Origin of the sequence: Seinonella peptonophila (genome assembly GCF_900129355.1) — a bacterium.
Lineage (GTDB): Bacteria > Bacillota > Bacilli > Thermoactinomycetales > Thermoactinomycetaceae > Seinonella > Seinonella peptonophila.
The window spans coordinates 459,961-517,631 of sequence record NZ_FQVL01000002.1 but is presented as its reverse complement, the minus strand read 5'-3'; the positions used below and the strand labels follow the sequence as shown (position 1 = coordinate 517,631).

Below are 57,671 nucleotides of genomic sequence, written 5' to 3'. Positions count from 1 at the left end.
TCCATCTATTTGTTTCATGTTCTCTACTGTTCCTACATCAATAGGATCAAGATCAATATCACGAATTAATTGAGCGACGACTTTTTTTGCTCCAGCATCTGCACTGTTTAAAAAAACACTAGCATTTGTTGAACCGAATTTTGGGTTTGCGACTACCTCCCAAGTGAGTGTATGAAATGCTCGAACTACTCGTGCATTTTTAGCTAGTTTTTGTACGATTTCGTCTGCTGATTGACCATCGAAGAAAATGGTACAGTTGATCAATACTTTGTTATCCAAATCTCCTGCTTGAATGAGCGTTTGTTCTACTCCTTCAGATAATACCGCTAATAAGATAACCTCTCCAAAAGAGATTGCTTCTTTTATTGTGCCAACTTGAGCATTCTTCCCGATTCTCTGCAAGAGTGACTTTACTTTTTCACTTTGTGGATTACGTGAGCCAAACATTATTTGATGCCCTGCTTCTGCCCAGCGGCGACCGATTGTTCCACCCATATGGCCTGTTCCTACTACTGCGATTCTCATGTTAGAGTCTCCTTTTTATTTTGTGAATCAAGATGCTCACTTAAAATTTGCGTGTAATAACGTAACTGTTCTTTTGTACTTTCAGCGATTTGATTTAATTGTTGAACCTGTTCTTCAATGCTATTTAAATGTCCCGAGAGGATTTTACTGCGATTTCTGATGATTTGTAGTTCATCATCACTTAAATGGGTAAAGTTACTTTTAAAACATTGCTCTTCATGAATAAATTCTTTAATATCTTTAAGTGATAAACCGGCTTTTTTTAGACAACGTAAAGCTTGTATACGTTGAATACTACTTTTATCGTAGATGCGAGCCCTGCCTTCTCCTCTCTGTGGGGTATCTAATAAACCGATTTTTTCATAATATCGTAGCGTATCTGGACTAAACCCAGTCAGCTTAGATGCTTGTCCAATGGTATACATCAACGATCATCCTCCCAATTTGTATACTAAACGTTGGAGTTAACTCCAAGTCAATACGTAATGAATGAAAAATTCTATTTTGATTACTGTTGATAAGCAAATTATTGTAATCAAGTGTGAACGAACCATTACAGAACATCGAATATAATCGTTAAAAAGCGTCTAGAACCTGCTTATCCATCTTCGATCGGAAAAGCAAGTTCCCAAGATGTTTTTTTGTGCATGGTGAGGAAACCAATTTTTATCAAAAGAGAATAGATGGAAGGGTTATTTCGTACTGTCTTTTTTAAGATAGCTTTCAGGGTGAAGTTTAAATATATAGCCAATTTGAACAACTACCACCTAGAGGCAGTAAATCCTACAAACACCAGTCTCATGATCCATTTTCTTAGCAGGCTAACCCTCAGTTCTACGCTTACTACTTATTAAAATGGGAGTACTCTTGGGCAATTTGGATAGAGAGTTAACTGTCTGTATTCATTTGCCTTATCAAGTGTTAGGCTTCACTTTTCTCATAATAGTATTGTAAAAAATCTCGAAACCGTTGTGCTGCTTTAGATAAATAGCGATCTTTCAACCATACTAGCTTGAAAGTACGCTGGCAAATAGGCAGCTTAATCGGCAATAAAATCACTAAGTCTTCCTTCTGTTTTGCATCACGGGTCAAAAAAGCAACACCAATCTCTTTTTGTACAAAACTGCCAACGGCTGCTAATCGATCTACCTCACACAAAATGTTTGGTGAAAAGCCTGCTTCTTTACAAAATCTATTGGTTAATTCGCGAAATGGATTTCCTGCTTTTAGGCTAATAAAGGGTTCGTCTGCTACCTCATGCAATTGAATACTTTGTCGTTCAGCTAATTGATGATGTGGAGGAACAGCCAGCAATATTTCTTCGGTAACAAAAGGTAAATATTCAACTTCAGTGTGTTTGATTGAGTCAGAGGTGACAAAAAAATCGATTTTCCCATTTTTGAGCAGATCTACATTTTGATTTTCTGAATTTGTTTGTTTGATCAGTAGATTTTCATCAGGATACAAGGTTAGAAAAGAGCTTACTAATTCAGCATCACAATGATGACTCGTCGATGCTAACACAACGCGTTGCTGTTCCAATTCTGCTTGATCCTTAATTTGCCGCTTGCCTTCTTCTAATGCAGCCAGTGCGATGTTGACTTGCTTGAGAAAAAGATGACCAGCTATATTGAGTTTAATTTGCCGCTTTTGGCGGTCAAAAAGCGAAACACCAAGATCTTTTTCCAATCGAGCAATCGTTTTACTAAGCGCCGGTTGTGCGATATGTAGCTCTTCTGCTGCTTTAGTCAGATGTTCAAGCTGAGCTACTTTTTGAAAATATTTGAGCTGTAATAGTTCCACTTTAACACCACTCATTCATATACCTAGAGGCATGATTATATATCCAAATATATATTTTTATTCATTATCGATCAATTGTAAAATGTAGTTAATCACACAATGACAAACAGTTTTAAGGAGATGTTATAGATAAAAAACAATATGTGTTTCCCTCTTTCTTTACCCAACAATGTTTAGTGAAGCTGATCTGAGTGTTCTAAGCAGGTTCGCTGTTGAAAAGGTTCAGTAAACAAAAAAACGTTCCACTTGAATTGAAGCGGAAAAGGGTAGGGAGCAAGGAATGAGAGTAGATGTAATAAACATAATATTATGATAAATCGGAGTGTCTATTATGAAAAATTCAAGCATTTATTTGTTGGCATTAGGTGCTTTTATCACCGGTACTTCTGAGATGATCGTGGCGGGGATTGTTGATTTGATTGCGCACGATCTTCGTGTATCGATCGCGCTTGCAGGGCAACTTGTCACAGCATTTTCTTTAGCCTTTGCGATTGGTACCCCTATCGTAATAACCATCTCATCACGATGGGAACGAAAAAAAGTATTGTTAGGAACACTAGTTGTTTTCATTATCGGCAATCTTTTCACTGTGATAGGTTCAAACATTACAGTGATCATGTTAGCTCGAATTTTACTTGGTATTAGCTTTGGCGCATTCTCTATCATCGCGTTTAGCGTCGCTTCACGATTGACAACATCAGACAAAATAGGAAGGGCAATAAGTACAATTGCTTTGGGGATCAGTACCTCACTTGTGATTGGTGTTCCCATTGGTGTATCTGTGGGTAGTATGTTTGGCTGGCGAACCATCTTTGGATTACTAGGTGTCATTACAGTTTTCTTAATGATAGTCATTGCTCGCTTTATTCCTTCGCTACCTGGTGAAGAACCACTCCCTATCAAACAGCAGCTTTCTATCTTAAAAAATCCGAAAATCGTCGGCGGATTACTTATTTTCTTCTTTTTGATTAGTGGTTATGGTGCTTCTTATACCTACTTAGCACCTTTTTTACAAGAAACAGTAAATATAAACACTTCAACTATAAGCATTTCCATGTTCATTCTAGGTATATTTGCAATGATTGGCACACGGTTGAGTGGTTATGGTGCTGATCATTGGGGAGCAGTTAAAATAATCACTTTTAGTTTATTGATTCATATCATTAGTTTGATGATCTTGCCCATTCTATCTGTAACAGTAGTAGCTGTTGTAGTTATTATGGCGATTTGGGTAGGTGCTGCAAATTCCACTTTTCCAGCACTTCAAACATATTTCATTCAACAAACACCTCAATCAGCTGATTTAGCGCTAAGCTTGAGCTCTTCGGTAGCACAGCTAGGATTGGCTTTAGGTGCGGGGGCGGGAGGTCTCGTCATCAATGCCACAAAATCTGTTTACTATAATCCCTGGGTAAGTAGCCTAATTGTTATGATTGCTTTAGTAGTTGCTTGGATCACCTTTTCGATGAAAGCAAAATATCCCACTAAAATATTGACAAAATCATAATTGACGATTGTAATCATTCGAAAATAATATCTAAAAAAGCGTCAAGAGGAACAGTTTTTCCATCCTCGATTCGATGGAAAGCAGGTGACTAGGATGCTTTTTTATGAGGAATGAGGAAATAGTTTTTTTCAGAAATGGAAGAAAAGATGAATAAAATGTTTCGTGCATTCACTTAAATCATAAAAGTTTTCCGCATTATTATGATAAAAAGTGTTGACATGGATATGAAAAGGTTATATGATAGTACATGTCGCTGATTCGGAAACGGTTTGATGGAGAGATGTCCGAGTTGGTCGAAGGAGCACGATTGGAAATCGTGTAGGCGGTTATAGCCGTCTCGAGGGTTCGAATCCCTCTCTCTCCGCCATTTGAAAGAGAGTGTTGATTCACTTCCTGACTCTGTGATAAGATAGGGCCTGATAGCTCAGTCGGTAGAGCAGAGGACTGAAAATCCTCGTGTCGGCGGTTCGATTCCGTCTCAGGCCACCATAAATTGTCATGCTGGTGTAGCTCAATTGGTAGAGCAACTGACTTGTAATCAGTAGGTTGGGGGTTCAAGTCCTCTCACCAGCACCATTTTTTTCTGGGGGCGTAGTTTAATGGTAGAACTGGGGTCTCCAAAACCTCCAGTGAGGGTTCGATTCCTTCCGCCCCTGCCAAGGCTGACACCCCTATTATTGGAGTAATGCTTGCTCTACATGATTGAGAATGGATCGACTCTGTCTTATCCAGTGGTCAGCAATAGGGTGATCCTCAGTGGGAATAGGTGTACTAAATTGATTTACCAACGAGGTAGCTAATCCCCCTTCTGCATTTGGATCGATTCCTGTCAGCACTTCATGTTTAAGGATAAAAGGTTTTCCAAGCTCAATGCGAGTTTTGGGTGCATCTAAGTCACCATTGGTCGCATATGCAGGGATACGTAAGTAATAGCGATGAACTTTTGCATCTTCGTCTAATGCTTTGTCAAAGAAGCCGCGGTCGTAGCCATATCCACCACCTAATACAAAGCCTAGCTTTTTTAGTTGCTTAGAAATTGTATGAAAGTGGTCTTGATGGTTTTCAACTTTAGAATCTAAGGTTATCAATATGCGCACCTTCTTTTTTGATTAGCTTGTGATTTTTTTTGAGATTTATGCTTATGGCGGCATAGCCAAGTGGTAAGGCACGGGTCTGCAACACCCTGATCCTCGGTTCGAATCCGGGTGCCGCCTCCAATATTATGCGGACGTGGCGGAACTGGCAGACGCGCAAGATTCAGGTTCTTGTGGTCAATTATGACTGTGGGGGTTCAAGTCCCTTCGTCCGCACCAATCGTCATATATGATCAAATATGTGTCCTTAGCTCAGCTGGACAGAGCGTCTGACTACGGATCAGAAGGTCGAGGGTTCGAATCCTTCAGGACACGCCATATTAGGGAGCGTCTAAGATGACCTCTCATATGTACCCTTAGCTCAGCTGGACAGAGCGTCTGACTACGGATCAGAAGGTCGAGGGTTCGAATCCTTCAGGGTACGCCATCAAGAAGGCAGGAGATTAGCTCCTGCTTTTTTTATTTATTACATTAAAAGCACTTCTTTATAGAAGTGCTTTTAATCAACTTGTTCAATGATGCCTCCGCCAAGACAGCTTTCCTCATTATAGAGTACAACCGATTGACCAGGCGTAACGGCCCTTTGTGGCTCTTGAAATTCCACGATAAATTGACCATCTTTTTGTGGATAAACAGTAGCTGGTTGATCAGCCTGTCGATAGCGAACGCGTGCTGTACAGGTAAAAGGTTGTAAAGGAGCTTGATTTGTACCCAGCCAGTTGAGTCCTGATGCGTAAATTCTTGATGAAAAAAGAGCTGGGTGATCATGACCTTGTCCAATGTAAAGTCGATTAGTGGATACATCTTTTTTAATCACAAACCAGGGTTCACCTGTACCAGAACCACCAATTCCTAACCCTTGTCGTTGTCCTAATGTATAATACATTAACCCTTGATGTTCGCCTTTTAACTCTCCTTCGAGTGTGTAGATTTCTCCAGGTTGTGCAGGTAAATATTGGCTTAGAAATTGACGGAAGTTTTTTTCACCAATAAAACAGATTCCGGTGCTATCTTTTTTCTTAGCTGTGGCGAGTCCGACTTGAGCTGCGATTTCTCTTACTTTCTGTTTGGTCATTTCCCCTAATGGAAAGAGAACACGAGAAAATTGCTCATTCGCAACAGCATAGAGAAAGTAAGTTTGATCTTTTTTAGGATCAAGACCACGTAATAATTGAACTTCACGATTATGCTTTTTGATACGCGCATAATGTCCTGTAGCAATGTAATCAGCGCCTAATTGCAAAGCTTTTTGCTGAAATTCACCGAACTTTATTTCACGATTACACATTACATCTGGGTTTGGAGTTCGCCCTTTTTTATACTCATCCAGGAAATAGGAAAAGACTTTTTGATAATATTCTTTTTCAAAATTTACTGCATAGTAAGGGATGCCGATTTGGTCACATACTTGGCGAACGTCTTCATAATCATCGGTTGCTGTGCAGTTCCCAAATTCGTCTGTGTCATCCCAGTTTTTCATAAAGAGACCAATCACATCATATCCTTGTTCTTTAAGCAGCCAAGCGGTTACTGAAGAATCTACGCCCCCTGACATGCCAACAACTACCCGTCTATTTTTCTGCATATTGAACCATCCTATACGTATCAGTCTTTGCAGTTAAATGTTAACCTTGAACAATAATGTCAATATCGTATCCTATAATCAGCTTAATTACAATCCAGTGGAGAAAGGATCCTGTACATGAAGAAATGGTTATCCCCGACAAGGATTTTAGTTCTTGGTTTTCTGATTGTTATAATGATCGGTGCAATTTTACTTCGTTTACCGATGTCACATGAGCCTGGGATAAACGTATCATTTGTTGATGCACTTTTTACGGCTACATCAGCAGTTTGTGTGACAGGTTTAGTTGTGGTTGATACAGCAACTACATATAGTACAACAGGAGAGATAATCATTCTAGCACTGATTCAAATTGGAGGTCTGGGTTTTGTTACTTTTGCAACGCTATTTACCATTTTGCTTGGAAGACGTGTTAGCATGCGTGAACGATTACTTCTCTCAGAAGCATATAACCAACCTTCTATGCAAGGGATTGTTCATCTTTTACTGATGGTACTTTATACAACGCTTATTTTTGAGTTTTTAGGTTTTCTACTCTACGCTATTCGTTTTGTAGCGGATTGGGGTTGGGCAAAAGGACTTTATTATGCTATGTTTCACTCTATTTCTGCTTTTAATAATGCAGGATTTGATTTATTTGGTGACATAGGAAAGTTTAGTAGTTTTACACACTATGTAAACGATCCGTTGGTAAATCTCACTGCTACTGGGCTGATCATTTTTGGAGGTTTGGGCTTCTTAGTATTAATGGAGCTATATAATTATCGGCAAACGAAACGACTCAGCCTTCATACAAAATTAGTTTTATTAGTAACCGGTTTGCTGATAATTGTAGGCACTTTCGTGATCTTGGCTATTGAGTGGACGAATCCTAAAACATTAGGGCAGCTACCTTGGTATGGGAAAATATTAGCTTCCTATTTTCAAGCAGTATCTCCACGCACAGCAGGTATCAATACAATAAATCTGGCCGATATGTATCCTGCCAGTCTATTTTTCACGATTATCTTAATGTTTATCGGCGCGTCGCCTGGTTCTACAGGCGGTGGTATTAAAACAACTACCTTTATTGCGATTATTCTTGCAGCATGGAGTTTAACACGGGGACATGAAGATGTTGTAATCTTTAAGCGTAGAATTGCCTATAAGCAGGTTTATAAAGCACTCACAGTTGTTGTGATGGCAATTGTTCTTGTGATGGTTGTCACGATGTTGATTACCATTCTGGAGCATACAGATATATTAACTGCAATGTATGAAACAACTTCTGCATTCGGAACAGTCGGTTTAACAATGGGTTTAACACCAACTCTATCGACTCCGGGCAAGATATTGATTATGATTACGATGTTTGCGGGTCGTTTAGGTCCATTGACAGTTGGTCTAGCATTAGCGCGCCGTGGACAGCCGCCATCTTACAAATACCCTGAGGAAAAGCCAATCATAGGCTAAAGAATGTGTTACAATGATGCTTTAAACTAACTTCCATTTGGGGAGGTACACATGTGTTGGAAAGTTCGTATTTTCCAGTGGGTGATTATTACTTCTATGGTAATGCTCACAGGGTGTGGAACGGTTTTAGATCAAGTGCAAAAAACAATAGGAAATCGGATTAGTGTTGTAGATGATCATATGACTGATTCAGATGATGATGGAGAGGAGTCACCAAAGAAAGAATGGGTGAATCCACGACCCTATCACCAGGTTGAACAGATTTTAACTGATCCAGGTGAAGGAAAGTATTCAGGTAGCTTGTATGATCAACAAAAAGTATTTCAAGCAATAGATCAGATGCCAAAAGGTCTATCAGAAGAGAAGCTGTATGCTTATCTACTCGGGCTTGTGGGTGAGAATTATAATAAGGAGTACGGCGTGATCAATGAGGTTGCTCAAGTTAATTATCAGCAGTCCTATCAAGAATTACAACGTCGATGGCAGCCTAGGAATATAAAGAAGGTAAATGGGAAGTTACCAAAGAAGGTGAATTTGGTTATTTTACTCGATGCGAGTAACTCAATGGCAGATATGGTCGATAAAAAAACCAAATGGCAGCTTACGCAAGAAATATCCTTAAAAATGGCGAACAGTGCGCCGCCTGGAAGCAGTATTTTCGTTCGTTCGTATGGCGCTCGTTCAAAAGATAAATCTCTTTCATGTCAAAAGACGGATGCACTTTTTCGATCTCCTTTATACCAAGGTGCGAAACAAGGTAATCAACTAAAAAGTGTAATGGGAAAGATTCATCCATCAGGATGGTCACCACTTACAGTTGCCATGAAGGATGCAGAACGCGATTTTTCAAAAATGAAAAATCATGATCAACAGACAGAAAACATTCTCTTTATTGTTACAGATAATGGAGAAACTTGTCAGGGAGACCCGATTGCGATCGCAAAAAAATGGAGAGATGGTCCCCTAAAGATACGTACACACATTTTAGGTATGCGTATAACAGGTCGTAAGGAATCACAACTTCAGAAGATCGCGGAGCTTACGTTTGGTCATTATGAAAATGCACGAAATGAACGAGATTTCTTAGAGATGATGAAGTTAAATCTAGAGGATATCAATCAAATAAATCTTCCTTGGCAATTCCGTCTATCCGATTACTTAGCACGTAAGTATCGTGCAGATCGTGGTCGATTAACTTATCACTATTTAAAAATGAATCAAAAGATCGATCGTGAGTATGATCGTCTAAAAAAAGCGCTGGGATATGCTAGAGATAAAAAGAAAATTGATGGAAGAGATTGGGTTCGCTTATCTGCCTTTACCACAGATCGATATAAACAAGTAAACGAATACGCCGAGCATAGATTGCTTGATATTGATGGAGAGTTATTAGAAGGATTTACAAAACAGAGTAATCAACTCAGTCAATCTTGGCAAAATGAGGGAAAAAAGAAGATTGATTATGACAATCACCAGAAGAAACGTGTGCGTATACCTTTATAGGGTAAAGAGCTTTCATTTCGGTGATTCGAGGGATACCAATCATGTCCCATTCAGCAATTTAGGATAGATAGCAACGATGGAGTGAGAGAGTTGGAAGAAGAGATTTCTTATCAATTACAATATGATGAACGCCTAGGGATTAAACGACCTGTACTCTTTGTAGAATATGAGCAGTTATCACGATCTGAACAAGAAATGTTTGAAGAAGCATGTCAGCAAATAAGCAGTGAAATTCCAGACAGAATTCGTTATTTTGAAAAGGAGTATTTAGAGTATTTTGATAGCCTCTCTCAGGCGGAACATGAAGAAATGTTTGAGCATATGATTAAAAAGATGAATGATATTTCTAGATGTATTAGCGAATTAAATTTACTTTATCTTTACATTGAAGGAACATACTTAGGATCTAATCATTAATATTGACATCCATAACCGATTGGTCGTTTTTTAGATGAATACATGATCAATCGGATTTATTTTGCCGAGTTTTTGTAAAGAATATATTAAGATTATATTAATCGTTTAATAAATTATCTGAATCACATTTATCACTTGTAAAGATTAATTGTATTATAAGTTTTAAATAAGAATTTATTAAGTGTAGGAGTGAGCTTCCCTTGTTTTTTAACCGATCCAAAGACCAAGTGTTCTATCAGATCTTAATTGATGCTACTGCCAATATCGTGGAAGCTGTTGAGCTATTTCGTCAGAACGTGGAAACGTTAACGGAGAGGGAGAAGTATGCTGAAAAACTAAAGGAATTGGAATCAAAAGGAGACGAGTATACCCATCTGCTGATTACTGAACTAAACCGCACGTTTGTCACCCCGCTTGATCGAGAAGATATTCTTGAATTAGGTGTGAAATTAGATGATGTGGTTGATGGAATCGAATCATGTACAGGTCGTTTTATCTCACTCCATGTTGAAAAACCAACTACTTATTTAGCTAAGTTTGCGGATATTTTGGTGCGCTCTGCTGAACAACTTCAACTAGCCTTTGTGGCTTTGGAAAAAAAAGATTATGAAGGCGTACGCCGCGCTAATATTGCGATAAATTCTTTGGAAAACGACAGTGATAATCTATTATTAGAGTGCATCAGTGAACTTTTTGAAAACCCAACCGACCTCCTCCATCTCATCAAAATGAAGGAGATTTATGAGCGTCTCGAAGATGTAATCGATACATTTGAAGATGTGATGGATGTCATGGAAAGTGTGGCAATGAAATATGCTTGATCCATTCTGGTTGCTTGTTTTCGTAATTGCCCTGGCACTCATCTTTGACTTTACAAACGGTTGGCACGATACGGCGAATGCAATTGCAACGGTGGTTGGGACAAGAACACTCTCGCCTGGCAAAGCTATTATAATGGCTGCCGTGCTCAATCTGGCGGGAGCTTTTTTTTCGACAAAGGTAGCGGAAACGATTGGTAAAGATGTAGTAAAAGCAGACAATATTACTTTACTTGTTTTGGTAGCGGCTTTACTGGCAGTCATTATCTGGAATGTTGTGACTGTGTTGATGGGTTTACCAACAAGTTCTTCTCATGCATTGATCGGAGGATTAGTTGGAGCTGCGATTGCTTTTAAAGGTGTAGATGTGCTTCAGTACAAAGGAATCCTTACCATTTTACTCGCCCTACTTTTGTCGCCTTTATTAGGTGGTCTTGTGAGCTTTTTGTTAATGAAGCTGCTTCGACGAATTTTTGCAGAGTCGATTCCCTCCAAAGTAAAAAAGCTTTTTCGTCCACTTCAGTTATTTTCAAGTGCATTTATGGCTTTTAGTCATGGGGCATCTGATGCGCAAAAAGCAATGGGGATTATTGCCCTAGCTTTGTTTACAAGTGGATATACAACCCAGTTTCATGTTCCGATCTGGGTTATGTTTGCGGCAGGATTTGCGATGGCCTTGGGAACAGCCTTAGGCGGGAGAAAAATTATTCATACCATCGGATCTCGTTTGAGTCGACTGGATACGCCTCAGGGATTTGTCGCAGAAACATCAGCAGCATTGTTGCTTTCAACCATTGCAAAAATAGGTATCCCCGTTAGTACAACCCATACCATTACAGGCTCCATCATTGGTGTCGGAGCGGCTGAACGCATTCGCAGTGTTCGATGGAGTGTGGCGACAAAAATAGTCTACGCTTGGATATTAACATTACCAGGTACAGCATTAATGGGCTATCTACTTTACTTAATTATTCATGTTTTTGAATAGATGATTACGTTAAATCCCCATTTCATCCAATGAAATGGGGATTTAACGTATATGTACTTATGATTGCTGATCGACTCGTGGGTCATCTCGATGAATGAAGCCTATCACAGCAGAACTAATCATCAGCACACATGAAAGTATGTATATGACCGGATCAGAGAAGAGTCCGCCTACCGCTCCGATGATTAATAATATGGCACCGATATTTGTAAAATAATCAATCAATATGGCACCTATAACACCAAGTAGTCCACAGAAAATCATCAGCCCAGGTGAACGATCATCATTAAAAGGCATGATATCGGATATTACCGATAGGATAATTGCAAATATTCCACCAATTAATCCCAAAATAAAAGCTCTATTATTCTTCAACCGTGCCAACTCCCTTATGCAAAAATGCTTATGTATATGTCTATTTACTTCCCATTATTTTTGCAAACAAAACAAAATGGTTGGTTATGAAATAATAAGAAAAACATACTATTTACTAGAGATAAGCAGAAATTGATAGCAAATGAAAAAATATCCCTTGATTTCGGCTTTTATCGTGTTATACTCAGAGATATTCCAATGAGTCATTGTGATAATCGATTACTCATTAGGAATCAGTTATCCTCTTAAAAGTATGGTATTTGTGTTTTTATTTCTTTAATGGTTAGAAAGAAGGCGGAAGTGATGCAACAGATTTTAGTGCGTTGGTATGATGAAGCGCTAAAGAGGAAGTCTCAATTTTTATCAGAGTTACAACAGTTTTTACGAATTGAAAGCGTTTACAATAATTCCGAATCGAGAGCGATGGCTCCTTTTGGATTGGGAATCGCACAAGCGCTTGAACATATGTTGATGTTAGGTGAACGTGATGGATTTATCACCAAAAATGTAGATGGTTATGCAGGTCATATTGAAATGGGTGATGGAGAAGAACTGATCGGTGTTCTTGGACACGTGGATGTTGTTTCTCCTGGGAATACGGAATGGACTTCGCCGCCTTTTGCACCTGAGATTCGTGATGGTAAATTGTATGCACGCGGCGCAATTGATGATAAGGGTCCGATGATGGCTGCATATTTTGCGATGAAAATTATTAAAGAATTGAATCTACCGGTTCATAAAAGGGTTCGTTTGATAATTGGTACAGATGAAGAGCATCAATGGAGATGTGTAAACCACTATTTTCAACATGAAGAGATGCCTACGATGGGTTTTACCCCCGATGCTGATTTTCCAATTATCATTGGAGAAAAAGGGTTATTATCTTTAACATTTACGGGGCAGATCAAGGAAATACACTCGAAAGAGTCAACTTGGAGATTAGAAGAATTCTCGGCTGGTCAGGAATCAAATAAAGTACCCGATTTAGCAATTGCTAAAATTGAAGGCGATGGAGATGTTTTTATAGTCAAGGAATTATTTCAATCTTTCCTATTAGAACACCAAACACATGGATACGCTGAAGAAATGGACACGGGTCTTCAATTGGTTTTACATGGAGTCGCCCACCATGCGTTTGAGCCAAATAGAGGTCTAAATGCTGCATTACTTTTAAGTAAGTTTTTACAACAACTTTCATTAGATTTCCAAGGATCGCAGTATATTGAGATGTTTAATCAGTATTTTACTGATAGTTTCTTTGGTGAAAAATTAGGGATTGCAGTCACAGAAGAGGTGCTAGGTAGTTTCACAATAAATGTGGGGATCTGTCGGTATCGACAAGATGGTGAATCATCTTTGACTATGAACTGCCGTTATCCAATGGGTGTGAATCCAGATGGATTAAAAGAGCGTATTGCTGAACGTTTAGCTTCATATCAGTTAAAATTAACGAATGTTGAGCATCTACCACTCCATTATGTGAATCAAGAGCATGAATTGGTTCAGAAATTAGCACATGTTTATGAGGAACAAATGCAACAACCTGCCCAATTATTAACAACAGGTGGTGCTACCTATGCTCGTGCAATTGAAGTAGGCGTCGCCTTTGGACCTTTATTTCCAGGGCGACTAGAGACCGCACATCAACATGATGAGCATGTGGAAATCGATGATTTAATTCGAGCAATCGCTTTATACACACAAGCGATTTATGAACTTGCAAAATAACGAAAAACCCTCCTAGATGGAGGGTTTCACTCGTCTTCCATTACCTGTTTGCCACACATGTTAGCATAGAACGGATACTCTTTTTCTAAATCTGTTGGGAAAGGTTTTTTTACATAGATGGGTACTTGATGTTGTCGCATAGCGTTATATATGGATTGAAATTCCTCCGCTTTAAAGAGGGGGGAATTGGGGCTGTTTAGATCAATAACTGGACCATTGCGAAAATTAACAAGAAAAGAAAAGCTAATACGAGGTTTTTTATGAGGAAAACGCATCACTTTACAATCTATCACTGCTTGATCAATTTCACGCCATGCCCTAACATCTGTTTTTTCTACACTAAAAAAAGAGTTATAACTGAGTCCTTTTTTGCTGACAAGAAGATAATTATCAAAAGAGAGTATAACTAGCATTCCACAAAGTAAGTAAAAAATCGAAAATATGATAAAGTTGCGTCGTAATCGAATATGATTCCTTCGATGCTTAATAAATGAAAAAAGAAAGAACGTGACAACTGTTAAAAAGAGGGCAATGATAAAATAGCCACCCTTAGTTCCAAAAAAATAGACTTGATCGGGTTCTGCATAGTTGTAGCGCTGAGCAAAAAAGAATAATACAAATAAAGCGAACGAGATCAAGCAACCTATTAAAAATCGAACCCATTTTTTCAATGTTCTATTTCCTCCAAAAAAGAAAACATAATCAGCTCTTTTTTAACAGTATATCGATTTCTCGTTAATTTGTCTCTATCGATTATATTGTTATCTTATTTTACGAATAACAATGAAATCTGTTATAATCCGATCATCATCTATGGTTATTTTTAACTACCAATACTGGATAAGTCTACAAAACAATGAAGACAAAAGGAATTCATTTATGTTATAATAGATACGGAATATTTTTATTTCTCTGTAGCTTATTGGCAATACAGGTTGGCTTAGGTAAAACGATAATGATCGAAATAAATATTTATAAATTTCTAGGAGGTGCTATGAATTTGAATGTATGGGATGGCGATCTCTTGGAACAGATGCCAGGGTATGGTGAGTATCTGCGTAAGAGGCGAAAGGAGCAAGGTTTACGAATTGGGGATTTGACGGATCGCCAAATATCTTCGGCTACGATTAGCCATATTGAAACGGGTAAAAAACGAGTAGGGATTGAGAAGGTTCGTTACTATTGTAGTAAGCTTGGTTTGGAAATTGAAGAGTTGCCCCGCTATTTATTGAAAGAGCGTAAACAAAAAGAGCAAACAGCAGAAGAGACGATGTTATTCTTACAGTGGGTGGAGTTTATTTTTTACTCACTTGGTGTTCAAGAGAGCTGGAGAATGTTACGTAAGATGAAATGGCCTGATGGTGATTTTTTTGCTATGCATAATCATTTTTTTCGAGGCAAATGTCTATCAGCAAAGGGAAAATGGGAAAAAGCATTTGATCAATTTCAACACGCACTCAATATAATTAAGCGAAATCCAGAGTTCCTAAGTACAAATATTGCGGCTAGTATTTGCTATGAAGTAGCACAACTCTATTTTCAACAAAATCAAATCCATAAAGCATTAGAATGGACTGACCGTGGTCTTTCTTTTTTTCAGGAGAATGGTCAACGAAAAGAGGCTCTTTTCTTACTTTTACTGAGTAAAGCAAATTATTTAGAGAGATTAATGCGCACAGAGGAAGCAAGTGCGATAACCGAAAGTATCTTTACCTATCCATTGCGTGTGAGTTCTGATATTTTACTACGTGCTTTTGCTTTAAAAGCACGAATATGTAATCATAATCAGCAGTTTGAAGAGGCCATCGATCTAACAAAGAAAGGAATTTCGTTGGCGCAAAGTGAGGGGAAAGTAGATCGATGCTTTGAGCTAATGGTGATCCAAGCAAGCAGCTTTAAACATCTGGGGAAAATCAGGCTTGCCGAGATATGTTTTGCCACAGCAGCCAAATTTGAAACGCGAATTGCGAGTCCACGTTTAACTGCACTTTATCATAAAGAACTTGGTTTCTTGCATTTGATGACTGATCAGATACAAGAAGGAAAAGAGCATTTAAATCGGGCGCTTCATTTAGCAGAACAAATGAATGATTTAGTAAGTAGATATGAAGCATTAAATGCATTAGGTGAATGGAGTATCCAACAAAACGAGATGGAAGAGGCTGTTAAATATTTTACAGAAGCATATGATTTAATGGAGAATCATGGTTACTCTAGACAAGAAAAAGAAATAGCATTAAAATTAGCGAAATGCTTTGAACAGCTCGGTGAACAGCAACAACATCAGCATTTTCTTTCTAAATATTATCAATCAAGTACTGAATTTATACAACATCATGACCAAAGCGTTTCACAATCGTGAAAATAGAAGGGTCTACCATATGATACCCATATGGTAGACCCTTTTTGTTCGATTTATTTCGCTAAATCTTTTTGAATAAAACCGGTTTGGGAATTTGATAGTTTGATAATATGCCAGTTACCACTGGAACCAATCTTATTCAAAATTTGCCCTTTCTTTACCCGTTGTAAAACAGGTGCTTTCGTTGCTGGGGCTTTTCGGATGTTAGCGAGCGCAACAACAACTTTGATTTTTTGAACAGTTGGTGCTGGTTGATTGATTTTCTTTGCTACACTTTTATGTAGGTAACCAGTGTATCCTGAAGATAGACGTACACGGAACCAATCTTTGCCCTCTCCAGTAAGTTCCAGCTTGGTGTTCTTTTTCAACCTTTGAACAACTGAACCATTCAATGAAGGTGTTGAACGAAGATTTGCTTGATCAACAGTTGTTTGAACCATTCCGCTTGTATCTTTAATCTGCTCTTGATTATTCCCTGGTGCTGGTACTGTTTGAACTTTTGTTACATGTGCTTTCTTAACAAAACCGATTTTGTCATTATTAAGTTTAATTTGATACCATTGTTGAACAAAGCCGATTACATTGAGCTCTGTACCTTTTTTCACATTTTCATAGCCTTTGATGACAAATGCACCTTCAGAAGGACCATCGTAGATTGTTGTCTTATCAACTGAGACTTTGACTTTTCCAGTTGTAGGTTGAACTGCATAAGATGGATCGCCTTCCCATTTTCCTTTTGAAGCTTCTTTATGAATCCATACGGGCGTTCCGGTTGGGACAATGCTATATAACTCGCGCAATTCCTCTTTACCAACCCGGACGCAGCCGCTTGAAGCGTTGGTGCCAATTGACTCTGGCTTATTCGTTCCATGGATTCCGTATTTCCGACCTTTGTCCCCGTTTACACTGATACCCATCCATTTTTCACCAAGTGGGTTTCTTGGATCTCCGCCTGGGATATCTTCACCTGTGTTGGAATTATGCCAACCTGGGCCCGTAATTTTGTTGACCAATGTGAATGTACCCTCTGGCGTGAGATCTTCTGTGCGTCCAGTAGCAACTCGATAATTTTTATATGGAATTCCATCTTTATAGAGAGTGAGAACATTCTTGGATTTACTAATTTCAATTTGATAGCTACTTGCAGCTCCTACGGGTGTTACATAAAGTAGGTTGAAAAATACGGCTAAGGCGATTACACCAGATAGCCACCATTTGACTCGTTTGATACCCATTCCCTCCTTGAAGATCAGACAAATTTCTAACAAACGACATGATAAGATTCGTGGAAGGATCATAGAAACACAAAAACGGAAAGCGCTGCAATTCAGCGCTTTCGATTGAAACTGCGGAGCTTACAAATCTCTGACATATGCTTTTGAAACATAGCCAATTTTGCCATTTGACAACTTCACTTTTACCCAGCTTGATGTTGTACCTATTTTATTTAGAATGGTGCCATTTTTAACTCGGGTAATAATCGAAGCACTTGTAGAAGGAGATGAACGTACATTCAGCGTACCGCTTTTTAACGTTACTTTGACTTTGCCTGAACCAGGTTTAATGACAGTCCCTGAATGAATCCATACCTTTGTACCAATTGGTACTCGATTAAAGAGATCAATCACTTCTTTGTTGTACATACGTACACAGCCACTAGAAGCATAGGTTCCGATTGAGGAAGGTTTGTTCGTGCCATGGATACCATAACGACGACCATTATCCCCGTTTACTTTTAGACCTAGCCAACGCTCTCCTAGTGGGTTATCCTTGCTTCCACCAGGAACTTGTTTCCCGGTGTCTGGATTTGTCCATCCAGGCTTAACAAATTTAACCACAATGGGAAATGTTCCTTCTGGAGTTAACTTTTTAGATCGACCTGTCGCCACTCTATATGTTTTTACTAATTTTGATCCAGAATAGAGATATAAGGTATTGTTACTTTTATTAATCTCAATTCTGTAAGAAGTGGCAGCATTGGTATGATCAGCAAATGTGGAAAAAAACAGGGTAAAAGCAAGTAAAAAAACAGTCAAAATACAACTTAACTTTTTAACATATTGCATTTTGTCACTTCTCCTCCGCGTTTCCTCTCCCACGACCTTACAATTAAAATCATATCATAGTGTTAGTATGAATTGCGTCCATTCAATAATTTTAAACCAAAAGGAAATTAAAGAAAAAATTTTCTTTTGGATTGAATGGAGAAGAGTCGTGAATAATGACCCTTATTCAGTTATTCGATCATTTGGGTATATTTTCATGTCGATTTTCTCTTGAAAATCACTATGCCCTTTAGTATCCTACTGCTTTTATCATAAAAATGAAATGGGAAATGATGGCTTAAATCGTGATGAAAATGGAATTTCGTTCAAAGTTTGTATTCAGCACAGGATCCTATGTTAAAATAGAATTTATTTTGTAATGGAGCGATCAATCAATGATAAAAATGATTTTATTTGATGTTGATGGTGTTTTTTTAAGCGAGGAGCGATGTTTTGATGCTTCAGCATTAGCAGTTTGGGAGTTGCTATATGCCCCTCACTTTCTAGCGTTGCCAGGTGAAATCTATACTCCAACACCTACCGAAGAGCAAATCAAACATATTCGGGAATTGGTTTTTCAAGATAATCAAGTATTGGATTGGATGAAAACACGTGGTGTCAATTCAAACTGGGATATGGTGTTTCTCACTTTTAGTGCCCAATTAATGAAAATTCTAAAAGAAGTACATCAGCATGATCCTCACTTCTTACATCAGTTATTGTCCAAGCCTATCTCTGAAGCATCCATTCAACAGTTACGTGACTGGTTAAAAGCACATCAAATCGTATTTACAGTTGATTTTGCTGCATTTTCGACTCTATTTGATCCGCAGCTAAGGGATCGCCAATCGTTACTGGTCTACTTTAACCAGTTAGCAGAGCAATGGTTTGCCTATTCGATTGACCAATTTTCAAGAAATAGTGGTTTATGGAGATTGGGTCATTCGGTCTATCAAGAATGGTATATTGGGGCTCAATTATATGAAGAGACTGAACAGGAAAAAGCAAGAAACCCAGAAAAACAAGGCTTTTTAGAATATGAAATTCCTTTAGCACCACCAGATCAGGTTCAAACCATGTTAACAAAGTTACGTGAAAAAGGAATTATATTAGGCATTGGCACAGGTCGTCCGTTTATTGAAACAAAGATACCTTTTGAGGCAATGGGACTTTATTCGTTATTTGATGCTCAGCGAATTGTAAGTGCAAGTGATGTGATTCAAGCGGAAGGAGAATTTCCCGAGCGAGCTCCATTAGGAAAACCTGGCCCCTATACTTATATAAAGGGTTATTTGGGACGATCAGCTTCAGATGAAGAATGTTTGACATTTGACCTTCCCATCTCCGATGGATCAGAAATTTTAATCGTGGGTGACTCTGTTGCTGACTTTCTAGCCGCTCGTGAGATGGGTTGTACTTTTGCTGCAACACTTACTGGTTTAACAGGTAAAGAGGCACGCGCAAAATTTGAAGAGTTACAGGCTGACTATATTCTTGAAGATGTATTAGAGTTAGAAACACTGTTTACAGATAGACAATAACTCTGTTATAAGTTGAATCAGTAGTTTGGGTTTGACTAAGTAGAGGAATTTTTAGCATAATAGTGATATAGGGAGGACTTTCGTAAGAGAGCCGCCTATTTTCGCAAAAAGGAAAGAATATACATATCTAGGAGGGGTTTCTATGTCTAACTATGAATTACCAGCATTACCATATGCTTTTGATGCATTAGAACCACACATTGATGCGTTAACAATGGAAATTCATCATGATCGACATCATGGAACATATGTAAGCAACTTGAATGCAGCATTAGAAGGACATGCAGATTTATCAGATCTGAGTATTGAAGAACTCATTTCTGATTTGAACCGCGTACCCGAAAGTATTCGGACTGCTGTTCGTAATAATGGTGGCGGACATGCAAATCATAGCCTATTCTGGAAATTGCTCAGTCCAAATGGCGGTGGGGCTCCAACTGGCGAAGTAGCGAAAGCAATTGATGAGGCATTTGGTAGCTTTGATCAATTTAAAGCTGCATTTGCTGATGCAGCTACCAAACGTTTTGGTAGTGGTTGGGCTTGGCTAATTGTAGATCAAGGAAAACTAGCCATCACCAGCACACCTAACCAAGATAATCCATTGATGGAAGGTAAAACACCGATCTTAGGGTTGGATGTTTGGGAGCATGCTTACTACCTTCATTATCAAAATAAGCGTCCCGACTATATCAATGCATTTTGGAATGTAGTAAATTGGGATGAAGTAAATCGTCTCTACGCAGCTGCAAAGTAATAAAAGAAGATCACCTTTTAGATGCCCAGTGTACTCCGCACTGGGTTTTTAACTGTGCAAAATATTTTATGGATTTATGACATTAGATGTCATAGTTTGGCAGCTATGATTAAAGTTCAAAGAGAAAGGGGTGTTAAACGTTGGAATCATTAAAAGGAAAAATTGTTTTAGTGACTGGTGCGAGTCGAGGTGCAGGCCGTGGGATTGCGATTGAACTAGGAAAAGCAGGGGCAATTGTATATGTGACAGGTAGAAGTAAACGAAAAAACACCACGAATCAATGGCCTGGATCAATCGATGAGACTGTTTCACAGATTGAAAGCTATGGAGGTCAAGCAATTCCCATTCAATGTGATCATACTGATGATTTGCAGACGGAAGCTGTATTGAAAAGAATCGAAGCGGAACAAGGAAGATTGGATATTCTTGTTAATAATGTATGGGGCGGGCATGATATCATGCTAGAACCTCAGGTGAAGCCATTTTGGGAGTATCCTTTGGATTTTTGGGATGCGATGTTTACTGCAGGTGTAAGAGCCCAATTAGCCACTAACTACTTTGCCATACCGTTGTTACGGAAGCGTCAATCAGGTGTGATATTTCATACTACTTTTTGGGATGACTATAAGTATCTTGGCACATTCTATTATGATTTAGCAAAAAATGCCTTAGTTCGAATGGCTTATGGTTTATCGATGGATTTGAAAGAAGAAAATGTTGCAGTGATTGCCGTTTCTCCAGGCTGGATGCGAACAGAATTAGTATTGATGGTATATCAAACAGATGAAGAACATTGGCGGGAAGTTAAAGCGTTAAAACAGTCGGAGAGTCCACATTATATTGGTCGTGCGATTGTGGCTTTATCAAGTGATGAAAAGGTCATGGAGAAAAGTGGTCAAGTCTTTCGAGTCGGTGACTTAGCAACAGAATATGGCTTTACAGATCTCGATGGACGAACTATCCCACCATTTACGACTTAAATGCAAAAACGGTTGCGATCAAGCAACCGTTTTTTTATTGAGAAATACTAAGCACGACCTTGCATATAAATCTCTTCGTATGGCTGTACAACAACAAAACCGTTTCCTTCAAAGCGCATTTGGAAAGTTTCTCCACTACCTCGACCCAGTAAGGTACGTAGTGAGATGTCAGTTTTAAACTCAGGTGTTAGGCTACCTGACCAAGCAACCGTAGCATTAGGGTCCGTTACAACTGGATGGTTTGGGGTAACGACAAGTGTTAATGGGCGATGATGAGAGGTGATCGCTACCATGCCTGTACCATCAAAACGAACATTAAAGAGCCCACCTTGCAGCATGCCAGCTACTTTGCGCATCATTTTAATATCCCATTTTAATGTTGGCTCAAATGCCAGCACATCGTTTCCATTTACATAGAGAGAGTCGTTTTGCAGATTCAGAATAGAGATATTTTTACCATAATCAGCTAAATAAAGTGAACCGTATCCTTCAGCATTCATTAACTGTGTTCCTTCACCGGAAATGGAACGTTTGATTAAATTACTGATTCCATGATCTAAAATTCCTTCACGTTTAAAACGAATATCACCATCATATGCAATCATTGATCCCGCTTTTGCCCAGACTTGTCCATTTAAATTAACTTCGAGTGTTTGGGGTGATTCAAGTTCAAATGTGCCACCACCGTTGTCTTTTTGACCGGTCTGTCTTAGAAATTCTTCGAGTGAATACTTGAATTGTTCCATGCTACTCTCCTTTTCATAAATAAAAAAATAGAAGTTCATTAAAAATGAAGCACCATAATTACATGGAATACTTTCTTAATAAAAGTATACGTTTCTTTTGGGGTGAATTGCAAATCAAAACATAACCTATAATATAATAAATGAGTAGATGCAGCCGATTGGAGAAATCAGTATAATTGGAGAAGCAGTGTCGAGAAGAGAAACAAGTCTTTGAAGACAAATTTTGGAATATGGTAGGGAGTCAACACATGGAACGAATTTTACTTCTTTCTATGGGTTTTGGAACCGGTCATAATGCTGTTGCCAAGGTATTACAAGCTGAGTTTCAACAACAGCCTGGGGTACAAGTTGAGATGATCGATTTGTTGGATCTGATTCCCAAAACCTTTCATCCTTTATTGCAGAACTCATATCTAGGTATGTTAAATCGTTTTCCCCGTTTTTATCATTATTTGTATGATTGGACTCATCAATCCAAATGGATTCGCTCGATGTCAACAGGTTTTATAGCTAAAATGGGATGGACAATTCGTAAAAAGATGAATCAACTATTGGATGACTTACAACCGACGAAAATTGTAACGACACATCCCTTTGCATTGTTGGTTGTACCTACACGTTGGTTAGATATTCCAAGCGTTGGAGTCATTACTGATTATGAATTGCATCCAGTTTGGTTCGCACGTGTCCCTGATTTATTGTGTATTCCACGTCATTTATTATCTCGTACTCAAATTGAACGCATTGAATGGACTTTAGGAACGGAGATTTTAGAGACAGGTATTCCCATTGATCGATCTTTTTATCAAGAAATCCCTGCGGAAATCGCAAAGGAAAATCTTGGATTGCCTTTCAAACAACCCATTGTTCTCATGATGGGAGGAGGAGCCGGTCTAGGTCCTTTTGAAGAGTTAGTAAAGAAAGCTCGACAACTGAAAGAAGTGCATTTTGTAGTGATGACAGGTAATAATGAACAACTCTTTCAAATGTTATCAGAGTCTTTTTTGGAGCATCATGTTCAAATCGAGTCATATCGACAAGATATTCCGCTGTGGATGTCAGCCGCGGACTTACTCATTACTAAGCCAGGCGGTGTGACGATTACAGAAGCGGTAGCCAAACAATTGCCGATGTATTTATTTGAGTCATTTCCAGGTCAAGAAGAGGCAAATCAGCAGCACTTACTTACAAAAAAAGTAGCTTGGGCAACACAACCTGAAATCATTCATCATCAGATAGAAGACTTCTTCTCAACAGATGTAAAACTTAAAACCTGCCAGAGGAAATGTTTAGAATTAGCCACTCCAGAAGCGATTGATCAAATCGTGTCTGAAACGTTAGAATTAGATATTGCAAATGCAAAAGTTTTCTATTTATAAATAAATTATTTTGGCTTGAAGCCTTGTTCTGGCTTCTTTTCTTTTTGAATATGCTCATGAAAAGCAATGGGATAAATGGGGGGGTCTCATGTATTTTGTTTCTTATCTATTCAAAGAAAATGACCTGAATATCGATTCAATCAACCCTGAAAATGCCCGTTTAGGATGGTTAACACAAGATCATATCGTTGATGTGGAATTAGCGACATCATGGTTTCATCATCAACAAGATGAGGATTCAGATATTGCGACTGTACCAATGCGTTTAAGTGAATGGATGGAGGATCAAGGTGATCTAGCTATGCTCAGTCAACATCTTGCTGACAAAGATGTCACATCCCTGCACATTGGCGGTGAGCCCATCGCATTACCATTGACACAGATTGACTGGATAACACCAATCGGCTCCACTGCTTGGCTACAGCAGCATAACGAGAAAATGAAAATGATTCAACTGACGCCTCTTTTGCGAAGTTTATCATTTGCACATACAGAATCAGTAAGTATATCTGTTGCATGGGCGGGATTGATTGGTAAGAAGGGGTCTGCTAACTCTACAACATGGGTTGGCGCTTTCCCATGCCTTCGCATTTTTCGAGGAAAAGATACTCGAGAAGCATGGGTCGGCGCGCCAGTCCTGTTCACCTCTGATCAGTGGTCAAGTGAAATCGAATCGATTACCATACAAATTGGCAAGCAATCCTTAACTATTCCACTCCCTGAGGTTTGTTTTAGGGATTCATTATTGACGAATAGCGGAGAGATTGTCGTACAACGTGAACGGACTGAACCATTGATACTATCTGGATTCGAACAGCTTGATTGGCGAATTGAGACGACAGGGCAGTTGATGTTATACCTTTACGAGCGAGAACCCCTAACTCTGGATCATATTTAGCGTGTTTGGTATGAAAAAGTGACATCGGCATGATCGCGATCAGAGATCAATTGGACTTCAAGGGTTGGTCGATCTGCTTCTGCTCTTTGCTGTAGCTTAGTTTGTAGCGGGTGCTGTGATCGTGATCGTTCAAAGCACAGATGAATGGCTGTTTTATCATCATCTGGTTTTACTCTATCTTTAAAATATTCCATACGAGGATCAATTGTTTCGATCAGTTGAACTATCTCTAACAGACTGTTTAACCCTTTCCCTTCCTCATTGAAGACGAGTTCACCTGCTAGTTGCCATCCATCCGCTCCAATTCGAGGTTGTGGTACAACGAGACCATCGCTTAGCAGCAATAATTCATTTATATTTTTTAAAGGAATGGTTTGATGGTGGAGGGTCAGGTCAATAGGAACGCCATTAAAAATAGGATAGGCGTATGATGAACCTTGATCATGTTCATTTGATAGGAGGACCGCTCCGCCAGATATTGGCGAAGAACCTGTATGATTCGCATTGCGTCGCCCTGTTTTTAAGGTTAGTTCCATTCTTTTTTGTACTTCTGATTGAAATGCTTGGTATTCTTCTGTTGAAAGGTTTGAGAGATTTTTGATGTTTTGCTCCTTCATCAATTGATCCCTCGCTATTTGCTGGGCATGATAAGAAAATAAATCACTTTTTGCTACATGGTCCTTTGTAAGTGGTTGAATTTGGCCATCTTCCATTTTTGCAATTGCCATACAGTCACCTGTTTGAACCAATTCCATCTCGTCTTTACGTCGGTCGATTTTGATAATAACCCCTGCGGTGCTTGTACTGTAAGCAGGGTCAATTTTGGTGATGATTTCTTGTGGGTCAGTCTCTTGAATACTTCTATATTGTTCAATAAAGTCAGCAGGGAGTGCTTTTTGGGCAATCAATTCTTCAAACTTTGCGATCGCCTTGCTCGCTAATTTTTGATTTGCTCGTTCCAATACTTCAAGTAGTGTATCCTTTTCCTGCATGGTTTCTAATTCCTGTTGAAACGTTTCAGAAGCGATCTTTCCAGATAAACCATATCGACCCGTTGCTCCATCAAGTACTGCAATCACTTCTTGATCTTTTCCGACTGAAGTAACGACATAGGCGTCCTCAATCGGTTTTTGTGGATTGCTGTTTTGAATCGACAAACCTTCTAAGCGGTAGTTTAACATGAGCTATCCTTCCTTCTGATGATTTATTTTATTATAGAATTTATAAAATAAAAATACAGTATACTTACGAGAAATGCTTGAATTATATAGTATGTATTAGTAATTCTACATAGCAAAGCACCAGGCGAGAAGAAATTCCTCGCCTGGTGCTTTGAATGGATTAAGAAAAACAAGCAGTTCGTTTTTGTTTTATTAGTTGTCTCCCTGGCTCTTCTTGGTGTCCCTTTCCTGCTGCTCCCGCCGAGCACGCTCCATCTGCTGCTCCTCGTAGTCACCAAATCCGGACATGTGTCCCTCTATTCTCTGAAGGTGTAGGAAAATGAGTAGCACCAAGTGGTCCCCGTCGATTATATATATTGACAGGGCCATCATCTTATCAAGGCTATTATGGCAAAAGAAACTTTTAATGACAAGTAGCAGTCGAGTGACTATATAAAGATGTGGAAGAATGATGAAAAATGAATTGGTTGAATTTCACGGTTGACAAGATTTGCTCCCTGTTCCATAATGTTAGATATCAGTCTTGGACAGAAAGACGTTTGTCTTTTATACGCGGACACAGAACAAATAAATAGCAGATAAGAAGACATAGGATATTGTGTGATCACTCTCTTCTTATCCGATGAAGAGAGCTTTTTTATGCCATTTAGAGGGGGAATCACTCATCATGGAACAAGTTCATGTAGCATTGCTTGGTTTAGGAACAGTTGGAACAGGCGTATATAAAATGATTTCGACAAATCAAGATGTCATTGCACGACAGACAGGACGGTATTTTGAAATTCAAAGTATCTTAGTCCGAAATTTAGATAAAGAACGAAATTTAAAAGGTATTCACCATCTACTAACAGATCAGTTTGCTCATGTTTTAGACAAGCAGGTAGATGTTGTAGTAGAAGCGATGGGCGGAGTAGAGCCTGCTCTTACTTATGTGAAACAAGCAATTGAGCATGGCTGTCATGTGGTGACAGCCAATAAAGAATTAGTTGCACGTCATGGTGTGGAATTGGAAAAATTGGCAGCAGAGAAGGGTGTACAGTTACTCTATGAAGCAAGTGTTGGTGGAGGAATCCCTATTTTAGGAACGCTACAACATTTCCTAAAGGTGAATCGCATTCATAAAGTAATGGGAATCGTCAATGGAACGACCAATTTTATTCTGACCCAAATGGATGAAGGTGGTCGTGATTTTGATGATGTATTAGCTGAAGCTCAACAAAAAGGGTATGCGGAGGCTGATCCTACCGCAGATGTTGAAGGTATCGACGCAGCACATAAGACAGCCATCTTAAGTCGGATTGTCTTTGGCGTTGCTGTCAATGTAGATGAGATTCCCCGGCGCGGAATCTCAGATGTAAAGCGTGTTGAACTGCAATTAGCAAATATGTTGGGTTATAAGTTCAAGCTGTTAGCACAAGCGGAGCAATTTGGTGAAAATGGTCCTGTTAGTTGTTCTGTAATGCCAACACTTGTACCCCATGAACATCCATTAGCTGGTGTAAGTGGTGTTTATAATGCGATCACAGCAGAGGCTGATCAGGCACAAGATATTACATTGGTTGGACAAGGTGCAGGGGAGAAGCCAACGGCTAGTGCCGTGGTAGAAGATGTAACAAACCTTTATCGTTTGCCGCTGGTACATCGACCGATTCTACAACCATCGCTTTTTGTTCCTCATCGTAATGAAACAGGTCTTAGTTTTGTGCTCTTACATTCACCTCATCAGGCAAAGGATCATGAGGTTGAGCAATGTATCGAATCGTTGGAGAAGTCAGCGGCGCATGTAGTGGATGATGTGTTGATTTATGATAAGCAAGGGACATATTTGGGAATGTTGCTGAATCAACACAATGATGCTTGGCAATCCTCAGTGAGTGAGCGTTGGAGAGTCGAACAGATCCGCCCTGTACTGGCCTATGGTGAAGTTGTAAGTAAATCAAAATCGCTACAAACAACTAAATCGTAGAAAAATAGAACCTTATGTTGGATGGCATTCGGTGTGTAGATACAGGTAATGGTTCCGCCAATATTTCACGCTTCGACTCCAATTCAGGCTACAAGGATGTATTCAAGACGCCACGTCTGCTCACTCAGGGCGGTATCAACTCGGCTATGCGCGTCAGTGAGACTTGCAGCGTAAGCTGCTTAGCGAAACTTGTGCACGGAGTGTGCAGACAGTACTACCGCCTAATCTTCGCTACACAGACGTAGCTTTGTAGCGCCTAGTAAAATGCGGGTGAAGGAGCATTTTTCCGCCTGCCGCGAAATATTGACTCCACGATTTCTTCTCCTGCTATCCAATGCTATTTCCTTCTTCTTTGAACAAATTGAGCTTTTCTACCTACTAAAACCCTGCATTGGATAGCAGGGTTTTTCATTTATTCTATCTCGATGATACACTCCCCCAGTATTTCATCTCCCCACTTCATTTGTAGATGGTCACCACTATGTATGGTTCCGACTCCTGATGGTGTCCCTGTGTAGATGAGGTCATCCTTGCCCAGTCCAAAATGGGTGCCGATATAATCGATCAATGTTTGTAGATCGAAAATGAGCTCATTGAGATTTCCCCGCTGGACAATATTTCCGTTTTTGATCAGCATAAAATCATGCGCTTGACTTGCCTCGATTCCTTCAAATGAGCGAAGCTTTGTTATAATAGCTGAGTTGCGGAAACCCTTTGCTAATAGCCAAGGGTGCCCTTTTTGTTTTAGCCTTGTCTGTTCATCACGATTTGTGAGATCGAGCCCTAGAGCAAATTGATTAACCAGTTCTGTAACGATTCTACCTGGTTGATATGGCTGTTTGATATGAATCACAAACTCTAGCTCATGATGAAGTTCATCCTCTCCACTCGGAACGATTAACGACTGTCCTTTTGCCTCTACAAGTGCATGCGTTGGTTTGGAGAAGATGATCGGTTTACTTGGAATACGGTTGCCCAATTCGGCTGCATGAAGTTGATAGTTACGCCCAACACAATAAATGTTTTGAACTGAGATCAATGGGAATCACTCCTTTATTGTTTAAAATGACAGAATGATGGAAAAGATGGAACATAATACTTTATGGGTTGATCGAGGTGGAACAATGGTTCGTTTACGGGTGTTAAGAAGAGACGATGTTTCATGGTTACCATTATTCTATTATTTTACCTTATTTGTGCCATCGGGCACGTCTTCTCCCCCTTGGGAGATTATGGGGCAAGCTCCCTTCCTCTACTATCTCAATGGTTGGGGACGTGAAGGAGATATGGGTTTTGTGCTAGAAGAGAGTGGTTGGAATGAGCCAATCGGTATGGCCTGGTTTCGGCAATTTGATGCTCATCATGCTGGATTTGGTTTTATTGATGCTCATATGCCTGAATTGGTCATCTCGTTACGTCCTGCTTTTCGTGGTTGTGGATTTGGCAGTGAATTATTATTACGCTTAATTCAACAAGCGCAACGCGAAGGATTTAACGGGCTCTCTCTCAGTGTTCATCGAGATAACCCTGCATTTCAATTTTATAAACGTCATTCGTTTGAGTCTATCTTTGAAAAAAATCCCTTGTATATTATGAGATTATTATTCTAATCTGTTTGTTCATGTTCATCATTCTCCCACCGCTCAAGCTGCATCAATGTTGAAAAATGGATTCGTCGCTTTTCGCGACCGTTGACGAGTAAAAGAGCAAGCTCGTGTGGATACACTTGATGAATAAAGCCATAGAAAGTACGCTGCTTTCCTTGTTCGAAATATGTGACTCGAATCGGAAAACCACAGTGAATCGCTTCTTGAATTAAAAAATTCATTTCTTGAATATAATCTTCGTCCCACATCGGTAAAGATTGCTTAGATGACGCATCACGTTGCTCTTTCAATTGTTCTCGATGCTCAGGCAGAAACATGCGACTTCCTTCCCATAGGAGGTTTTTTCGGTTAAGGATCATGATCGATAATGTCCTCCTATCTTCTTAGCACGTTCTTTGACCTGTGAAGCTGGGAGCAGAGAAGAGGCACGGAGCAATGCTGTTGCCCCATAGCGGTCATGGATGATATCCATTGCTTGATCTAAACGCTGATGTTGTAGATGATCCGTAAATAAATCTAATTGCACAAGGTCATCTGGGGCTAATGAGGAAAGGCTTACACTTAATGAACGGATTGGCTTCCCATCCCAAAAAGTTTCAAAGAGTTTCCAAGCATAGGGAAAAAGGGTGGGAGCATGGTGACTGTATGTAGACATCTGAATTTGCCTAGAAAAACCGTGAGGGTGATCAAAATCGGCTGAACGACAGCCCACGGTTACTTTTTTTCCGTGATAATGTTGTCTTCTAGCTCGCCGGCAAACTTCTTCACATAGTTCAAGCAAAACAACTTGAATCTCTTTTTCTGTATAATAATCTCGAGGTAAGGTTAGTTGGTGACCAATTGACTTGGGTTTTTGAAAAGAGTTTCGGGTGACAGGTGAGTGATCATAGCCATTGGCGCTCATCCACAAGACTTGTCCATGAATTCCCCATCTCTTTTTTAGTTGATCAACAGGGAACTGGGCTAGTTCGCCAATGGTTCGTATGCCCATGCGACGAAAATGATTTGCCATACGACGCCCTACGCCAAATAATGATTCAATCGGTTGTGGCCAAAGAATTTCGGGAACTTGATCGCTAGGAAGGTGAAAAATACCTGTTTCATTTTTTTTGGCAAAGTGATCACAAGCCATCTTTGCCACTACTTTATTATCACTAATGCCAATTCGAGCCGGAAGATTTAATTTCTCATGAATCGTTTGTTGGATTGTTTGCGCCATTTGTATCGTAGAACCAAAGAGTTGTTGACTTCCTGTAAGATCCATAAATTGTTCATCGATTGAGTATGGTTCTACCAGATCGGTAAAACGTTCCATAATCTGTGTTAACTGAAGCGAAACCTCTAGATAACGTTGCATACGGGGTCGAACTACCTTTAACTGTGAATATTTTTGTTGTGCTTGCCATAATGTTTCTGCGTTACGAACACCATATGCTTTTGCAAGTGGGCAAGCAGCTAAGATTACGCCGCTTCTCCGCTTTGGATCACCCGAAACGACGAGAGGTATTGCTTTCCATTCTGGGTGATCTGCTTTTTCGATTGAGGCATAAAAAGATTGCATATCAACAAGAAAAATGATACGAGAACCCATTTCTCATCGCTCCTACGAACATAAATTCTCTTTTCTGTCATTATATGCAAATGTGTGTTCGTTTAAAACAGGTGATGATTACCAATTGCTCAATCTACTATTGGAGGAATCATGATGGATAAACAAATTTTCTATAATGGAATGATTACAACATTAGATGAAACATGGCCGCAGGTAGAGGCACTCTATACTGAGAATGGACGGATCATGGCGATTGGCTCTGCTGAGGAGATTATGCGACAATTTGGTCGAACAGATGTTACAAAGATCGATTTAGATGGTGGTTACGCATATCCTGGATTCGTTGATAGTCACTTACATATCGCATTGCTTGGAGCCAAACTGGATCAGCTTGATTTATCAGGCTGTAAAGACAAAGATGAGCTATTAGCGACAATTCGTACAGAAGCAGCGCAAATTCCGCTCGATCAATGGATCATTGGATATGGGTGGAATGATGAACGGATGGAAGGACGAATGCCAGACTTAGCAGAGTTAAATCAAGCGAGTTTAGGGCGTCCTCTTTTGCTTAGTCGAGTTTGTGAACATGTTTATTTAGTCAATGAGGCGGCATATCGTAGAGCTGAATTAACAGAGGAAGTAAAAAATCCATCAGGGGGAATTTATGGTCGTGATCCATTTGGTAAATTAAATGGTTGGGTCTATGATCAAGCAGTGTTGCCTTTTCAAGAAGCGCAAAAGCACATCAGTCTACAGCAACGGCGGCAACAGATTGAACGGGCGATGAAGATGGCGTTAAAAGAAGGGTTAACGGGTATCCATACTGATGATTTACGAGAGATTGGAAGTCTCCATAATCTGATCGATCTTTATCGAGATTTACATCAAAAAAGAATAGGATTGCGAACACATCACTTAATCTACTACCCTTATGTAACTGAATGGGATGAATTAGATAAAAATCAGCTAGAAGCAGATGAATGGTTTTCACTTGGGGCTGTCAAAATATTTGCTGATGGTACATTTGGAGGAAGAACAGCTTGGCTAACGCAGCCTTATGCAGATGATCCAGAGAAATCGACGGGTATATCGATCCATTCTGTAGAAGAATTGCATGATCTAGCAAAGCAAGCAACCAATCGGGGATTGCCGATAGCCATTCATGCAATTGGTGATCAAGCAATTGAAGAGACGTTAACGGTTATGCAAAAATATCGATCTGCACCTGGAAAATCGGCTTCGCCTTTGCGACATCGCTTAATTCATGCATTACTATTACGTCAGGATTTATTAGAGCAGTTAAAGCAAATGCCAATAGCTGTTGATATTCAGCCGCATTTTGTAGCGAGCGACTTTCCTTGGGTGGAAAGACGTCTTGGCGAGGAACGACTTCGCTATGCATATGCTTGGCGTAGTATGATCGAAGCAGAAATCCAATGTGCAGGTGGTAGTGATGCTCCCATCGAGCCATTATCACCAATTAAGGGCTTTTATACCGCAGTTTTTCGACATTCATTAGCTGCCGATGCTCCAAAAGAGGGCTATCTTCCAAAGGAGCGACTCAACCGGCTACAAGCTCTACAGCTTTATACAAAAGGAAGTGCTTATGCGGCGAATGAAGAGCATCAACGTGGTACACTATCCGTAGGGAAACAGGCAGATATCTCAGTGTTTGACCATGATTTACTTACAGTGGAAGATGAGGAGTTACGAAAAGCAACAGCGATTCAAACGATTGTAAATGGACAAATTGTTTATGAGCGGTGATAAGGAGAAAATGAAGAAAAAAAGAGATCTTGAAAATACAGGATTTACTTGTGCGAACTGTGGTAGAGAAGTATTGCCACTACTAAATGGCAGTTATCGAAATCATTGTCCTTATTGTTTTTATTCCCTTCATATTGATTTAGAGACTCCAGGTGATCGCAGGGCCACCTGTCAAGGTTTGATGAAGCCGATTGACTGGGTGTATCAATCAAAGAAGGGGTATCAGATTGTATTTGAATGCACACGTTGTGGAAAGCAGATTCGCAATCGAGCAGCACTTGATGATCCAAGACAACCAGATGATCTAGTTAAGTTGGCACAAATCACGAATAGATAATGAACCGAATAAGAGATTCGGTTCTTTTTTTTAACAATAAATCATAGCGTTTAACGTAGGAGGGATGTCATGGCAGTTGTACGTCACAAACCAGAGGAAGTACAATTATTAGCCCGTTTGATGCGAGCAGAAGCAGAAGGAGAGGGAGATTTAGGTATGCTGCTCGTTGGCAATGTCTCCATCAATCGGGTGCGCGTTGATTGTCTCGACTTTAAAGATATACGCACCATTACACAAATGGTCTTCCAAAGCCCTGGTGGTTATGAGTCAGTACAAAAACCATATTTCTATCAAGCAGCCCGTGCAAGAGATATTCAATTGGCACGTCAGGTCATTGCTGGAAAGCGTTATTCACCAGCGGAGTTTTCATTATGGTTTTATCGACCTGTGAATACATGTAGTAGCACATGGTTTAATCAGCCATTTAGTGGACAATACAAAAATCATTGCTTTTATCAACCAACCCAGCAAAATTGTCCAAGTGTATTTTAGAGAATAAAGAAAGGACTGAAAAAGATGTATTGGAACTATTGTGATCCTTATACAATGATGATCCAACAACGTCAACCACAAACCCCATCGCCACAAAGACCAACTAGCGCACGTAATTACTCTGAAGACTTTATGGAGAAAAATATTGGTCAAAAAATAACGGTCTATCTAACCTATGATCAAAATAAAGAATGGAATGCATTGACATTTACAGGTAAGTTGTTACGGGTTGGTCGTGATTATTTTGTATTACGTGACCAACGAACAGGAAGAGATATGATGTTCTTAAATATCAATTTGAACTATGTTGTTTTTAATGAAGCGCCTGCTCGACTATCAAAATCAGATTAGAAAATTATATAGACATTTAAATATAAATATGTCATAATGTAAGACGCTGTAAAAAATAATAAGAATACATGTCCGTTAGGAAAATGGCATGGCAACAGCTATTTTCTTTTTTTGTGCTGCGGGTTGAAGTGCTTAGTGAAAGGGGCTTGATTTATGAGCACAGAACAAAATGCGTCGGAAGTCGCTGTATTGGTGCCCGATCAGGAAGAATCAACAGCATCGGCACAATCACAGCAAGTTGGTCATGTAAACCCTGATTTACTCGATCCGCAGAAAGCAATGTGGAAACCGCTATTGATTTTTTTGATTCCTTTTATTCTGAGTAATGTGTTGCAATCATTAGGAGGAACAGTAGGGTCGAGCGTTGTCGGGAAAGGGATCGGAGAAACTGCACTTGCTTCACTGAATGTAGTAATGCCAGTGATGTTCTTTATGATCTCGTTTGTTTTCGGTCTTGGTAGTGCGAGCTCTGTCTTAATTGGACAAGCATTTGGCGCAGGCGATCAAGAACGGATTCGAAAAACAGTCAATACTTCATTAAAATTTGCGCTAATTTTAGGTGTGATTGTAGGAATAGCTGGATATGCCTTTGCACGTGATTTGTTAATCCTCATTCAGTCTCCACCCACGATTATTGAGGGCGCAGTTCAATTTTCACGCGTGATGTTTATTGGTATGCCGCTCTGGTTTGTATACATCATATATACGACTTTCCTACGTGGGACAGGTGATTCAAAAACACCACTCTACTTTTTAATTATTAGTACTGCATTGCAAATTTTGTTTTCACCTTGGTTTGCATTTGGATGGTTAGGAGTGCCAGCTTTTGGCTTAGTAGGGGTAGCGTTTGCAAATATTTTATCATTATTGATTACCATGATTATATTGGTTGTTTATTTAGCATATAAAAAACATCTGCTTGCTCTTGATTGGAGCTTTGTGCGGGAGATTGGAATTGACCGGGAAATTTTATTATTGATGGTAAAGATCGGGATTCCAACAAGTATTCAGATGGTGTCTGTTTCACTGTCAGAGCTTGCGGTTATCTTTTTGATTAATATGCATGGGGAACGTGCAGTTGCCGCATATGGTGCGGTGATTCAGGTGATCACCTATGTACAGATGCCGGCTATTAGTTTGTCGATGGCAGTAGGTATCTTTGGTTCTCAATTGATTGGTGCGCGTGCCGTCCATCGGCTGGGAGCATTGCTTCGAAGTGGAATTTTACTTAACTATATCATGGGGATTATCCTTGTAGGGATCTCATATCTATTTAGTGAATATATTTTGGCATGGTTCTTGGTTGATCCAGTTACGCTTGAAATGGCTCAGAAAACACTATTGATGGTACTCTGGTCATATATGATCTTTGGACATGCCATGATTGTTTCTGGATTGATGCGGTCCAGCGGAACCGTCTTTTGGCCAACAGTTATTGGTATCTTTACCGTTTGGGGTGTACAAGTACCTGTAGCGTACCTACTATCAAAAGTTTGGGGAATGGGATTAGATGGCATTTGGCTTGCATATCCAGTCTCATTTACTGTTTCGCTCTTACTCGAGTACGGATACTACTATTTCTTCTGGAAAAACAAAGATCATGGTATATTATTTGCAGAGAAACCGGAGTAAATCGCTCCGGTTTTTTTATGCCTAGAAACGAGCCGAGGTGGCGAACCGGCTTGCACCGGTCGCCACCTCGGGACTCACTGTGGAACTACCTCAGTACTTGAGACGTGGAACGTCAGTGGAACAGCCAGCCGAAGATGTTCGACGAGCTGTCCTCGGGGTAGAAGTACATCTCTCCACCCGTGATCACACGCGGTGAGGCGTTGGGGTTGGTCCACCCGTCGGGCTGCTGGTCGATGGTCGTGACCTGGCCCACCGTGGAGATCCGGCTCGGAGCGGAGTACTCCCGCTTGAAGTAGCAGGTCAGCACCTTCGTGCCGGACGGCATCTGGCACTTCAGCGGGCGTTCGCGACCGTCGGCCATGATGCCGATCTTCTTGCGACCCAGACCCAGTTTGCCGTCGTCCACCGACAACCACATGTACACCGCCAGCGGGTCGTTGCCCACGAGGCGGGTCACCTTGAGCTTCGCGAACAGTTCGCGACCCGACTGCTTCTGGATGCAGGCGTTGTCGATCTGCACCTGGTTTCGCGCATCGACCTGGATCACCTTCGGTCGCTGCCGACAGACCGGGGTCGAGTCCTTCGGTTGGGCCTGCATGTCGGGCTGGGCCTGCTCGACGCTGATGGCCGGCGGCTGCTTGGGCTTGTCGTCGCTCGTGACGATGCTGCGCCAGAAGGCGCCGGCGATGACTCCGAGCGCCAGGACGCCCACCATGAACCAGAGCAGCACGCGCCGCTGCCTGAGGTTGGTCCAGTTGAAGCGCGACTTCATTTCGTCCTCACCTTCGTTGTTTCGAGGTTGAAACACTGCGTCTTGCCATCCTCACAACCGACGGATGTATGAGGTGGCGTGGAGTGGGTTGGGAGGAGAATGATGACGAGTACAGGTTGTACATCGTCTTCAGTCTCTGCCCCCCAGGGAAGGATCGAGCTGAGTATCAGGGTGACCCCCACGATACCAGCGATCCAGTACGTTTTGAGTTCCATTACCTTTCCTGATTGAATTCCACAGTTTTATGAGTCGATACGAAGTCAAGATCGACTCTTGATAAACCTCCTAAGGTCTCAGGTACACAAGGTACATGTCTCGATTTTCGATGGGTCAGTTTGTAATTAGTATATCTATTTACCATTAGAAAGCAAAGGTATTTGGTTATTTAAATTGTAAACTACTAAAACAAAATGGTTGACGATTATTAGGGAATAAGGTTAGACTGACAAAGGTATCATCTAATTTGCTTTTGACATAAAGAAGGAGCGACATCATGACACAACAGAATACCTCATTGCGACAACTTATTTTAGCCGCTTTATTTGCAGCTTTATTAGCTGTAGCAGGGCAATTTAGTATTCCAGTGGGTCCTGCGCCGATTACACTACAAACATTAATCGTTTTATTAAGTGGCTTATTATTAGGACCTCGTTATGGTCCATTAAGTATCATTGTATTTATTGCATTAGCTGGAATAGGTCTCCCCATTTTATCAGGGGGTAGTGGTGGAGTAGGAACTCTCTTTGGCCCTACTGGTGGTTTTATTTTTAGCTGGCCGATTGCTAGCTTTGCCATTGGTATGCTAGTCAGATGGGTAGCGAAGCGAGGAGAAGTGAAATTTTGGCATTTGATCGGCGTTAATTTACTCGGAGGAAGCATCATTATCTTTGGCATTGGGGTACCGTGGCTCCTGATTAGTACAGGATTACCCTTTACCATGAATAGTTTGACCAAAACATGGTTTATCTTTATCCCAGGAGACCTAGCAAAAGTTTTACTCTCTGCACTCATCGCAATCAGTCTCTATCGAGTGGATCGACGTTTTCACCCAGCTGAAAAAAAATAACTACCAAATTGGTAGTCTCAGCTTGTAGACAAAGACATGTAATCGGCTCATGGTCGTGGTTCTCGGCGACGCTCCGATCCGGGCTAGCAAGGGTGTGGGGTCTGTCCGCGTTCTGTCAGCCTTCGTGGCCGGTCAAAACTCACCTCCTCCAGCATTCGCCTGCGGAGACTCAAACAGTTTGCCCGAAGGGAAAATGCCACTTCAGCTGCCATTCCGCTAAGTTGCGCTCGAAATGGAGCTTTGCCGATCACCCCTCCACTCGCTCAAAAGAGTTTTTCATCAATCTGTAACTACAAAATGGCAGTCTTTTTCTAATGAAAGTCTTCATGAGATTTAGGTAATGGATCATATCTCATTTCGAATACATCATTGGCAAAGCATTGATTAACAGTTACTCTTTGAACGGTATGTTGAAAATGTGGTCTCCAAGTTGCTTTTTGAATTACAACAATACGTCGGTTGTGCGTGGTCATCGGTTGATTGGTGAAGACTTGTGGTATATTGATCGGAGCAAAAGATTGATCTAAATATACAATCTGATAAATAGGTTGTGAAGCTAAGAGAATGGATGTCGGAAAATAAGACCGCAAATGAATCCGATTGACCGCCGAGATCGAGAAGTGATCAGTATTTTTGAAATGGAGCTCACCTGTTGAAAAATCAGTTTTTAAATCATTTTGTGTAATGGAATTGCAGTTGACTACTGCAACCAAATGATGATCATGTTCAAATTGAATCAGTAAAATACAAGCTATAGATCCTATTAATGTAATGAGCAGCAGAACCCACTGGATAGTAAAACGAAGTTTGCCTTGGCGTGAATGGTTGGAGAGAGGCATATGATCAACAACCCCTCTCAGTCTGATTTTCTTCTAATATACCATATTGTTTAATAGATGTATGCTAAATATATAAAATGTTATATATTGATGATAAAATAAAAGCACCCTATGATAGGGTGCTTTTAACGAATAGAGAGATATGAAGGTAATGTTTGCTCATATTGGGCTATACGATCTGCCGACTGTAAAGTGATTGCAATGTCATCGAGCCCCTGTAGCAAACAAGTGCGACGATATGAGTCGACTTCAAAATGAAACAATGGTTTACCTGCTGCATCTGAAATCGTTTGTTTTTCTAAATCAATGGTCAACTGATCGGGTGTTGAACCAGTTGCTCTTTGGAATAAAGTATCGACCTGTTCTTCAGAAAGTGTGATCGGCAACATGCCATTTTTAAAACAATTGTTGTAAAAAATATCAGCAAAAGATGGCGCGATGACAACTCGAAAACCAAAGTCTGAAAGTGCCCAAGGCGCATGCTCTCTTGAAGAGCCACAACCAAAATTGTCACGAGCGAGTAAGATATTAGAACTCTGATATTTATTTTGGTTCAAGACAAAGGCAGGGTCAGGGTTTCCTTGTGAATCAAAGCGCCAATCATAGAAAAGAAATTGTCCAAAACCAGTTCGCTCAATTCTTTTTAAAAATTGCTTTGGAATGATTGCATCTGTGTCAACATTGGCACGATCTAGCGGTGTCACAATACCGTTTATTTGTTTTAATGGCTCCATGTTGCACTCACTCCTTTTTCCTGATAGTTCCAGTTTCGTATATCGTAGAAGTGACCTTTAATCGCAGCGGCTGCTGCCATTGCGGGACTAACAAGATGAGTTCGTCCACCGCGACCCTGGCGACCCTCAAAATTGCGATTGGAGGTGGAGGCACAACGCTCTCCTGCTTGTAGGATATCTGGGTTCATGCCTAGACACATACTACAGCCTGATTCGCGCCATTCAAAACCTGCCTCTTGGAAAATTTCGGCTAACCCTTCTTGTTCTGCTTGTATTTTCACCTGTTGTGAACCAGGAACAACCATTGCTTTTACAGTAGGCGCAACCTGATAACCAGCAACTACCTTTGCTGCTGCACGTAAATCTTCAATACGTGAGTTGGTACAGGAACCGATGAAAACACGATCAACTGAAATCTCGTCCATAGGTGTTCCTGATTGTAGGCCCATATATTGAAGAGCGAGCTCAGCTGATTTTTGCTCTTGTTCTGAGGCAAATGAACGAGGATCAGGGACGCGTTGTGTAATATCTGTGCCCATCCCAGGACTCGTACCCCAAGTAACTTGTGGAGCAATGGTACTAGCATCAATTTCAATACGATAGTCATAACTTGCTCCTAGATCAGTACGTAACTCTTTCCAATCGGCAACAGCTTGTTGATAATCTTCCCCTTTTGGTGCATAGACACGGTCACGCAAGTAGTCAAATGTTGTTTGATCTGGGGCAATCATCCCTGCGCGAGCACCTGCTTCAATCGACATATTACAGACTGTCATACGCTCTTCCATTGACATTTGTTCGATTGCTTCACCCGTGTATTCAATCACATAGCCAGTCGCGCCAGCAGTACCAATTTTGGCGATTAAGGCAAGGATCGCATCCTTTGCTGTGATCCCTGGAGCCAATTTTCCTTTGAAATGAACTTCCATTGTCTTTGGTTTATTTTGTGGGAGACATTGGGTAGCCAAAACATGTTCGACTTCACTTGTGCCAATACCAAAGGCGAGTGCCCCAAAAGCCCCATGTGTTGACGTATGGCTATCACCACAAACAATCGTTTTTCCAGGAAGCGTCAAACCCAACTCAGGACCAATTACATGAACGATACCTTGCTGTGGATGAAAGAGATCAAATAATTGAATCCCAAATTCTTTACAGTTTTCCGCTAGTGTTTTTAATTGTTTTTCCGAAATTGGATCAGTAAGTGGAAATCCACGATCAGTTGTGGGTACATTATGATCAACAGTGGCAATTGTTAAGTCTGGTCTGCGTACTTGTCGACCAGCTAAGCGCAATCCTTCAAATGCTTGAGGTGAAGTCACCTCATGAACTAGGTGCAAATCTATATAGAGTAACGCTGGTTTCCCTTCATTTTGTTCAATCACATGTCGATCCCATATCTTTTCAAAAAGTGTACGGGGTACCATAGTTTCACCTCAGCCTTCCGAAAAATGATTTTGTCACTTATTCTAGCAAAAAAGTAAAAGAATAGATAGAGTTGATATGATCGCTACTAAGAGGAAGTAAGATAAGTCTGTAGGATTGACAGAGAAAAGTGAGGAAAAGTATAGTTAATTGGATAAGAGGTGGGAGGAATCAAATGAATATTGATACAATAGAAGACCTGATCGGAAAAGTGAAAATAGCACCACATCCAGATAATCAATCAGTTATCATTCACTCGATTCCTGATGATTTTACCTTGATCGGTATTGGCACAGATGCAGTCGTTGTACAACATGAGAGCCAACCAACACGTGTTTTTAAAGTATATACTGAAAATAGAATCTATAAAATTGAAAATGAATATAAGGTATATCAACGATTACAACCATCCCCTTTTTTTGCGCAAGCTTTTTTTCGAGGGGATGATTATCTTTGTTTAAGTTATGAACAGGGGCCCACACTATATGAATGTCTTGAAAGAGGGATCATCATTCCAAAACAAATAGTCTTAGAGGTCGAGCAAGCACGTCATTATGCTCGTACTCAGGGACTCAATCCAAGAGATATTCACTTGAAAAATGTGTTACTACAAAATGGGCATGCCAAGGTGATTGATGTTTCTGAATATTTAATGCCAGGTGATGATTTGCGCTGGAGTCATCTTGTGCAGGGCTATGAACTGTTCTATGACTTGATTAAAGGCCGCAAGATTCCATCTTGGATGATGGAATGGGTAAAGAAAGCATATTATCATCAGTTAGATGAAAATTTTTCGGTTTTAGAGTTTGTGAAACGTATGCAGCAAATGATCACCTTTAAATAATGTAGAAGGATGTGTTATGATGAAAACCCTAACTGATTTAGAACGTAAAGAATTATTAACAACATCAAAGAATATAGCAGTTGTCGGTTTATCTGCTAACCCTGAGCGAACAAGTTATATGATTGCAGCAGCTATGCAACAAGTGGGCTATCGGATTTTTCCTGTTAACCCGATGCTAACCGAACCGGTCTTGGGTGAAAAGCCATATGCTTCATTAAGTGAGATAGGTGAACCAATTGATATTGTAAATATTTTTAGACGTAGTGAATTTGTTCCCCCAATTGTTGACGAGGCGATTCAGATCAAGGCAAAAGCGGTCTGGATGCAATTAGGAGTTATTCACGAACAGGCTGGATTAAAAGCACAACAACATGGATTACAGGTAGTCATGGATCGTTGTATTAAAGTTGAACATACAAGATTGATTGGATGGTACTCGTGACAAAAGCATTTGTTTGGGATACAATCTAATCATTGTGGACGGGATTGCGCCAGTGACAGAATTGATGAAGGAGGAAGCAAGATGGCAAAACCTGTCATAGATGCTCACTCAATTGTGTATATCCAAGGCAAAGCACTGCAGTCAGTTAGTTATCATCGCATTCGTTCACGGATTGAACGAATGATTGCAAAAAAGCCAGATATTGAAGGTTACTTGGAACTTGCATGTTTAGAGGCCCGGAAACAAGATTGGGATCGAGCGCAGGTAGCCGTAGAATCTGCTCTCCAATTGGATCGTGATAATCCGGATGCACAGCTGTTATTTGCACAAGTTATGGAGTCGAAACAGGAGGCTGGGCAGGCCCATGATTTATATCAGGGATTGCTACAAAAACATCCTCATTTTAGTAAAGCTCATCGAGAGTGGGGACGTTTTCTAATGCAGCAAAATGAGCAAATGGAACTTGCCCAGGCAGCATTATGGAAAAGTTTAGAGTTAAATCCCAGAGATCCGATGGCGCATTTATTACTAGCTAAAACATTTATACATAAAAATAGACAAGCACAAGCACTGCTGCATCTGGAGATCGCTGAACGTTATCAGGAGAAGGAGCCGCTTTTTCATGCGTGGTCTGCTCGTTTATGGATGGAAATGGAGCAATATGACAAGGCCGCAAAGCATTTGAAAATTGCTTTGCAATACTTTCCTCGTAATAAAGCAATCCGCGTACAATTTCGACAAGCTGTTCGAGCAAAAGAAGGGAAATTAGCAGATAGTGAGAAATCGCAGCTATTTTGGAAAAAGTGGGGCTTTAAATAAGATATTGGCAAAAAAATACAGTAAATTCCAGGCAAAATATCGACAAATTTCGGCTCCCGTGATAAAATATTTGCGTAAGTAAGATTGACCTTCTTGCTTGCAGCTACCACGCTTCTTTTAACTCCTTAATCTTGACCCTCTTTTCATTAGACCAGGATCGACCTGGTCTTTTTCTCTGTATATTTTCTAAAAAAACGAAAGGAGAAAAGAAGTGAAATGAATTATGATCCTCTTTATTTTGCTTTTTTTCGTCATTATCACCAAAAAGAATATTGGGAAGCACATGAGGTACTAGAAGAGTTATGGCAAAATCAACGGGATAATGATTTCTACCATGGTCTCATTCAAGTGGCAGCCATTATGCACCAGTTAGAACGTGGGAAAGTAAGAGGAGCCAGAAAGTTAGCCACAACCGCGCTTTATTATTTAAAGCCATATGCTCCAATGTGCCAAGATGTAGATGTTTCTACCGTTTTGACTTGGTTACAACAATGTTTAGATGTATTACCGGTAGCTCAGGAACGAATGAGCTTAGAAGAACTACAGAAATTAGGGATTCCTATATGCAAGCTGCCCCAATTTGAATAATAATTTACCTCTTCTGTCATAATTAAGACAATTATCCATTAAAATTATATAAACAATCAGAAGTGTCTCATGGCATCTCATCATTCTATAAAATGTGGCACGGCTGATAAAAGATAGGCGGAAGGGGTAATTGTATGAAAGGACGTCGATGGAAAGATCAGGAAGATGCGTTATTGAAAAAGGTAGTCTTAGATTCCATTCGCAATGGTCAAACCCAGCTTGCTGCTTTTGCTGAGGTAGGGAATAAAATCGGTCGTACAGCAGGTGCATGTGGTTTTCGATGGAACGCGGTACTAAGGCAAGAAGATCCTGAGTCTTATCGAGAAGCGAAGCGTCATAGAGTTTATAACAAATTAAAAGAAAAGCGTGCAGTATCCGTTCACTCGTTAGCACAAACGATTCAAGCACTGAGACAGATTGAAAAATGTAGAGAAGACTTAGTTCAAGAAGTTGAGCATCTACAACAAAAATTAAAAAAAAGTCAGTCAAAACAGCAACGCCTTCAGCAAGAACAGCAAAATATCGAGCATGATCACCGTTCATTCGCTGATTATCAATTAGAGGTAAAAGAAAGATATCGCGATCTGTTACAACTTTTTGCTTATCTTGATCAACAAGTGTTGAATCCTGATGAGAGGAAGACAGGGGTGGATACCGATATTGAATGATTGACATAATCTAAAGGAAAGAAGAATTTGTTTAAAGAAAGTGAGGTGTATTCCTTGACCACAGATAAGCAAAAAAGAGAAAATCATTTATTCTGTCAGTTGTACTTGCGTGGTAAGAAAAAAGGTTGGAAAGAAGTATATGTCTTCCATGCGATTAGTTCACAACTACGGATTTCGGTTGAGGAGTGCAGACGTCGCTTTCAGCATCTTCGAATAGAGTTGGATCGACTGGATTTTCTAGATCAATTATCACAATTGGAAGCACAGATCGAATCTCTGCAAAAGCAAATCATGATGTTACAGGGAGAGTTACAACAGGCACTAGTTGGTTACAAACAGATGGAAGCTATGCTTTTTGAACAGAATCAATTATTAATTCGATTAATGGGTGAAGAACATCCTTATTTACGGATTCATAGCGGTTAAATATGTAGGAATTTTTAAAAAATGTCTAGTACCTTGTAGCAAGGTACTAGACACTTTGTTACGTTTTGATTAGCAGTGACCTGCGAATACAAAGATTGTTGCGATCACCAATAGGAAGATTAACAATCTGCGCCATCCGAAACCATAGCCATAGCCATAACCACCATAACCACCATAACCACCACCATAGCAGCCGCTCATATCTTTCACCCCCTTTCAAAATGGTTCATCACAGGTATCGTGATTTAACAAGTAGGAGAATGATGAAGTGGGTCATTTCCATCGTTTTGATGATTTACTCTATGCGTTTTACCTGACCATCGTACAGGCGGATATCCGTACTTTTAAAAATTGGACGCTTAGAAAGATGGGCTCATCTACTGTGATCACATTCGTACCATCTAAGTTCATTAACACATATGGTATGAAGAGAGTGAAAAGGAGTGGTTACAGTGGAGAACCGTGAGATGACGATGAAGCAACTTACAGAAATGATTAACAGTGTGATGGGGCAACAGGTTCTCAGCGAAGATCAATTTAAGCAAATTATGGATGGAGCAGCAAAGGCTCGTGATCATGGAGGAATGGGTGCTGTTCTGGAGTTTCTAATGAAAGTGACACAGGCTGATGTAGATTTTCAGGAGTTAGAACAATTTGCTAATCAGGTACAAACCAATCCTCAAATGGGTTTAGATATTCTAAAAGGTGAGAAAAAGGCACCAGCTGTTAAGAAAAAGAAGAAAAGAAGTGGAAAGAGAACAAAGGAGAAGTGATGAAAAGCGACTACTGATGTATAGTAGTCGCTTATCTTATGTGGTCAGCGTCTATGGCACTTTGTTCTATAGATTATCAAGTGAAGACCAAACTTCTAATTTTGTTTGAATCTTAGCAATCACTTCATCTGTGAATTCAGTAGTTGTCGCGCTGCCTCCAATATCAGCTGTACGTGTTCCTTCTCGCACTGTTTCAATGGTAGCCTCATAAATAGCCCGAGATGCATGATGTGCTTTTGGATCATCCATGTAAGTAAGCAGTGAAGCGCTAGCTAAGATCATCGCCATCGGATTTGCAAGGTTTTTACCAAATAAGGAAGGAGCAGTACCATGTGGTGCTTCCGCCATGACAACATGGGGTTGATGAGATTCATCAAAACTGATTAAGACAGACTCAGAGCCAGCGATAGAACCAAATAATTGGAGTACCATATCGCTCAAACAATCTCCATCGCGATTTAAAGCAGGGATTACCAAAGGTTCTCCATTATTATTTAATAAAAGAGCATATGTAGCATCAATCAATTGTGGTTCATAAGCTACTTCTGGATAGCGCTGGCTTGCGGCATCCATTTCTTCCTTTAACATACCTTCATAGATAGGGCTCACTGTATATTTTGGACCGCCGAAGACTTTAGCATGTGTTTTTTTTGCGTGACGAAAGGCAAATTCAGCAACAGCCCGGCAAGTTTTACGATCAATGGTTTCGGTTCGAAAAGCAACTTCATCTAACCCTTCTCCTTCACGCCATTCTTTAGCACCATATGCATCGCCGACAGCCATTCGAATCACAGAAATGGGTGCAAATGTTCCTGCAATTGGGCGAACACCAGGAATGCGTCGACCGGTACGAATGATTACTTTGCCATCAATTGATTTGCGAAGAATGGCATTGGGACTCCCTACATCGTTTTTCGTCTCAGGTGTTATCGTAGCAGCTTTTAACCCATAACCTGATTTCCGCATTGCATCTGCCGCTTCATGAACAACTTGGTTATTTGTTTTGCGACGATTTTCTAGACTGAGATCGAATGGTTGCAGGGTTAAATCCAATTGTATAACTGAAGGATCGAGGACTCTCAATGATTCTTCTAATAGCTCTTGTCCTGTTTGATCCCCTTGCATGATCACTATTCGTGGTGTTTCATTCACGTTTAAATCCTCCCCTTACGGACATCTTCTACCTCTTTCATTATACTGCCCTTTTATGAAAGAAACAAAAGGCGTAAATCCAAAATGATTTTACAGGATTATTTTGATATCATGAAGGTAGAATTTATTTAGTTAGCGTTAGGGTTTAATAGGGAGGAAGTAATTTGGAGGTTAGAAATTTCTTACAGCAAGCTCGTGAAAATCAAATTGATCCTAAGCATTTAATCGATTTTCTAATTCCGTCATTACCAAAAATATCTATTCTTTATCAGCGTGAGGGATCAACAGAGAATCCTTTCTTGGCTCGGAAACCACAAAACCGAGGTAGCCGATATGTTGTAGCTTTTACTGATTTAGAACTGGCACAACAAGTAAGTGTTGAGCATCCAGATGCTGCGATTTTAAGAGAAGAAGCAACTCTGCCTTTTCTCTGTGTCGTTTATCGATCGGAATATGATGGGATATTACTGAATCCAGGTCAAACTTCACATCTATTTATAGAGAAACAATTAGTACATCAGTGGTTAACGGAAATGGCTGTAGATCAGCTTTCCCAGATGCGAGGGGCTTGGGTGCCTACAAAAAATGATAGCATGTTACTTGTAGAGTATAAAAAGAAGCAGTATACTGTTGCAATTTATGCACATGAGGCAGATGCACAAAAAATGTGTGAGCATTCCGGCGGTGAGCCAAAACTTCAGTCATGGGAACGGATTTTTAATAAAGCCCAAAAAGTGGGCGCTGACTCACTTTTTTTGCATTTTAATCTTGCTGAGCAATTTTATTTAGCATCTGAGCATGTGGAAAAGATATGGCAAGGTAGACATACAGGCTATCATTGGTTTAAAACAGTCAATCATCCATTTCGTGGCATATCACTATCTGAAGTGACGCAAAAAGCGGAAGAGCAAGTAGAAAAACAAACCGTTCAGCAGATAACACAAGAATCATTTCAATCGAAGGTAGATCAACCTGCAACTTCTCAGATCGAACAAGAAAAACTTGTAGAACCAAAGCAGCAGGAGGCTTTAGAACAGAAGCCAATTGAAGTAGAAAATGAATCAGTTAGTCATGATGAACCGGTGAAAAGTGATCCAGTGAAGAGTCGTGACCCAGTCAGAAGTGAAGCAAATGAGACACAGCAAGAAAAATCTTCTTTTCCATCCAAGCGGGCAAATCCTTATAGTTTAAAGAGCTTAAAAGAATCTCAACTAGAGATTCATATCGGTGGCAATAAAATTGCCAAGACAAAGCCGATGGTGGAGACAAAAGTAAGCGAGACAGAGAAAAAAGTTCAACAGACCAGAGAGGCAAGGGCAAAAGCAAGAGCAGAGCGGGAGAAGTCTGCAAATGAAGTAGAAGAAAAAACGCACAACAACGAGATTCCAAATAAAGGGATTGCTCCGGAGATTGTAGCAGGGCTTGAAAGATTAGAAAAAGCTACGATTGAAGGACAAGGAATGGCGAATGGTTGGGAAGTTTGCCAAGTTTTAGCTGAAATTCGTCGTATTTGGGTTATTGTAGATAATGAGGGGAACATGGTAATTTTAGCTGGGCAAGATCAAAGTCCGATTGTAGATTTTTTTAGCTCCGACTTGCATGCAAAAAAATTAATAGCGGAAGCACATCAAAACAATTCCCAATTGCCCCCCATGCAGCCTCAGCTTGTCTCAACCAAAAAACTTTATCGCGCACTCTCTCCTAGACAACCGATTGTTTGGATCAATCGAGGCTCGAGTGGAGCATGGACAAGTGTGATGGGAGATACATTGCCATATGTTTTACAATTAATGAGTCAGATGCAAAAATAGAAACGAATCAAGTGGTGCAAGATACTTATTGAGAAGAAATTGGATGTGGTTTGGATGGATAAAAAAAATGGGACAATCACTATTTATGATGTAGCACGTGAGGCTGGCGTTTCAATGGCTACTGTTTCACGTGTCGTAAATGGAAACCCAAATGTAAAGCCTACAACACGAAAAAAAGTATTATCAGTAATCGGACAGTTAGGTTATCGTCCTAATGCTGTTGCTAGGGGATTAGCTAGTAAAAAGACAACAACTGTAGGAGTCGTAATCCCGGATATCTCGAATGCATTTTATGCTGAGCTAACCAGGGGAATTGAAGATATTGCAACGATGTATCACTACAATATTATTTTGAGTAACTCTGATCTACAGCACACAAAAGAACTTTCGCTAATTGAAACCTTACTGGAAAAACAGGTAGATGGACTTCTATTCCTAGGTGGCGAAATTACCGATGATCATCGAAAAATATTTGCTGCCACTTCTGTACCGATTGTCTTAGCACATACAGAAGATCATCAAGGGAAGTTTCCCTTTGTAACGATTCATCAACAACAGGCTGCGGAGGAAGCAGTAGAATATTTACTTTCTGAGGGTCGAGAGAAAATATCCATGATAAGTGGACCACTTGAAGATAAGGTAAAGGGCTATCCTCGTTATTTAGGATTTAAGAATGCGATGAAAAAGCATCAGCTTCCAGATGATTGGGTGTATGAGGGAGATGGTCGCTATCAATCTGGTTATCAAGCGATGACTCGTTTACTGCAAGAGCATCCTGAGTGCTCAGCGGTCTTTGCAGCAAGTGATGAAATGGCTGTCGGTGCGATCCATGCTGCACATGATCAAGGGGTGCATATCCCTGAACAGTTATCCATCATAGGTTTTAATAATATTCCTCTTGCATCTCAAGTCCGCCCCTTATTAAGTACGATTCAAGTACCGATGTATGATATAGGGGCTGTTGCGATGCGCTTACTTACCAAATATATGAATCGTGAAACAATCGATACCTCAGAGGTATATCTGGAGACGATGCTTTGTCTTCGCGATACCACCAAATGAATCTTTTACCAGGCTGAAACTCCTCTAAATAAGCCATGATAGGAATAAGGAGGGGTGTCAATATGCCAAAAGATGTGTTATGTGAAGTGAATAATTGTACCTATTGGGATCAAGGAAACCTATGTAAAGCTAATGAAATTTATGTAGTTAGCCATACAGGGAAAGAAGCAGATCAATCAAAAGAAACCGATTGTAAAACTTTTAGGAAGAAATAAGCTATTAAAGAGGACCTATTTCATTACAAAGTAGGTCCTCTATTCATACACACCACGCTCATCTCTAACGGGGTTAATTTCTAAAACTGAAATGATATTTTCAGCAGATTCAGGTGGTGGGAGAGTACTCAGGTCAGATTGTCTTGCTTTTCGTTCATTTATCATCTCTTTTTGCCACTGACGAAGATGATTTCTTAGTATGTTACATTCTTTTTCCAGTAATGATTGAGCTTGCGGTGAAACAGATGAAGTTTTGGTTTTTTCTATAATTTCACTTATGCGCTTTGCAAAAGGTGCATTAGAATCTTTTAGAAGATCATCCAGTTCTTGGTCAATGTTTTGATCTCGCTGACTTCTTTGGGGAAGCAACTCAGATGAATTACGTGGTTTTGGAATTAACGCCATTACCTTACTAGGAACAGATTCCGTATTTTGCTTTTGCGCAAACTGGATTATTTTATTAAATACCTGGGTAGGTGAGTTTGTGTTTGCGTTTGGTTCTTTACGCTGATTACGGACAATTTGAATTGCTTTATTTAGCACGCCTATTTGGAATGCAGCTGAGATAACTGTTTGATCTTGTGTTAGACCTGTATTAAGTATCTCATCAAAAAATTGCTCACAATTTTCAATAGTCGATAGTTGCATTGGATTATCCGCTTTCGAGCAAGTGTATGTGAATGGGTCAATCAATAAAGCTAATAATGCTTCGGGTTCAGTATAATCAAATGTCTGTTTCGTCCAAGTTGTGATGATTAAATGTTGCACAAGCGAACGAAATAGTTGAGCTGTATCTTTTGGATGATTCTTTTGAATATGGTTTTTGATAAATAGATCAAATTTAGTTTTGATTTGCTCATTTTTTGACTGTGCCTTTATTTTAGGGTAGGAATCTGTTTCATTATTAAAACGATTCATATCTATTCCATTCCAATGGTTGGGTAAATCAACTTTGATTTGTGTTTTATGAAAGAAATTTAAAAAAGGATATCGAGCAAGGTCTATCTGTAGCAGAAGTGCTTGCTTAGTTAATCTATCATATATTTCTTTGATCCATTCGTGGTCTAAAAATTCAGGCTTTGCTTTTAGTCGGTTATTTGTTAATTGACATTGCGAGATAAAATGACTAAATAGCTCAATATATTCGCGATCCTCCATTTTTAAATCGAGTAGCGAAGGAGAAAATAAAGGCGCAATGGCTCGATTGACTTTTTGCTTTTCTTCAATAGAGAGCGACTTCTCATCTGCTTTGGGTGGCATACCTGATAAATAGGCATAAATTTCTGCTATGTCAAATTGAGGAACAAGTAATTGGTTAAAAGGTAATTTAGATACAGCTAATAATGAATAAAATGCTGAATTTTCTTCTACGCTATTTGGTAACTTATTTGGTAGTTGTTCGATCAGTTTTATAAAGTGCGGAAACACACGCGTTAAGAGACTTTTGTGTTCATTCGGATCAAAGATTTTTTTATGATTCCAGTTCGTATACTTATCACTTATAAAGATAGTACATTGATAAAGCAAGGATAAATCAATAGCAAGATTTAATGCTTGTTTTTCTGTAAAAGTTTCTCTTGAAAGCCTCCTATTTAATTGTTGTAAGTATTTTGTTGCATTGGAAACTTCTGTTTTATCGTCAGTTGCGCTTGACATGACTGCAATAACAGATGCTAATCCTGTTAGCGGAGCTCTATTTACATCTTCGCTTAAAATGTTTGATATAATTTGTTCTGCTTCCACCTGCAATCGAGTATTGCGATATGGCAATAACCCTTCAAAGAGAATGGATAATTTTCTTTCTTGTGAACCTTCATTGAAATATGGTTGATAGAGTAAAAGATCGTCTAACTGATCTAGAAAGAGTGAACTGGGGTGAAAAACTTTGAATGAGTCTAATGTACGATGTATTTTGATCATGTCAGCATTCTTATGATTGGTTGTTATTGTCCATAGATTGAAAAGCCATCGATCCATTTCTAAATCTTGGACCATATTGGGATTCATATCCCGATCAAAGTATGAAATATTATTCCCGTATTGATGAAATTGGGCATCTAAAAGTTCATCTAGAACCTTTAGCAATTCTGCTCGATTTTCTGCTGAGAGAGAAGGGCGATTGAGTACCTCGATTAATGATTCTATCTCAGCTAATGGCTCATCCACTTTTAATACACGTGCTAATTCATCAGAGGTCGGCGGAAGCACAAATGGCATACTCAAAAGACCAATCATGATTAGCTCATTTGAAATTTGTTCAATAGGAATCGAAGGTTCTTTTTGTTCAGCCGAAGCTTGCAATGATTTTAGGATATCTTCTAAATGTCGATGAGTTCCCTTTTTAAATGAAAGCAGCATGGGTGATTCCGTTTTAGAGATAATCCGTAAAATCATTTTATCGATTAGATCGAGTTTTGGTTCTGTATTTAGAATGTGTGATTTAGGAATACGAAGCTGATACACTTCGAGATTAACTGAAGGGGCTAGTTTATGTTTCTGCATGTATTGAAGAATCCTTTGCTGACGCACAGCGAGAAATTTTTTGCTCGCTTCTAAGTCATGATCAGACATTATCAATCATTCCTCTTCGTAGTAAAAAGATGTGTCAGTCTTCTTAATTATAGATGTGAATGATATAATAAAGCAAACAGGTGCGAGAGGGGAGAACTTATTTGCTACAAACAGGACGTCTGCCAGTTCAAACAAAAGGAAATCAACTATTAGACTATACAAGAACTGCAGAAACATTTGACTGGAGATCTGTGGAGTCAGCTTTTAGTTGGTCTGTTACAGGTCGAGTAAACACAGCTTATGAAGCGATTGACCGTCATGTTGACGAAGGACGGGGCGAGCAGATCGCTCTTCAGTATAGCGATCCCTCACGAAACGAACAATTGACGTTTGCAGAAATGAAAGCGAATTCAAATCGCTTCGCCAATGTCTTACGTAAGTATAATGTGAAAAAAGGAGATCGTGTCTTTATCTTTATGCCGAGGGTGCCAGAGTTTTATACTTCTTTTTTTGGTGTCATCAAAGTCGGAGCGATAGTTGGCCCTCTATTTGAAGCGTTTATGGAAGAAGCTGTAAAAGATCGTATAGCTGATAGTGAAGCAAGCGTGCTCGTTACAACTCCAGACCTACTGCCAAGAGTACCTAGACAAGAGTTACATTCATTAAAACATGTGATTATAGTTGGTAACGATGTGGATCATGGAAATGATAATATAATTTCATACTACAAAGAAATGAAAGAGGCTTCAACAGATGGAGAGCCTGAATGGGTTGATCGAGAAGACCCAATGATTATCCATTATACTTCCGGTTCTACGGGAAAGCCAAAAGGAGTTGTCCATGCTCATAACGCTATGATCCAGCATTATCAAACCGGAAAGTGGGTACTCGATCTACAGCCTGAAGATATCTACTGGTGTACGGCTGATCCAGGCTGGGTGACCGGAACTTCATATGGTATCTTTGCGCCTTGGCTGAATGGTGTTACCAATGTGATAAGAGGTGGACGATTTAGTCCTGGAGATTGGTATCAGACATTGGAAAAGAATAAGGTAACAGTATGGTATAGCGCGCCTACAGCCCTGCGCATGTTGATGGCAGCGGGTGATGAATTAATTCGCAACTATGACCTTAGTTCAATTCGTCATATTTTAAGTGTAGGGGAGCCGCTTAATCCTGAAGTGATCCGCTGGGGGATGAAAGTATATGGAAAGCGTATCCATGATACTTGGTGGATGACCGAAACAGGAGCTATCTTAATTGCCAACTATCCGCAGATGGAGATCAAACCTGGCTCGATGGGTAAGCCATTCCCTGGCATTCGTGCGGCGATTATCGATGATGAAGGAAATGAACTACCACCGAATCAGATGGGAAATCTAGCGATCCAAACACCTTGGCCTTCATTAATGAGAGAGATTTGGAAGAATCCACAGAAGTATCAAGAATATTTCCGGCTAAAAGGTTGGTACATCTCAGGTGATTCAGCTTATATGGATGAAGAAGGGTATTTTTGGTTCCAAGGGCGTTTAGATGATGTTATTAATACTTCAGGGGAGCGCGTGGGACCATTTGAGGTAGAAAGTAAACTGGTTGAGCATCCTGCTGTGGCAGAGGCAGGTGTCATCGGTAAACCAGATCCTGTTCGCGGGCAGATTATTAAAGCATTCGTTTCCTTACGGGATGGCTATCAACCATCAGATGAGTTAAAAGAAGAGATTCGTCAATTTGTTAAAAATGGGCTTGCAGCACATGCTGCGCCACGAGAGATTGAGTTTAAAGATAAATTGCCAAAAACTCGTAGTGGAAAGATTATGAGACGAGTATTGAAAGCGTGGGAGTTAGGACTTCCTACAGGGGATTTATCGACACTTGAAGATTAAAAAACCCGTAACGAATACCGTTACGGGTTTTTTTACCCACTAGGGGCTTATGGCGTTGCCATTATCTTGCCCATTACCGTTTTGGTTTCCACCTTGCAAAGCGCCACCATTATTGTTGTTATTCATTAAGCCATCATCTGAACCGGGAGGTGGGGTAGTTCCGTTATCATTTCCATTGTCTCCCTCTTCATCACCATTTCCACCTTGCCCATTACCTTGATTGCGACCGCCTCCATTATTTCCACCATTGCCATTTGAACCGGCTGAAGTAGAGTCAGGGGTTTGTGGGCGTTTTTTTTTAAAGCGATCAGACTTCTTGTTGTATTTTTTATTTGATTTTTTATCAGAGTCTTCATCTGAGTAAGTGGATTTCTTACCACACTCAAAACATTGCGTATTAAGGGAGCCACCAGGATCTTTAAACTCGCTTCCTTTGGGAATGAGTGAGGGACTTGCCGTTGCAGCTGCTTGGAAAAGCTTAATCCAGGCTGTTTTGGCCAGCATGTGGTCACCCACTTTATTATAGTCATAACCTGACCAGACACCCATTGAAACTTCTGGAGTAAAGCCAACAAACCAGAGATCATATTCAGATGAAGTTGTACCCGTCTTACCGGCAATATTATAACCACCTGTGCTACCCCCGATAACAGAGGCAGTTCCTCCAGTCACAACTTGTCGTAACATTTTTGTCAATTGATAAGCTGCTTGTGGTTGAAGAATATTTTTAGGTTTTTTATCACGAGCAAAGTCATAGAGCACTTTACCATCAGAGGTTTCGATTCGAGAGATAATATGACCTTTATTCCACTCGCCATTATTGGCAATCATTGCAAATGCTGCGGTCATATCACGCACTGTATATCCAAGGGTCGCACCACCAAGAGCAAGTGCTTCACCATCTTTTTTATGTGGTGGTAAGTCCATTTGACGAAGGTAGCTAAATGGTTTTCCAGAACCACGAAGACTTTCAATCCGACGGAAAATTTTAATAGCAGGGATGTTTAGAGATTTTTTCAGTGCCTCTGTTGCAGTAACACCACCACGGTATTTACCATCCGAGTTACGATAAACATCGCTACTGCCCGCTTTTTTGATCGGTTCGTCAATAATCGTTGAGTTAGGTGAAATAACACCCTCATTCAGTCCTGGTCCGTAGACAACAAGTGGTTTTATCGATGAACCAGGTTGGTTTTCAGCTTCTAAAGCATGGTCTTGTTGGTTTTCTTCAAACTTACCTGCATAGAATGCAAGAATACCGCCCGTCTTATTTTCAATAATGGTTGCACCGATCTGTTCTCGGATTTTCATTCCACGAAACTCACGAGTTGGATAATGGATCGAATTGCCTACTTCATTAATTTTCGCATACATATTTTTATCAATTGTCGTAAAGAAACGGAAACCACCTTGTCTGACTAGATTGGAGTAGTAGCTATCTGCTCGTTCTTTTGCTTCAGGGTTTTTTTGATCTAATTCTTTTAAAATCTTGACCGCTTCATTTTCTACAGCAGTAATAATGAATGGGTATTTATTGAACCCATTTGTAAACATATTTGGCTTAGCCAGTGATGATTTGATATCGAATTTGATTGCTTCGTTGTATTGTGCTTGTGAAATTTTACCAAGTTCAAGCATTTTCTTGAGTACAAGCTTCATGCGATCTGTTCCATACTTTAACTCTTCATCGCCACGAAATGGGTTATAAGCATTTGGACGCTGAACCATTCCGGCGATGTATGCAGCTTGTGCAAGGTTAAGATCGTTTGATTTCTTGTTGAAAAGTCCACGAGCTGCTGCATTGACGCCATACATTTTTTTGCCATGAGCACCAGCGCCGAAGAAGACACTATTTAAGTATTTTTTGAAGATATCATCTTTATCGTAATATCTTTCTACACGTAAAGCATTAATAATTTCGATTGCTTTACGCTTATAACTTTTATCTTTGTAGTCTAGAAAATGTGTTTTGACCAACTGTTGAGTTAATGTACTCCCACCAGTTGTAACATCACTGCCTGTGAGTTGTTGAAGTGTAGCCCGTAGTATAGAACGAGGAACAACACCATGATGATCATAAAATTCCCTATCCTCAATGGAAAGGAATGCATTTAATAGATAAGGGCTCACCTGCTTTAGATCAGTAACCAATTGCCGGTCATCAGGATTGATCATTTCCCCCACTTTTTCCGTTTTTCCATTTGTTTCTCTGAAAAAAGCAGTACTTGTCTGAGATAAATTTTCCAACTCTTTGTCGAAATCGGTCTTCGTGCGAATTTTCTCATCTTTCGTTAATGCGGAAACTAATCCAGCTCCGATCCCAATAGAGGCAAAACTGATGATGAGAACTGCAGTTAACAGGACCAATAACGAACGGAAGAGAATCTTCTTCCAAATCGGCTGTCCCCCGCCGGTTTTCTTGCGAAATGATATTTTCTTTTTCTGCATAAGCCCTAAGACCTGCTACTCGAAAGGACTGTTGCATTGCCTAAGTAATCTACTGTAGCAGGTGTGTCACCTCTCTTTCATCTAATAACAATCTTCCGTTCATTTTGTTTAAGGAAAATATCTCTCCTGATCTCAATCACAAAACTGATTACACCCTATATTTCGTAAGACAATAGGTTTTTTGCGACTCGTATGAACGATAGAATGATGGCAATTAAAAACAGATTTATTATAGCATATGTAAAGAAAAGTCGTATCTAGATGTTTGTGACAGTTATCGAATGAAACGATCCAATTCTTGATCATATGTATGATAATGCTTTTTGGAAAATGAGTTGACAAACACAAATTTGATTGGTAATATGTGGATCACAATGCCTTGCCTTTGGAAATGTTGTCCTGAAATGGTAAAACATTCACCTTTTAATGGAAAAGCACAATCTCTAGTACTTGACTAGAGATTGTGTAAAATTACCCATCTGATTGATATTGATCTTCTTGATTCATTTCTCCATTCTGATCATTAGGCTGTTCATTCTGCTCATTTTGTCCGTTTGATTGCTCTTCATTTGGGTTCGGTTGTTGATCTGTTGTGGGAAATTCTATTTTAGGGAAGTGGAATTCAGGTACTGATGTATTGTTTGAAGGTTGCTGATTAAGTGATTTATTTTTTTGTTGTTCTGCTAATTTTTTTGCCTCTTCTTGTTTCTTTTTCTCCATCTCTTCTTGTTGTTTTTTTGCGATTACTGCTTTTACTTTCCCACATTCAAATCCACAGACTTTTTCTAAAGAACCTCCTGGATCTTTGAACGCTGTTTTACGTGGAATCAGATCAGGTTTGTTTTTGACTGCGGCACGGAAAATATTGGCCCATGCTTGTTTGGTAAAATATTGATTACTTTTCATACGGAAGTTGTAATCATATCCACCCCAGACACCTAGCGTAATCTCTGGTGTATAACCTACAAACCAAAGATCTTTTTCATCACTTGTTGTCCCTGTTTTTCCAGCTACTGAATAGCCACTAGGGAGACGGCTATTAATATAGGCTGCAGTACCGCTTGAAACAACTTGTTTTAACATGTTTGTCATCTCGTAGGCTGTCTGTTCTGAAAAAACTTTTTGGGGATTTGTTTCATGTTCCCAAACAACCTTACCATTCGAATCAGTAATTTTGGAGATAATATATGGTTCGTTGTAATATCCTTGATTTGCAAAAGTGGCGAATGCAGCAGACATTTTTTCTACTGTAAATCCGTGTGTCATACCACCAATTGCTGCAGCTTCACCATCTTTTTTATCAGGATTCAGACCAAGTTTTCGCAAATAATTAAAACCTTTTTCGTGTCCCAATGCATTAAACGTTTTAATTGCGGGTATATTGTAAGAGTGTTTGAGTGCGGTTGTCACATCAACTGGACCACGATAGTTACCACTAGAATTTTTATAATACCCTGATCCATCGCTTTTGCGTAAAGGTTCATCAATGATCTGGGAGCTAGGTGAGATGACTCCCTCTTCTAAAGCTGGACCATAAACTAATAATGGCTTAATCGCAGAGCCGGGTTGCCTTTGTACATCTAGGGCATGGTCTTTTTGGTTTTTTGAAAATTCACTCGTTCCAGGTACAAAAGCGAGTACAGCTCCTGTTTTATTGTTAATGACCGTTGCACCTAGTTGCTCTGTTGATTTTTTGCCTTTATAGTTACGCGTATGAAAATCAAGGTTTCTTGTTGCTGCATTGTTGATGGACGAGTAAAGGTTTTCATCGATGGTGGTATAAAAGTGATACCCACCTGTAGCTGCCT

56 protein-coding genes and 8 tRNA genes (2 of these 64 only partly in view) are annotated in these 57,671 nt (G+C 39.9%); 41 read left to right on the top strand and 23 right to left on the bottom strand.

The genetic code is table 11. From position 1 onward, the window contains the following. The 3 genes from BUB71_RS06865 to BUB71_RS06855 form a co-directional block, all read right to left on the bottom strand. On the bottom strand, window positions 1-525 hold the 5' portion of the coding sequence (locus BUB71_RS06865) for an NADPH-dependent F420 reductase (RefSeq protein ID WP_073154063.1). The gene continues 75 nt to the left of window position 1, outside the view; 525 of the gene's 600 nt are visible here — the first part of the coding sequence; the start codon lies at window positions 523-525; its stop codon lies off the left edge, out of view. Beyond that, window positions 522-950: a MerR family transcriptional regulator gene (locus BUB71_RS06860; RefSeq protein WP_073154062.1), complete on the bottom strand. Its 429-nt coding sequence runs from the start codon at window positions 948-950 to the stop codon at window positions 522-524. Before BUB71_RS06860 ends, BUB71_RS06865 begins: the two co-directional genes overlap by 4 nt. A 496-nt stretch (window positions 951-1,446) precedes the next feature. Then, window positions 1,447-2,328 carry a LysR family transcriptional regulator gene (locus BUB71_RS06855; RefSeq protein ID WP_073154061.1) on the bottom strand — a complete coding sequence of 294 codons (882 nt, stop codon included), beginning with the start codon at window positions 2,326-2,328 and terminating at the stop codon, window positions 1,447-1,449. A gap of 331 nt (window positions 2,329-2,659) precedes the next feature. Between BUB71_RS06855 and BUB71_RS06850 the strand changes: the two genes are divergently transcribed. From BUB71_RS06850 to BUB71_RS06830, 5 genes are all read left to right on the top strand, one after another. Next, window positions 2,660-3,835 (top strand): MFS transporter, encoded by a 1,176-nt coding sequence (locus tag BUB71_RS06850; protein ID WP_073154060.1) that lies wholly within the window; start codon window positions 2,660-2,662, stop codon window positions 3,833-3,835. A 274-nt stretch (window positions 3,836-4,109) separates the two neighbouring features. After that, a tRNA-Ser gene (locus BUB71_RS06845) sits at window positions 4,110-4,202 on the top strand. A 46-nt stretch (window positions 4,203-4,248) separates the two neighbouring features. Further along, a tRNA-Phe gene (locus tag BUB71_RS06840) sits at window positions 4,249-4,324 on the top strand. Between the two features lie 11 nt (window positions 4,325-4,335). Then, window positions 4,336-4,411: transfer RNA gene (locus BUB71_RS06835), tRNA-Thr, on the top strand. A gap of 9 nt (window positions 4,412-4,420) precedes the next feature. Next, window positions 4,421-4,494 (top strand) — tRNA-Trp (locus BUB71_RS06830). Window positions 4,495-4,509: 15 nt separating this feature from the next. On the opposite strand, the gene BUB71_RS06825 is transcribed toward BUB71_RS06830, so the two are convergent. Continuing rightward, the gene (locus tag BUB71_RS06825) at window positions 4,510-4,923 is read right to left on the bottom strand and encodes a YugN family protein (RefSeq protein WP_073154059.1); all 414 of its coding nucleotides are present in this window, start codon (window positions 4,921-4,923) and stop codon (window positions 4,510-4,512) included. A 55-nt stretch (window positions 4,924-4,978) separates the two neighbouring features. Between BUB71_RS06825 and BUB71_RS06820 the strand changes: the two genes are divergently transcribed. The 4 genes from BUB71_RS06820 to BUB71_RS06805 all read left to right on the top strand — a co-directional run bounded on the left by BUB71_RS06820 (window position 4,979) and on the right by BUB71_RS06805 (window position 5,356). Continuing rightward, window positions 4,979-5,052: transfer RNA gene (locus BUB71_RS06820), tRNA-Cys, on the top strand. Between the two features lie 7 nt (window positions 5,053-5,059). After that, window positions 5,060-5,148, top strand: a tRNA-Leu gene (locus BUB71_RS06815). A 22-nt stretch (window positions 5,149-5,170) separates the two neighbouring features. Further along, window positions 5,171-5,247, top strand: a tRNA-Arg gene (locus BUB71_RS06810). Between the two features lie 32 nt (window positions 5,248-5,279). Beyond that, window positions 5,280-5,356, top strand: a tRNA-Arg gene (locus tag BUB71_RS06805). A 72-nt stretch (window positions 5,357-5,428) separates the two neighbouring features. Here the strand turns inward: BUB71_RS06805 and mnmA are convergent. Beyond that, entirely contained in the window at window positions 5,429-6,514 is a 1,086-nt protein-coding gene (gene mnmA / locus BUB71_RS06800) for a tRNA 2-thiouridine(34) synthase MnmA (protein ID WP_073154058.1), read from the bottom strand. Between the two features lie 117 nt (window positions 6,515-6,631). Here mnmA and BUB71_RS06795 point away from each other — a divergent pair, with 117 nt between their 5' ends. The 5 genes from BUB71_RS06795 to BUB71_RS06775 all read left to right on the top strand — a co-directional run bounded on the left by BUB71_RS06795 (window position 6,632) and on the right by BUB71_RS06775 (window position 11,692). After that, window positions 6,632-7,966 carry a TrkH family potassium uptake protein gene (locus tag BUB71_RS06795; protein WP_073154057.1) on the top strand — a complete coding sequence of 445 codons (1,335 nt, stop codon included), beginning with the start codon at window positions 6,632-6,634 and terminating at the stop codon, window positions 7,964-7,966. Window positions 7,967-8,017: 51 nt separating this feature from the next. Next, window positions 8,018-9,469 (top strand): vWA domain-containing protein, encoded by a 1,452-nt coding sequence (locus tag BUB71_RS06790; RefSeq protein WP_073154056.1) that lies wholly within the window; start codon window positions 8,018-8,020, stop codon window positions 9,467-9,469. A gap of 90 nt (window positions 9,470-9,559) precedes the next feature. Further along, window positions 9,560-9,886 (top strand): hypothetical protein, encoded by a 327-nt coding sequence (locus BUB71_RS06785; protein ID WP_084731203.1) that lies wholly within the window; start codon window positions 9,560-9,562, stop codon window positions 9,884-9,886. Between the two features lie 200 nt (window positions 9,887-10,086). After that, entirely contained in the window at window positions 10,087-10,707 is a 621-nt protein-coding gene (locus tag BUB71_RS06780) for a DUF47 domain-containing protein (protein WP_073154055.1), read from the top strand. Next, entirely contained in the window at window positions 10,700-11,692 is a 993-nt protein-coding gene (locus BUB71_RS06775) for an inorganic phosphate transporter (protein WP_073154054.1), read from the top strand. The genes BUB71_RS06780 and BUB71_RS06775 overlap by 8 nt, the downstream gene beginning before the upstream one ends. Before the next feature lie 57 nt (window positions 11,693-11,749). Here the strand turns inward: BUB71_RS06775 and BUB71_RS06770 are convergent, their stop codons facing one another. Continuing rightward, window positions 11,750-12,067 carry a hypothetical protein gene (locus tag BUB71_RS06770; protein ID WP_073154053.1) on the bottom strand — a complete coding sequence of 106 codons (318 nt, stop codon included), beginning with the start codon at window positions 12,065-12,067 and terminating at the stop codon, window positions 11,750-11,752. A gap of 303 nt (window positions 12,068-12,370) precedes the next feature. Here BUB71_RS06770 and pepV point away from each other — a divergent pair, with 303 nt between their 5' ends. After that, window positions 12,371-13,795, top strand: a complete 1,425-nt coding sequence (pepV, locus tag BUB71_RS06765) for a dipeptidase PepV (RefSeq protein ID WP_073154052.1) — start codon at window positions 12,371-12,373, stop codon at window positions 13,793-13,795. Between the two features lie 26 nt (window positions 13,796-13,821). On the opposite strand, the gene BUB71_RS06760 is transcribed toward pepV, so the two are convergent. Beyond that, window positions 13,822-14,466 (bottom strand): hypothetical protein, encoded by a 645-nt coding sequence (locus BUB71_RS06760; protein ID WP_073154051.1) that lies wholly within the window; start codon window positions 14,464-14,466, stop codon window positions 13,822-13,824. A gap of 323 nt (window positions 14,467-14,789) precedes the next feature. On the opposite strand from BUB71_RS06760, the gene BUB71_RS06755 reads away from it, so the two are divergent. Next, a complete protein-coding gene (locus BUB71_RS06755; protein ID WP_073154050.1) occupies window positions 14,790-16,157 on the top strand; it encodes a helix-turn-helix domain-containing protein in 1,368 nt (455 codons plus the stop codon). 53 nt (window positions 16,158-16,210) lie between these two features. Here BUB71_RS06755 and BUB71_RS06750 read toward each other — a convergent pair whose 3' ends face one another. Both BUB71_RS06750 and BUB71_RS06745 read right to left on the bottom strand, forming a co-directional pair. After that, entirely contained in the window at window positions 16,211-17,392 is a 1,182-nt protein-coding gene (locus BUB71_RS06750) for an SH3 domain-containing protein (RefSeq protein ID WP_073154049.1), read from the bottom strand. Window positions 17,393-17,512: 120 nt separating this feature from the next. Continuing rightward, complete coding sequence (locus tag BUB71_RS06745) at window positions 17,513-18,223, bottom strand: L,D-transpeptidase family protein (RefSeq protein ID WP_073154048.1); 711 nt, start codon at window positions 18,221-18,223, stop codon at window positions 17,513-17,515. Between the two features lie 374 nt (window positions 18,224-18,597). Here BUB71_RS06745 and BUB71_RS06740 point away from each other — a divergent pair, with 374 nt between their 5' ends. The 3 genes from BUB71_RS06740 (at window position 18,598) to BUB71_RS06730 (ending at window position 21,477) form a co-directional block, all read left to right on the top strand. Continuing rightward, window positions 18,598-19,743 carry an HAD family hydrolase gene (locus BUB71_RS06740; RefSeq protein ID WP_073154047.1) on the top strand — a complete coding sequence of 382 codons (1,146 nt, stop codon included), beginning with the start codon at window positions 18,598-18,600 and terminating at the stop codon, window positions 19,741-19,743. 142 nt (window positions 19,744-19,885) lie between these two features. Beyond that, entirely contained in the window at window positions 19,886-20,497 is a 612-nt protein-coding gene (locus BUB71_RS06735; RefSeq protein WP_073154046.1) for a superoxide dismutase, read from the top strand. 140 nt (window positions 20,498-20,637) lie between these two features. Next, complete coding sequence (locus tag BUB71_RS06730) at window positions 20,638-21,477, top strand: SDR family NAD(P)-dependent oxidoreductase (RefSeq protein ID WP_073154045.1); 840 nt, start codon at window positions 20,638-20,640, stop codon at window positions 21,475-21,477. Window positions 21,478-21,524: 47 nt separating this feature from the next. Here BUB71_RS06730 and BUB71_RS06725 read toward each other — a convergent pair whose 3' ends face one another. Then, complete coding sequence (locus BUB71_RS06725; protein ID WP_073154044.1) at window positions 21,525-22,223, bottom strand: AIM24 family protein; 699 nt, start codon at window positions 22,221-22,223, stop codon at window positions 21,525-21,527. Between the two features lie 248 nt (window positions 22,224-22,471). Here BUB71_RS06725 and BUB71_RS06720 point away from each other — a divergent pair, with 248 nt between their 5' ends. Together BUB71_RS06720 and BUB71_RS06715 are read left to right on the top strand one after the other, a co-directional pair. Next, on the top strand, window positions 22,472-23,602 hold the full coding sequence (locus BUB71_RS06720; RefSeq protein ID WP_175552306.1) for an MGDG synthase family glycosyltransferase: 1,131 nt from the start codon (window positions 22,472-22,474) through the stop codon (window positions 23,600-23,602). 88 nt (window positions 23,603-23,690) lie between these two features. Then, entirely contained in the window at window positions 23,691-24,500 is an 810-nt protein-coding gene (locus BUB71_RS06715; RefSeq protein ID WP_073154042.1) for a hypothetical protein, read from the top strand. Here BUB71_RS06715 and BUB71_RS06710 read toward each other — a convergent pair. Further along, window positions 24,497-25,681, bottom strand: a complete 1,185-nt coding sequence (locus tag BUB71_RS06710; protein WP_073154041.1) for a protein phosphatase 2C domain-containing protein — start codon at window positions 25,679-25,681, stop codon at window positions 24,497-24,499. The genes BUB71_RS06715 and BUB71_RS06710 overlap by 4 nt on opposite strands. A 667-nt stretch (window positions 25,682-26,348) precedes the next feature. Here BUB71_RS06710 and BUB71_RS06705 point away from each other — a divergent pair. Beyond that, window positions 26,349-27,647 carry a homoserine dehydrogenase gene (locus tag BUB71_RS06705; protein WP_073154040.1) on the top strand — a complete coding sequence of 433 codons (1,299 nt, stop codon included), beginning with the start codon at window positions 26,349-26,351 and terminating at the stop codon, window positions 27,645-27,647. A gap of 412 nt (window positions 27,648-28,059) precedes the next feature. On the opposite strand, the gene BUB71_RS06700 is transcribed toward BUB71_RS06705, so the two are convergent. Continuing rightward, on the bottom strand, window positions 28,060-28,686 hold the full coding sequence (locus tag BUB71_RS06700) for a fumarylacetoacetate hydrolase family protein (protein WP_073154039.1): 627 nt from the start codon (window positions 28,684-28,686) through the stop codon (window positions 28,060-28,062). A 46-nt stretch (window positions 28,687-28,732) separates the two neighbouring features. Here BUB71_RS06700 and BUB71_RS06695 point away from each other — a divergent pair, with 46 nt between their 5' ends. Then, on the top strand, window positions 28,733-29,257 hold the full coding sequence (locus BUB71_RS06695; protein ID WP_073154038.1) for a GNAT family N-acetyltransferase: 525 nt from the start codon (window positions 28,733-28,735) through the stop codon (window positions 29,255-29,257). Here BUB71_RS06695 and BUB71_RS06690 read toward each other — a convergent pair. After that, window positions 29,254-29,613, bottom strand: a complete 360-nt coding sequence (locus tag BUB71_RS06690) for a YolD-like family protein (RefSeq protein WP_073154037.1) — start codon at window positions 29,611-29,613, stop codon at window positions 29,254-29,256. The genes BUB71_RS06695 and BUB71_RS06690 overlap by 4 nt on opposite strands. After that, window positions 29,610-30,845 carry a DNA polymerase IV gene (locus BUB71_RS06685; RefSeq protein WP_073154036.1) on the bottom strand — a complete coding sequence of 412 codons (1,236 nt, stop codon included), beginning with the start codon at window positions 30,843-30,845 and terminating at the stop codon, window positions 29,610-29,612. Before BUB71_RS06685 ends, BUB71_RS06690 begins: the two co-directional genes overlap by 4 nt. A 111-nt stretch (window positions 30,846-30,956) precedes the next feature. On the opposite strand from BUB71_RS06685, the gene BUB71_RS06680 reads away from it, so the two are divergent. The 5 genes from BUB71_RS06680 (at window position 30,957) to BUB71_RS06660 (ending at window position 35,385) form a co-directional block, all read left to right on the top strand. Next, entirely contained in the window at window positions 30,957-32,573 is a 1,617-nt protein-coding gene (locus tag BUB71_RS06680; RefSeq protein ID WP_084731192.1) for an amidohydrolase, read from the top strand. 10 nt (window positions 32,574-32,583) lie between these two features. Further along, the gene (locus BUB71_RS06675; RefSeq protein WP_073154114.1) at window positions 32,584-32,910 is read left to right on the top strand and encodes an RNHCP domain-containing protein; all 327 of its coding nucleotides are present in this window, start codon (window positions 32,584-32,586) and stop codon (window positions 32,908-32,910) included. A 69-nt stretch (window positions 32,911-32,979) separates the two neighbouring features. Next, window positions 32,980-33,402: a cell wall hydrolase gene (locus tag BUB71_RS06670; RefSeq protein WP_073154034.1), complete on the top strand. Its 423-nt coding sequence runs from the start codon at window positions 32,980-32,982 to the stop codon at window positions 33,400-33,402. Between the two features lie 24 nt (window positions 33,403-33,426). Beyond that, entirely contained in the window at window positions 33,427-33,753 is a 327-nt protein-coding gene (locus BUB71_RS06665) for a spore coat protein GerQ (RefSeq protein ID WP_073154033.1), read from the top strand. A 153-nt stretch (window positions 33,754-33,906) separates the two neighbouring features. Next, complete coding sequence (locus BUB71_RS06660) at window positions 33,907-35,385, top strand: MATE family efflux transporter (protein WP_245815537.1); 1,479 nt, start codon at window positions 33,907-33,909, stop codon at window positions 35,383-35,385. Between the two features lie 112 nt (window positions 35,386-35,497). Here the strand turns inward: BUB71_RS06660 and BUB71_RS06655 are convergent, their stop codons facing one another. After that, window positions 35,498-36,193 carry a hypothetical protein gene (locus BUB71_RS06655; RefSeq protein WP_139279004.1) on the bottom strand — a complete coding sequence of 232 codons (696 nt, stop codon included), beginning with the start codon at window positions 36,191-36,193 and terminating at the stop codon, window positions 35,498-35,500. A 457-nt stretch (window positions 36,194-36,650) separates the two neighbouring features. Between BUB71_RS06655 and BUB71_RS06645 the strand changes: the two genes are divergently transcribed. Beyond that, entirely contained in the window at window positions 36,651-37,223 is a 573-nt protein-coding gene (locus BUB71_RS06645; RefSeq protein WP_073154030.1) for a biotin transporter BioY, read from the top strand. A gap of 311 nt (window positions 37,224-37,534) precedes the next feature. Here the strand turns inward: BUB71_RS06645 and BUB71_RS06640 are convergent, their stop codons facing one another. From BUB71_RS06640 to leuC, 3 genes are all read right to left on the bottom strand, one after another. After that, window positions 37,535-38,062: a hypothetical protein gene (locus BUB71_RS06640; RefSeq protein WP_073154029.1), complete on the bottom strand. Its 528-nt coding sequence runs from the start codon at window positions 38,060-38,062 to the stop codon at window positions 37,535-37,537. Between the two features lie 125 nt (window positions 38,063-38,187). Continuing rightward, on the bottom strand, window positions 38,188-38,796 hold the full coding sequence (gene leuD, locus BUB71_RS06635; RefSeq protein ID WP_073154028.1) for a 3-isopropylmalate dehydratase small subunit: 609 nt from the start codon (window positions 38,794-38,796) through the stop codon (window positions 38,188-38,190). Beyond that, window positions 38,784-40,223: a 3-isopropylmalate dehydratase large subunit gene (gene leuC, locus BUB71_RS06630; protein WP_073154027.1), complete on the bottom strand. Its 1,440-nt coding sequence runs from the start codon at window positions 40,221-40,223 to the stop codon at window positions 38,784-38,786. The genes leuD and leuC overlap by 13 nt, the downstream gene beginning before the upstream one ends. Before the next feature lie 173 nt (window positions 40,224-40,396). Between leuC and BUB71_RS06625 the strand changes: the two genes are divergently transcribed. From BUB71_RS06625 to BUB71_RS06600, 6 genes are all read left to right on the top strand, one after another. Further along, entirely contained in the window at window positions 40,397-41,065 is a 669-nt protein-coding gene (locus BUB71_RS06625; protein ID WP_073154026.1) for a hypothetical protein, read from the top strand. A 16-nt stretch (window positions 41,066-41,081) separates the two neighbouring features. Next, the gene (locus BUB71_RS06620; RefSeq protein ID WP_073154025.1) at window positions 41,082-41,507 is read left to right on the top strand and encodes a CoA-binding protein; all 426 of its coding nucleotides are present in this window, start codon (window positions 41,082-41,084) and stop codon (window positions 41,505-41,507) included. Window positions 41,508-41,588: 81 nt separating this feature from the next. Further along, complete coding sequence (locus BUB71_RS06615; RefSeq protein WP_073154024.1) at window positions 41,589-42,326, top strand: tetratricopeptide repeat protein; 738 nt, start codon at window positions 41,589-41,591, stop codon at window positions 42,324-42,326. 216 nt (window positions 42,327-42,542) lie between these two features. Continuing rightward, entirely contained in the window at window positions 42,543-42,914 is a 372-nt protein-coding gene (locus BUB71_RS06610) for a DUF309 domain-containing protein (protein WP_073154023.1), read from the top strand. A gap of 134 nt (window positions 42,915-43,048) precedes the next feature. Continuing rightward, window positions 43,049-43,582, top strand: coding sequence for a hypothetical protein (locus BUB71_RS20190; protein ID WP_073154022.1), 534 nt, complete (start codon window positions 43,049-43,051; stop codon window positions 43,580-43,582). A gap of 54 nt (window positions 43,583-43,636) precedes the next feature. Further along, the gene (locus BUB71_RS06600; protein ID WP_139279003.1) at window positions 43,637-44,008 is read left to right on the top strand and encodes a hypothetical protein; all 372 of its coding nucleotides are present in this window, start codon (window positions 43,637-43,639) and stop codon (window positions 44,006-44,008) included. Between the two features lie 69 nt (window positions 44,009-44,077). Here BUB71_RS06600 and BUB71_RS19840 read toward each other — a convergent pair whose 3' ends face one another. After that, window positions 44,078-44,209 (bottom strand): sporulation protein YjcZ, encoded by a 132-nt coding sequence (locus BUB71_RS19840; RefSeq protein ID WP_217653536.1) that lies wholly within the window; start codon window positions 44,207-44,209, stop codon window positions 44,078-44,080. 67 nt (window positions 44,210-44,276) lie between these two features. Between BUB71_RS19840 and BUB71_RS06595 the strand changes: the two genes are divergently transcribed. Beyond that, complete coding sequence (locus BUB71_RS06595) at window positions 44,277-44,474, top strand: hypothetical protein (protein WP_073154020.1); 198 nt, start codon at window positions 44,277-44,279, stop codon at window positions 44,472-44,474. Next, entirely contained in the window at window positions 44,461-44,781 is a 321-nt protein-coding gene (locus BUB71_RS06590; protein WP_139279002.1) for a hypothetical protein, read from the top strand. The genes BUB71_RS06595 and BUB71_RS06590 overlap by 14 nt, the downstream gene beginning before the upstream one ends. Before the next feature lie 66 nt (window positions 44,782-44,847). Here the strand turns inward: BUB71_RS06590 and BUB71_RS06585 are convergent, their stop codons facing one another. Continuing rightward, the gene (locus BUB71_RS06585) at window positions 44,848-45,906 is read right to left on the bottom strand and encodes an isocitrate/isopropylmalate family dehydrogenase (protein WP_073154112.1); all 1,059 of its coding nucleotides are present in this window, start codon (window positions 45,904-45,906) and stop codon (window positions 44,848-44,850) included. Window positions 45,907-46,097: 191 nt separating this feature from the next. Here BUB71_RS06585 and BUB71_RS06580 point away from each other — a divergent pair, with 191 nt between their 5' ends. The 3 genes from BUB71_RS06580 (at window position 46,098) to BUB71_RS06570 (ending at window position 49,021) form a co-directional block, all read left to right on the top strand. After that, on the top strand, window positions 46,098-47,744 hold the full coding sequence (locus BUB71_RS06580) for a hypothetical protein (RefSeq protein ID WP_073154018.1): 1,647 nt from the start codon (window positions 46,098-46,100) through the stop codon (window positions 47,742-47,744). 54 nt (window positions 47,745-47,798) lie between these two features. After that, window positions 47,799-48,806, top strand: a complete 1,008-nt coding sequence (gene ccpA, locus BUB71_RS06575; protein ID WP_073154017.1) for a catabolite control protein A — start codon at window positions 47,799-47,801, stop codon at window positions 48,804-48,806. Window positions 48,807-48,868: 62 nt separating this feature from the next. Further along, window positions 48,869-49,021 (top strand): DUF1540 domain-containing protein, encoded by a 153-nt coding sequence (locus tag BUB71_RS06570; RefSeq protein ID WP_073154016.1) that lies wholly within the window; start codon window positions 48,869-48,871, stop codon window positions 49,019-49,021. Window positions 49,022-49,060: 39 nt separating this feature from the next. On the opposite strand, the gene BUB71_RS06565 is transcribed toward BUB71_RS06570, so the two are convergent. Continuing rightward, a complete protein-coding gene (locus BUB71_RS06565) occupies window positions 49,061-51,592 on the bottom strand; it encodes a hypothetical protein (RefSeq protein ID WP_073154015.1) in 2,532 nt (843 codons plus the stop codon). A 101-nt stretch (window positions 51,593-51,693) separates the two neighbouring features. On the opposite strand from BUB71_RS06565, the gene acsA reads away from it, so the two are divergent. Further along, window positions 51,694-53,415 (top strand): acetate--CoA ligase, encoded by a 1,722-nt coding sequence (acsA, locus tag BUB71_RS06560; RefSeq protein ID WP_084731190.1) that lies wholly within the window; start codon window positions 51,694-51,696, stop codon window positions 53,413-53,415. A 39-nt stretch (window positions 53,416-53,454) separates the two neighbouring features. Here acsA and BUB71_RS06555 read toward each other — a convergent pair whose 3' ends face one another. Both BUB71_RS06555 and BUB71_RS06550 read right to left on the bottom strand, forming a co-directional pair. Next, the gene (locus BUB71_RS06555) at window positions 53,455-55,863 is read right to left on the bottom strand and encodes a transglycosylase domain-containing protein (protein ID WP_073154014.1); all 2,409 of its coding nucleotides are present in this window, start codon (window positions 55,861-55,863) and stop codon (window positions 53,455-53,457) included. A gap of 471 nt (window positions 55,864-56,334) precedes the next feature. Beyond that, a protein-coding gene (locus BUB71_RS06550) for a transglycosylase domain-containing protein (protein WP_073154013.1) crosses the window boundary here: on the bottom strand, window positions 56,335-57,671 show its 3' portion. Its footprint extends 1,045 nt past the window's final position; 1,337 of the gene's 2,382 nt are visible here — the last part of the coding sequence; its start codon lies off the right edge, out of view; its stop codon occupies window positions 56,335-56,337.

What these genes read in the sequence shown, in the direction of transcription:
- BUB71_RS06860 (WP_073154062.1), bottom strand. Translation starts at nt 950, where the DNA reads ATGTATACCATTGGACAAGCATCTAAGCTGACTGGGTTTAGTCCAGAT.
- BUB71_RS06850 (WP_073154060.1), top strand. Translation starts at nt 2,660, where the DNA reads ATGAAAAATTCAAGCATTTATTTGTTGGCATTAGGTGCTTTTATCACC.
- mnmA (WP_073154058.1), bottom strand. Translation starts at nt 6,514, where the DNA reads ATGCAGAAAAATAGACGGGTAGTTGTTGGCATGTCAGGGGGCGTAGAT.
- BUB71_RS06795 (WP_073154057.1), top strand. Translation starts at nt 6,632, where the DNA reads ATGAAGAAATGGTTATCCCCGACAAGGATTTTAGTTCTTGGTTTTCTG.
- BUB71_RS06790 (WP_073154056.1), top strand. Translation starts at nt 8,018, where the DNA reads ATGTGTTGGAAAGTTCGTATTTTCCAGTGGGTGATTATTACTTCTATG.
- BUB71_RS06775 (WP_073154054.1), top strand. Translation starts at nt 10,700, where the DNA reads ATGCTTGATCCATTCTGGTTGCTTGTTTTCGTAATTGCCCTGGCACTC.
- pepV (WP_073154052.1), top strand. Translation starts at nt 12,371, where the DNA reads ATGCAACAGATTTTAGTGCGTTGGTATGATGAAGCGCTAAAGAGGAAG.
- BUB71_RS06755 (WP_073154050.1), top strand. Translation starts at nt 14,790, where the DNA reads ATGAATTTGAATGTATGGGATGGCGATCTCTTGGAACAGATGCCAGGG.
- BUB71_RS06750 (WP_073154049.1), bottom strand. Translation starts at nt 17,392, where the DNA reads ATGGGTATCAAACGAGTCAAATGGTGGCTATCTGGTGTAATCGCCTTA.
- BUB71_RS06745 (WP_073154048.1), bottom strand. Translation starts at nt 18,223, where the DNA reads ATGCAATATGTTAAAAAGTTAAGTTGTATTTTGACTGTTTTTTTACTT.
- BUB71_RS06740 (WP_073154047.1), top strand. Translation starts at nt 18,598, where the DNA reads ATGATAAAAATGATTTTATTTGATGTTGATGGTGTTTTTTTAAGCGAG.
- BUB71_RS06735 (WP_073154046.1), top strand. Translation starts at nt 19,886, where the DNA reads ATGTCTAACTATGAATTACCAGCATTACCATATGCTTTTGATGCATTA.
- BUB71_RS06725 (WP_073154044.1), bottom strand. Translation starts at nt 22,223, where the DNA reads ATGGAACAATTCAAGTATTCACTCGAAGAATTTCTAAGACAGACCGGT.
- BUB71_RS06720 (WP_175552306.1), top strand. Translation starts at nt 22,472, where the DNA reads ATGGAACGAATTTTACTTCTTTCTATGGGTTTTGGAACCGGTCATAAT.
- BUB71_RS06715 (WP_073154042.1), top strand. Translation starts at nt 23,691, where the DNA reads ATGTATTTTGTTTCTTATCTATTCAAAGAAAATGACCTGAATATCGAT.
- BUB71_RS06710 (WP_073154041.1), bottom strand. Translation starts at nt 25,681, where the DNA reads ATGTTAAACTACCGCTTAGAAGGTTTGTCGATTCAAAACAGCAATCCA.
- BUB71_RS06705 (WP_073154040.1), top strand. Translation starts at nt 26,349, where the DNA reads ATGGAACAAGTTCATGTAGCATTGCTTGGTTTAGGAACAGTTGGAACA.
- BUB71_RS06695 (WP_073154038.1), top strand. Translation starts at nt 28,733, where the DNA reads ATGGAACATAATACTTTATGGGTTGATCGAGGTGGAACAATGGTTCGT.
- BUB71_RS06690 (WP_073154037.1), bottom strand. Translation starts at nt 29,613, where the DNA reads ATGATCCTTAACCGAAAAAACCTCCTATGGGAAGGAAGTCGCATGTTT.
- BUB71_RS06685 (WP_073154036.1), bottom strand. Translation starts at nt 30,845, where the DNA reads ATGGGTTCTCGTATCATTTTTCTTGTTGATATGCAATCTTTTTATGCC.
- BUB71_RS06680 (WP_084731192.1), top strand. Translation starts at nt 30,957, where the DNA reads ATGATGGATAAACAAATTTTCTATAATGGAATGATTACAACATTAGAT.
- BUB71_RS06675 (WP_073154114.1), top strand. Translation starts at nt 32,584, where the DNA reads ATGAAGAAAAAAAGAGATCTTGAAAATACAGGATTTACTTGTGCGAAC.
- BUB71_RS06670 (WP_073154034.1), top strand. Translation starts at nt 32,980, where the DNA reads ATGGCAGTTGTACGTCACAAACCAGAGGAAGTACAATTATTAGCCCGT.
- BUB71_RS06665 (WP_073154033.1), top strand. Translation starts at nt 33,427, where the DNA reads ATGTATTGGAACTATTGTGATCCTTATACAATGATGATCCAACAACGT.
- BUB71_RS06660 (WP_245815537.1), top strand. Translation starts at nt 33,907, where the DNA reads ATGAGCACAGAACAAAATGCGTCGGAAGTCGCTGTATTGGTGCCCGAT.
- BUB71_RS06645 (WP_073154030.1), top strand. Translation starts at nt 36,651, where the DNA reads ATGACACAACAGAATACCTCATTGCGACAACTTATTTTAGCCGCTTTA.
- BUB71_RS06640 (WP_073154029.1), bottom strand. Translation starts at nt 38,062, where the DNA reads ATGCCTCTCTCCAACCATTCACGCCAAGGCAAACTTCGTTTTACTATC.
- leuD (WP_073154028.1), bottom strand. Translation starts at nt 38,796, where the DNA reads ATGGAGCCATTAAAACAAATAAACGGTATTGTGACACCGCTAGATCGT.
- leuC (WP_073154027.1), bottom strand. Translation starts at nt 40,223, where the DNA reads ATGGTACCCCGTACACTTTTTGAAAAGATATGGGATCGACATGTGATT.
- BUB71_RS06625 (WP_073154026.1), top strand. Translation starts at nt 40,397, where the DNA reads ATGAATATTGATACAATAGAAGACCTGATCGGAAAAGTGAAAATAGCA.
- BUB71_RS06620 (WP_073154025.1), top strand. Translation starts at nt 41,082, where the DNA reads ATGATGAAAACCCTAACTGATTTAGAACGTAAAGAATTATTAACAACA.
- BUB71_RS06615 (WP_073154024.1), top strand. Translation starts at nt 41,589, where the DNA reads ATGGCAAAACCTGTCATAGATGCTCACTCAATTGTGTATATCCAAGGC.
- BUB71_RS06610 (WP_073154023.1), top strand. Translation starts at nt 42,543, where the DNA reads ATGAATTATGATCCTCTTTATTTTGCTTTTTTTCGTCATTATCACCAA.
- BUB71_RS20190 (WP_073154022.1), top strand. Translation starts at nt 43,049, where the DNA reads ATGAAAGGACGTCGATGGAAAGATCAGGAAGATGCGTTATTGAAAAAG.
- BUB71_RS19840 (WP_217653536.1), bottom strand. Translation starts at nt 44,209, where the DNA reads ATGAGCGGCTGCTATGGTGGTGGTTATGGTGGTTATGGTGGTTATGGC.
- BUB71_RS06585 (WP_073154112.1), bottom strand. Translation starts at nt 45,906, where the DNA reads ATGCAAGGGGATCAAACAGGACAAGAGCTATTAGAAGAATCATTGAGA.
- ccpA (WP_073154017.1), top strand. Translation starts at nt 47,799, where the DNA reads ATGGATAAAAAAAATGGGACAATCACTATTTATGATGTAGCACGTGAG.
- BUB71_RS06570 (WP_073154016.1), top strand. Translation starts at nt 48,869, where the DNA reads ATGCCAAAAGATGTGTTATGTGAAGTGAATAATTGTACCTATTGGGAT.
- BUB71_RS06565 (WP_073154015.1), bottom strand. Translation starts at nt 51,592, where the DNA reads ATGTCTGATCATGACTTAGAAGCGAGCAAAAAATTTCTCGCTGTGCGT.
- BUB71_RS06555 (WP_073154014.1), bottom strand. Translation starts at nt 55,863, where the DNA reads ATGCAGAAAAAGAAAATATCATTTCGCAAGAAAACCGGCGGGGGACAG.